The organism is Streptomyces humidus (assembly GCF_014649655.1).
Taxonomy (GTDB): Bacteria; Actinomycetota; Actinomycetes; order Streptomycetales; family Streptomycetaceae; genus Streptomyces; species Streptomyces humidus.
Map to the genome: position 1 here is coordinate 225,929 of NZ_BMTL01000008.1, position 55,215 is coordinate 281,143.

The following is a 55,215-nucleotide window of genomic DNA, read 5'->3' on the forward strand; positions in this document are numbered from 1 at the left end:
ATCCCCGCACCCACGCACCGACGGGCGTGCACGCCCGGCCGCAGGTCGGTGTCCCGCGCAGGCCGTCGGGGGCGGCCGGACAAAAGTCGTCGAAGCCGCAGACTGCATGCCTTCACGTCTGATAGGGCTGGGAAGATGCAGACCCTCTATCGACGACTGCTGGCTCTGATGCCCCGCATCGGCGTCCAGGTGACCGACCTCGGACCGGGGACGGCGGTGGTCACCCGGCGCGGCCGTCCGTTCCGGGCCACCGGTGCGGGCAGGGACACCTGGGTGCTGCGGCGGACCCGGGACGGCGAGCGCCCCGGAGTGCGCGAGGGCGAGGCCGTACGGCTGGGCGGCACCGACGCCGTCCTCCTCATGGACGCCCCGGACCGGCGCGACGAGCGCAAGCTGCAGCTGGCGGCCGCCGAGTACCTGTGCAGCCAGCACGTCACGGCGATGCTGGAGCTGTACGGCGTGAACTGCGTCTTCGACGTCGGGGCCAACGCCGGCCAGTACGCCAGGCGGCTGCGCGGGCTCGGCTACACCGGCCGGATCGTGTCCTTCGAGCCCACGTCGGAGACGTTCGCCCGGCTGGAGAAGGCCGCCGCGGACGACCCCGCCTGGCGGGTGTACCGGTGCGGCCTGGGCCGCGAGGAGACGACGGCGCAGATCCACACCGGGTGGAAGACGATGAACTCCCTGCTGTCCGCGAGCGACTACGGCAAGGGCCGCTACAGCCGCTTCACCCAGGCCGACACCGAGGAGATCCGCGTCCGCCGGCTGGCGGAGGTCATGGACGAGGCGATGGAGGGCCTCGCCGAACCGCGCCCCTTCCTCAAGATGGACACGCAGGGCTACGACCTGGAGGTGTTCGCCGGGGGCGGGGAACGTATCGCGGAGTTCGTGGGCATGCAGTCCGAGGTCGCGGTGCTCAGGCTGTACGAGGGCAGCCCCGGCATGGGCGAGGCCGTCGCGACGTACGAGGCCGCGGGCTTCGGCATCACCGGGATGTACCCGGTGACGCGCGAGGCGACCACGGGACGGGTCATCGAGTTCGACTGCGTGCTGATGCGCGCGGCCGCCGCGCCCGCGCCGTAGAGCCGTCGCACGAGTCCGCGGCTCCCAGCCGCTCGGCGGCCCGCGGGCCGGTGAGGGTCGTCCGCGACAAAGAGCACAGGACGCCGAGCGAGAAGGCGACGCCGCTCCGCGGCACATGCACCCCGGCCGCGCGCAGCACGGGCAAACACCGGCAGCAAGGGCAGCACCGGCGGCACGGGCGGCACCAGGTCCGGGAGCGGGCGGACTCGGAGGCGGTCGGCCACGCCGAAACGCTTCTCCGCGGCCTTCGGCGATCCTGGCAAGCCACGAGGACGGGACCGTGTCACCCGCCGGACGGCGGGCAGGTTCCGCCGAACGGCGGTGCTCGGGAAGGCGGCCGTCCGAGCGACCATGAGCCGCACGATCCACCGCGCATCCGCGCGTTCCGTATGAGGAGCAGCCCATGACGTCCCAGCCGCCGCCCTTCGACCCCGAACTCGCCGCCGCCCTGGAGCTCATCAAGGACGTGATCCAGCCGGGGCTGTCCCCGGAGGACATCGAAGCCGTCCGCCGGGGACCCGGCATCGCGCTCCTCGCCCAGCTCGACCTGACCGCCGGCGGGTCCTTCGAGGTCGAGGACCGCACGGTCCCGGGGCCCGAGGGCTCCCCCGAGATCTCCCTGCTGATCTGCCGTCCGACCTCACCGGCCCCGGACCGGCCCCGCCCGGTCGTCTACCACGTGCACGGCGGCGGGATGGTCCTCGGCGACAAGCGGGACGGCATGGGCGTGATCCTTGACTGGGCGCGTGAACTCGACCTGGTCGTGGTGTCCGTGGAGTACCGGCTGGCCCCCGAGCACCCGCATCCGGCGCCGGTCGAGGACGTGTACGCCGGTCTGCTGTGGACGGCGGAGCACGCCAAGGAGTTGGGCGCCGACCCGGAACGGATCGTCATCGCCGGGGCCAGCGCCGGCGGCGGCCTCACGGCCGCACTCGCTCTGCTGCTGCGCGACCGCCGGGGACCGCGGCCGATCGGCCAGCTGCTGATGTGCCCCATGCTGGACGACCGCAACGACACCCCCTCCAGCCACCAGATGGCGGGACTCGGCGTCTGGGACCGCACGGCCAACGAGACCGGCTGGACGGCCCTGCTCGGCGAGCGGCGCGGCGGCCCGGACGTCTCTCCGTACGCGGCGCCCGCCCGCGCCGAGGACCTGTCCGGGCTTCCCCCGGCCTTCCTCGACGTGGGCTCCGCCGAGACCTTCCGGGACGAGGTCGTCGCGTACGCCTCCCGGATCTGGCAGGCCGGCGGGGTGGCCGAGCTGCACGTCTGGCCGGGCGGCTTCCACGGGTTCGACGGCTTCGCACCACAGGCCGCGCTGTCGAGGTCGGCGCGGGCGGCCCATGTGGACTGGCTACGACGCCTGCTCGCCGAGTAGCCCGTCACGCACGCGCCCGACGGCCCGGACCCGGGCCCGCCCGCCGACTCCGGTCGCACCGGCTCCACCAGGGGCACACACGCACCGACGTCCCGCCCTACGACGCCCGCCGCAGCCCGCGACCGACGGACCTGCGGGTTGGCCCCGACGGGACGCTGCGGCCGGGCGGCCCAGCCGGCGCCGCCCGACGCGGCCGCCCCCGGGTGCCCCGCCGTCGTCCGGTACCGCGTCGTCCTGCGTCCCGCCGAACGACCGGCGCGGGCCGCCCCGGACAGACCGACGGGACAGACCGCACGGGGCGACCCCGGCACGAAGACCCCCTCCGGGACGGACACGGTGGGAAGGCCTCGGTGGGACGGCCCCGGCGACACCGCTGCGGTCGCCGTGGGGGCCGAGTCGGGAACTCCCGGGGTCGTCGCCCTGCGGGTCGGGGCGGTCGGTCGGGTTCCTCGAGCGAGGGAAGGGGCCCCGCCCCCGCGCGACGGTCCGCAGGGCGCATGATGGCCGTATGAAAGAGCTGGCCGGACGGCTGACCGCACTGGATCCCGACGCAGGGGCGGCCGTGCAGGTCATCGCCTACTTCGACCGGCTTGCCGAGTCGCGGGCCGGGGTGGAGGCCCTGGTGCGCGGGGCCGCGGTGCTGTCCGGGGTGCCCGCGCGACTCGTCGACTCCGACCGCCTGGTGCGCGTCCGGGTGGAGGCGGACGGCACGCGCCGGGACACCGATCTCCCGCCGGACCCGGCCTGGCCGTCCGCCGCCCTGACGCCGGGCGGCTCGCCCGCCCTGTGGTTGGAACGCGCCGACGCCCGGCCGAGTGTCGTGGACGCCGTGATCCTGGAGCGGGCGGCCGGAGTGGCACGCCTCGTCCTCGACCGCACCCGTGGACGGGCCCCGCTGCACGATCCCGCGCTGGTCGAGACCCTTTTCGACGCCTCGGCGGCCGTACCGGCCCGGCTGCACGCGGCCCGCCGTCTCGGCCTGGACCCCGCCGCCTCCTTCCGCGCCCTGGCCGTGCCCGACGGGCCGCCCCGGGTACTGGCCGCCGTCGCCACGGACGCCGTCGCCGTAGGCCGGGCGGGAGTCGGGCCCGCGGTGCCCGTGACGGACCTGCCCCGCTCCTGGGCCGCCGCCCGCACCGCGCTCAGATTCACCGCGGAGGGCACCGCGCAGGACCCCGGTCCTCGGGTCGTGGAAGCCGACGAGCTCGGCGGAGTCGCTCTGCTGGCCGGCCTCGTCGTACCGGGGGCCGAACCCCCGCCGGACGTCCGGGCGGTCGAGGCCGCCGCCGCGGAGGCCCCATGGCTGCTCGCCACCCTCCACGCCGTCGCTGTGACGGCGAGTCTGCGGGCGGCGGCGGCCGAGGCGAACGTCCACCACTCGACGCTCCAGGACCGGCTGGCGCACGCCGAGCATCTGCTGGGGTGGCCGGTGCGCACTCCCCAGGGCCGGCTGCGGCTGCACCTCGCGCTGACCATGCGGCGGTTGACGCGCTCGTAGCGACGCCCAGGCGGCGTGCTCGACCTATCGCGGTCGCGGAGGCCGTACGGAGGGACCGCCGGACCTCGGCGCAGCGCGAACGGGGGCGGCCCGTCTTCCCCGGCCGCTCCACCCGGCGGTGTCTCGGACCTCGGTCTGCCCTGGCGCGGCGGCCCGGTCGACGCCGACGGCGCCGTCCTCGGCCGTGGCGGCCGGGCTCGGGCCCGCCCGTCAGCGCGGCGTGCGGGCGAGACGGAACCCCACGTCGTCTACCCGGAAGGTGGGGTGGCTGCGGCGGCGCACCGAGGCCCGGCAGCTCCAGTGCTCGTCGAACCAGCCGCCGCCGCGCAGGACCCGGTAGGCGCCGTAGACCTGCGCGTCGTAGACGTCCCAGCACCACTCCCACACGTTGCCGAGCATGTCGTACAGGCCCCACGGGTTGGGCCGTCTGCCGCCCACCTCGTGGAGGCGATCCCCGGAGTTCCCCCGGTGCCAGGCGATGTCGTCGAGCGGTCCGTAGCGCGGCCCGGAGGTGCCCGCGCGGCAGGCGTGCTCCCACTCCGCCTCGGTGGGCAGCCGATAGCCGTCGGCTGACGCGTCCCGGTCGACGGACTCGCCGTCGGCCCCCACCCGGTAGACGGGTGTGAAGCCCTCCCGCTCGGACAGGGCGTTGCAGAAGCGGACCGCGTCCCACCAGGAGACGCTCTCGACGGGCAGCCGGTCCTCCCCGGCGCCGGCCGTGGTCCGGCCGGTGACGCGCGCGTACTGCCCGCGGGTGACCGGGTGCGCCGCCAGCCGGTGGCCCGCCACGTCGACGGCCCAACTGCGTCGCGTCCGCCGGTCCGAGAGGGTGACCGTGCCCGGCGGTACGGCGATCATCGTCAGGCCCTGCTCCGTCGCGTCCATGAGCGGATGATCTCATCACGGGGAACGCGCGGGAGAGCCGCCGGGCGCCGGGCCTACGACGCCTGCGGCGCGGGGGCGGGGCCCGTTCTGCTCAGTTGCCGGATGGTTCCGCCGAGCCGGGGCCGCAGGCCGGTCAGCGCCTCCGGCTGTGCGCTGACGACCCAACGGGAGCCCACCAGGTACTGGCCGCCGTAGAGGGAGGCGGCCTCCAGCCACGACTCCTTGTGCCGCTCCTCGGGGAAGGTGGTGATGAGGTAGTCGGACTCCTTCGTGTGGCAGGCGCCCTGCCTCAGTTCCTCCGCCTCGATGCGGATCTCGGCCGTGCAGCCGGTCAGTGCGGCGATCACCTCGACCTTCGCCGGCGCCACGACCCCTGCCTCGGGAGCGGCGGTCACCGCGGCAGGCGTGGGCGCGCTCTTGTCGTCGGTGTCGTCCGCGCCGCCGCACGCGGCGGTGAAGGGGAACAGGGCCAGGCTGCCGGCCAGTGCGGCGCCGCGCACAAGGCGGGCCGTGGGCTGCTGAAACACGTACCACTCCGTATTCGCGTGCCGGCGCGCTTCCGTCCGCGCCGGTGGACGGGCGTTCGGCAGGAGGTACGGCCGGGGTCCGGCGGCCGTTCACCGCGTGCGCCGCCGTGGCGGGCCGACGTGGCGGGCCGCCGGGCCGGCGTCCTGTCTAAGGTACAGAGAGATCACCGCCTGCCCGGGAGCCCCCATGACCGGTATCCGTCGGAAGAGACCTGCCGACGCCCTCGACGTGCTGGACGCCATCGAGCCTCCGGGCAACGCCGAGACGGTCGCCGGCGTGGTGGGGGTGACGGTCCTGGTGGAGGTCCTCGGCGTGCTGTCCGGCTCCGAGGTGTGGCTCCTCGGGCTCCTGGTCTTCCTGCCCGGGACGGCGTCGGCGCTGTGCACCGTCCAGCAGACCAAGTTCGTCGCCGCCTGGACCACCCTGTTCGTCACCTTCACCGTGATGGTTCGGGCCGGTGACGGGGGCCGCTGGCTCGACCGGACACTGCTGGTGCTGCTCACCCTGGCCCTCGGGGCAGCCTCCGTGTACGCCTGTCACCGGCGCATCGGACGCGAGCACGAGATGCTGCGGCTGCGCTCCACCGCCGCCGCCATGCAGCGGCACATCCTGCATCCGCTGCCCGTGCTCACCGACGACGTCCTGGTCAACGGCGTCTACGAACCGGTGCAGGAGGACCGGCTGGTCGGCGGTGACATCTACGACGTCGTGGCGTCGCCCTGGGGCACGCGGGTGCTGATCGGCGACGTGCAGGGCAAGGGGCTGGCCGCCGTGGGCGCGGCGTTCGCCGTCATCGGCGCCTTCCGGGAGGCGGCCCACCGCGAGCCCACGCTCACCGCGCTCGTGGAGGCCCTGGACGCGGCGGTCGTCCGGCACAACTCCTACGCCGAGCAGACCGGCGAGGACGAGCGGTTCGTCACCGCTCTCGTCATCGGCGTCGACGCGGGAGCGGAGGCGCAGGCCGTCAACTGCGGTCATGTGCCGCCCCGGGTGGTGCACAAGGGCGTCGTCACCACGCCGGTCCTGGACGCGGGCGTCCCGCTCGGGCTGGCCGAACTGTCCGTCGAGCCGGCGACCGTGGACTGGTTCGCGTTCCCGGCCGGCGCGACGCTGGTGCTGACCACCGACGGGCTCACCGAGACCCGCGCCGGCGACGGCACGTTCTACCCGGTCGACGAACGCCTGACGAAGTACCTGGACCTCTCGCCGTCCGAGCTGCCGAGGGCGCTGCACGAGGACTCCCGGGCGTTCGCGGGCGACAGCCGCCGCCACGACGACGTCGCCGTCCTGACCGTCCGCCGGTCCCCGGGCCGCTGACGCCCGCCCGTCCCGGTCCTCCGGCCCCGCGGTCGCGGACCCGGAGGACCGGGGAGCCTGCGCCGCGGTGCGCGCGGGAGTCCTGCCTACGGCGGCCACGCCCCGGTCGGCCCGCCGCCGATCACGCCAGGCGGTCACGCCCAGGCGGTCACCGGCACGAACGAGCTGTCCTGGCGGAAGAGGTCCGTGCCGTCGCTCTGTTCGACGCGCAGCTGGTAGTCGTAGTGGCGCAGGTAGTAGCCGGGGTAGTTGTACGACTCGAAGCGGACCGAGCCGCTCGTCGGTCCCGTCCGGGCGATGAAGGTGGCATCCCTGGCGAAGGTGGAGGTGCCGTCGTTGGCGTCGAAGCGGCCGCGGAAGGAGTAGTGGCGCAGGTATTTGCCCGCCGCGTCGCGGAAGGAGAACGCGTTGGCGTCGGCGAGTCCGGCCACGACGGTGAAGGTGGACGCCTGCTTCTCCGCGGTGGTGCTGGAGGCGGTCACCACGGGCAGGTTGAGCAGGGCGGACTGCTCCTGCCAGTAGCGGGTGGTGTAGTTGGCGGAGCGCAGCGAGCGCGTGGCGTTCTTCGTCAGGGCCGGGCCGCCGGTCACGGTCTCCTTGATGACGGTGAAGTGGCGCGCCGTGCCGGAGATGCCGGGCAGCGCCTTGGGCGCGCTCCAGGTGGCGAAGGCGTCGTAGCTGTCGCTGTAGTAGTACTTGCCGTCGCCGTAGCCGTCGAAGAAGATCCGCCAGCCGCCGTTGTCGAGCTGGATGACGGACGGGCCCTCGCGGTAGCTGCCCCAGCCGGCCCAGTCCCCGGTCCTGGTGATCGTGTAGGGGCCGGTGAGGTTCGACGCCGTGCCGTACTCGATGTACTTGGCCGTCTCGTTCTTGGTGAACGCGTGGTACGTCGAGCCGGTCTTCACGATGTAGGTGTCGATGTGGTTCGGTCCGATGCCGGACAGCGCGACCGGTGAAGTCCAGGCGGTGAGGGCCGTGTTGGTGGCCTTCAGCAGATAAGGGGTGAAGATCCACTCGTCGCTGGTGACCGAGCAGGACACGATGACGTTGACGCTGCCGTCGCTGTCGACGAACCACTCAGGGGCCCAGGCGCGGGAGAGGCCTGCGATCGGGACCGTGTAGTCGTACAGGAACGTCCAGTTGACCCGGTCGGAGCTGCGGGCGAAGCCGATGGTGGTGCTGGCGTCCTGCCAGGTGTGGGTGGTGTAGGTGAGGTAGTAGTAGCCGTTGGTGTGCTTGAAGACGCTCGCGTCCCGGATGCGGTTGACGGGCGGGGTGTAGGCGGAGGACTGCACCAGCCGGAAGTCCGTCGCGTCGTCGGACTGGTAGACGTTCACGGTTCCGTCGTTGCTGTCGAGGAACGGCACGATGGTGTAACGGGTGGCCGATCCGGCGGCCGGGGCGGCGGCGAGGGCCGTGCCGAGCAGGCCGGGCGCCTCGCCGAGCACGAGTGCGGCGGCGGGCAGGGCGGCCATCGCGCGCAGCAGGGAACGACGGGACGGGATGCGGGGGCGTGTCGTCATGGTGCGGCTCTCTCCTACCACTCAGAGTTCGAAATCCCGAACGAAGTTCGGAAAGTCGATCAGAAAGTAGGGGTGCGGCACAGGCCCGTCAATCCCTTGCGCAGGAACGGAGGAAGCCTGTGGGACGCCTGTGGCGACCCCCTCGCCCCTCCCCGCAGGTTCGTGGAGCGGACCCTGGACTCCCCGGCCGGATGTGCGGGTTCCGCCCGTACCCTGTGACCATGGACGACGCGTCGATGGTCGGGCTCATGGGGCGGGTCACCGGGACGATCGGGCCGGGGCTCGTCGGCGAGGTGATCGTGCGGGTGCGCGGCGGGGCCGAGCACTTCCTCGCGCACGCGGCGGACGGCACGGGCCGCATCGAGTGCGGAACGGTCGTGATGGTGGTGGAACACCTGCCGCCCAGAACGGTCTACGTCACGCGCGCCTACGACAGTTGAGCCCGTCGCGGCCCAGGTGAGAGCCGCTTCGTGCGGCTTCGGAAACGTAAGCGTCAAGATTGCAACAAGGATTCGCCGACGTCTTCACCGTGGGCTCGCGCAGGCGCACACTCCCTTCGTTCGGTGCCGAAAGGGCACCTTCACAGGGGGGCGTATGCCGATGATCGTCGGCGTCGTTGCGGGGGTGGCGGTTGTCGCCGTCCTCGCTCTGATCGGTCTGTTCAAGATGATGTGGCGCGTCGCGGAGCCCAACGAGGCACTCGTCATCTCCGGCTCCAACCACCGCACCGAGGGCCTCGAGGCGGGCATGGGTTTCCGGATCGTCACCGGGCGCGGGACCATGGTGATGCCCGGCGTGCAGGTGGTGCGCAAGCTGTCGCTCGACCTGAACGAGACCGAACTGCATGTGGACTGCGTGACGCACCAGGGCATTCCGCTCAAGGTGCGCGGCGTGGTCATCTTCAAGGTGGGCGACGACTTCGTGTCGATCGCCAACGCGGCCCGGCGCTTTCTCGACCAGCAGAAGCTGATGTCGGAGCGGGTGCACAACGTCTTCGCCGGTCATCTGCGGTCCATCGTGGGCGGGCTGACGGTCGAGGACATGATCCGTGACCGGGAGAAGCTGACCGGGCAGACCCGTGCGGCCTGCGGTACGGAGATGGAGAAGCTGGGCCTGATCGTGGACTCGCTCCAGATCCACGAGATCGAGGACCCGACCGGCTACATCAAGAACATGGCGATGCCGCACGCCGCGGCCGTGCAGCGGGACGCGCGGATCGCGCAGGCGGAGGCCAACCGTCTCGCCACGGAGGCGGAGCAGGCCTCGTTCGCCCGGATGGCGGAGGCCACCCGGGACAGCGAGATCCTCCAGGCCGGGTACCAGGCCGAGCGGGACAAGGCGGGCGCCAAGGCCCGCCAGGCCGGACCCCTCGCCGACGCCGCCTCCCGTCAGGAGGTCGTCGTCCAGGAGACACGGGTCGCCGAACTCGAGGCGCAGCGGCGCGAACAGCAGCTCCAGGCGGACGTGCGCAAGCCCGCGGACGCCAAGGCGTACGAGAAGCGCACGCTGGCCGAGGCGGAGCGCGACGCCCGGATCTCGGCGGCGCAGGCCAAGGCGAAGGAGACGGAGCTCGCGGCCGCCGCCGAGGCGACCCGGGTCAAGGCCGCCGCCGGCGCCGAGGCCGAGGCGACCAGGACCCGGGGTGAGGCCTCCGCGGCCGCCACCCGGGCCACCGGTCAGGCCGAGGCGGCCGCCGCCCAGGCCCGGGGTCTGGCGCAGGCCGAGTCCACCAAGGCGCAGGGACTCGCGGAGGCCGAGGCGATCAAGGCCCGGGCTGCCGCCCTCGCCGAGAACCAGGAGGCGGTCGTCGCCCAGCAACTCGCCGAGAACTGGCCGGAGATCGTGCGGGCCGGCGCGTCCGCCTTCGGCAACGTCGACAACATGGTGCTGCTCAACGGCGCGGACGGGATGGCGGACGTGTTCGCCAAGGCGCTCACCATGGGCGGGACGGGGCTCGGTCTGGCCCGTCAGCTGCTCGCGTCGATGAACCAGAACGGGCAGATGCCGAACGGGACTTCGCCCCTCGACGGGATCGCGAACCCGGCGTCGCACAAGGTGCCGGTCGAGGAGGGGTGACGCGGCGGCGCCGCAGGTGACACGGTCCTGAGGCCACGCCGGTGGAACAGGTCACGGGGACAGCCCTTAGGGTGCCCCCGTGACCGCGTTTACCGAAGCAGACGTCCCGGGCCGTTCGGGCCCCACCGCCACCGTCGAGGCCGACCCCCGCGAGGTCGGCCGGGTGCGCACCGAGTACTCCCCCGCGCACGACGGCGACCCGGATCCCGGCGAGATCGTCTGGACCTGGGTCCCCTTCGAGGAGAACGACGGCCGGGGCAAGGACCGTCCGGTGCTCGTCGTCGCCCGGGAGGCGGGCGGCACCTTCCTCGCGGTGCAGCTCTCCAGCAAGCGGCACGACGGCGACCGCGAGTGGGTGCCGATAGGCAGCGGCCCGTGGGACCGGACGGGGCGGGACTCCTGGGTGGACGTCGACCGCGTCCTCAGGCTGCACGAGGACGGCATGCGCCGGGAGGCCTGCGCCCTGGACCGGATGCGGTTCAACCTGGTGCGGCACCGCCTCCACGAGCGCTACGGCTGGACCTGAGCTCCCACCCTGACCGGGGGGCCGCAGGGCTTCGCGAAAGCCGCCTCGAAGGCTCCCGTCACCGAACGCCCCCGCGTCCTGTCCAGCACGCCGAACACCACGTGCTCGAAGGTCCCGCCGAAGCGTCCGCCCCGGTCGAGCAGCGCGCGGAACGCTTCCGCCACCTGCGCGGGATCGTTGCGGAACACCCCGCAGCCCCAGGCGCCCAGCACCAGGCGCCGGTAGCCGTGCGCGGCGGCGGTCTCCAGGACCCGTTCGGCTCGGACGGCCAGCGCGCGCGGCAGTTCGGGGGCGCGCTGCGGCGCCGTGCGCAGCACCACGCCCGCGTTCGGGGCGGCCGCCGCCAGAAAGCCGACACGGAACGGGTCGTCCAGCAGACGCCCGCGGTCGTCCCGGAAGACGGGCACGGCCGGTGAGTGGATGACGCGGTCCGTGTAGAACGGGTCGCGGTGAGCCCGGTGGTGGTCGTAGAACCGCCGGGCCGTGATCAGGCAGGTGTACAGCGCGGAGGCCCGGCACAGGGCCTCCTCCTGCGCCTGGGCCCCGTTGAGGTAACCGCCTCCGGGATTGCGCGCGGAGGCGAAGTCGAGGACCGCCACGGGTGCGCCGACGAGACGTCGGGCGGCCTCCAGGCTGCTTTCACCGGTGACCTCCACGCGGGTGTCCACGGGCGCGGCCGCCGGCACGTCGACCGGGTCCGGTCCCAGGATCCGGGTGCCCGCGCGAGCCGCCTCGACGGCCGCGGCGAGGGCCACCTCGCGCCCGTCGGGCGCGCGGTAGCGGCCGTCCGCGACGATCTTCTCCGTCTCCCGCGCGACACCGCGCAGCCGTGCGCTCATGGCGCCACCCCCGTGGACGCCATGAGCGTGCGACGCGCGGACGCTCGTGCCCCGCTCGCCCGGCTCGTCGTGCTCATGCACGCATCGTCAGCGATGCTGGACAGCGTGTGCAACAGGATTTTCCGGTGCCGGGACCGTGTGACGCATACGCCGGGTGCGTCCGGGAAGCAGGTCGGGGGTGGCTGCGAGCGGTCGGGAAACCGGCAGTGAACCGGCAGGAATCGACACGGAAACGACACGGAAGCCGAGATCCACGATACCGAAAGTCCCGATCTGCACCCTTGTGCGGATCGGATCGAGGGTCTTGGGTGGAACGAGCCATACCGGTCCGGCCCGCACCGGGGTGGGACCGGTGGCATGGTGGAATCTCAGGAGGATCCCGACATGTCCGACTCGGTCAGTGACTGTACCGACGAAGCGGAGCCCCGCACCGCCCTCACCGAAGCCGAGGTGGAGGCGCTGGTGAGGGGCATCTGTTTCAAGACCGGCCCGCCCCGCACCGTCGGGGTGGAACTGGAATGGCTCGTCCACGAGCTGCGCTCGCCGCACCTCCCCGTCCCGCCCGAACGACTCGAAACCGCTTACGCCGCACTGCGCGCCGTGCCGCTGAGTTCTCCGCTCACCGTCGAACCCGGCGGCCAGCTGGAGCTGAGCTCGCCGCCGGCCGCCTCCCTGACGGAGTGCGTGCGCACCGTCTCCGCCGATCTCGCCGCCGTCCGCACGGTCCTGGACGGGCACGGCCTCGCTCTCGCCGGCAGCGGCACGGATCCCTGGCGCACACCGCGCCGCTTCCTGCGCGAACCCCGCTACGACGCCATGGAGGCCTGCCTCGACCGGACGGGCCCGGCGGGCCGCGCCATGATGTGCGCCTCGGCCTCCGTTCAGGTCTGCCTCGACGCCGGCTACGAGGAGCCCGGCCCGCTGGGACTCGGACGGCGCTGGTGGCTGTCGCACACACTGGGCGCGGTGCTGGTGGCGGCCTTCGCCAACTCCCCCCTGCTCGGCGGCGTCTCCACCGGCTGGCGCTCCACCCGGCAGCTGCTCTGGACGGAGATCGGCGCGGGCCGCGCGGGCGGGCCCGTCCTGGACGGCGATCCACGCGCCGCCTGGGCCCGGCACGTACTGGACTCCCCGGTGATGTGCGTACGGCGCGCGGACGGCCCGTGGCACGTGCCCGAGCGGCTCACCTTCCGGGAGTGGACCCGGACGGGAGCCCCGACCCGGGAGGACCTCGACTACCACATCAGCACCCTGTTCCCGCCGGTCAGACCGCGCGGCCACCTGGAGCTGCGCATGATCGACGCCCAGCCCGGCGACGACGGCTGGATCGTCCCGCTCGCGGTGACGACGGCCCTGTTCGAGGACCCGGAGGCCGCGGAGGCCGCCTACCGCGCGGTGAAGCCGCTCGCCGAGCGGGCCCGGCCGCTGCCCGCCCCGCACAATCCGCTGTGGACCGACGCCGCCCGCCACGGGCTGGCCGACCCCGAGCTGCACGAGACCGCCGTCACCTGTTTCGACACCGCCCTGCGGGCGCTGCCGCGCCTCGGCGCCGGTGACGACGTCGTGGCGGCCGTGGCGGACTACCTCGACCGCTACGTCAGCAGGGGCCGCACCCCGGCCGACGACCAGCTCGACCGCCTGCGCGGCGTCGACACCCACGCGAACGGGAAGGACCACCGCTCATGACCGAGCCCGCCCTGGACACCGAGCCCGCGCCGAGCGCCGAGCCCGCTCCGGACGCGGACACCCTCCGCACCCGGGTGCTCGACTCGCTCACCACGGCCCGCGAACGCACCACGCTGCTGACGAGCTGCGTCGAGGACCCCGACCTCACCGCCCAGCACTCCCCGCTGATGTCGCCGCTGGTATGGGACCTCGCGCACATCGGCAACCAGGAAGAACTGTGGCTGCTGCGCGCGGTGGCCGGCCGGGAGGCGATGCGCCCGGAGATCGACGGCCTCTACGACGCCTTCGAGCACTCGCGCGCCGAACGGCCCACACTGCCGCTGCTGCCGCCCGCCGAGGCCCGCCGGTACGCGGCCGAGGTACGCGGCCGGGTGCTGGACATGCTGGAGTCGGCCGACTTCCACGGCACCCGGCTGACGGAGGCCGGCTTCGCGTTCGGGATGATCGCGCAGCACGAACAGCAGCACGACGAGACCATGCTGATCACCCATCAGCTCCGCACGGGCCCGCCCGCCCTGACCGCGCCCGACCCGGACCCGGCGCCGCTGTCCACCGGCCCGGCCGAAGTGCTCGTGCCCGGAGGCCCGTTCACGATGGGCGCCACCGGCGAGCCCTGGGCGCTGGACAACGAACTGCCCGCGCACCGGCGCGAGGTCGCGCCGTTCCGCATCGACACCACCCCGGTGACCAACGGCGCCTACCAGGCGTTCATCGAGGACGGCGGGTACGACCAGGAACGCTGGTGGACGAAGGAGGGCTGGGCGCACATCCGCGGACACGGCATCCACGCCCCGCTGTTCTGGCGGCGGGACGGCGGACAGTGGCTGCGCCGCCGCTTCGGGACCACCGAGGCCGTGCCGCCCGAGGAGCCGGTGGTGCACGTGTGCTGGTACGAGGCCGACGCCTACGCCCGCTGGGCCGGACGCCGGCTGCCCACCGAGGCCGAATGGGAGAAGGCGGCCCGCTTCGACCCCGCGACCGGCGGCTCGACGCGCTATCCGTGGGGCGACGCCGATCCCGGACCCGAACACGCCAACCTGGGTCAGCGTCATCTGCGGCCGGCCCCCGCGGGCAGCTACCCGGCCGGTGAGTCGCCGCTCGGCGTACGGCAGTTGATCGGGGACGTCTGGGAGTGGACGTCCAGCGACTTCCTTCCGTATCCCGGCTTCCGGGCGTTCCCGTACAAGGAGTACTCGGAGGTGTTCTTCGGCCCCGAGTACAAGGTGCTGCGCGGCGGTTCGTTCGCGGTGGACCCGGTGGCCTGCCGTGGCACCTTCCGCAACTGGGACTACCCGATCCGGCGGCAGATCTTCTCCGGCTTCCGCACCGCCCGCTCGGAGAGCGTCTGATGTGCCGCCACCTCGCCTTCCTGGGGCCGGAGGAGCCGTTGGGCCGCCTCCTGGTGGAGCCCCCGCACGCCCTGTACCGCCAGTCGTGGGCGCCCCGGCGGCAGCGGTACGGGACGGTCAACGCCGACGGATTCGGGATCGGCTGGTACGCCGACGGCGACCCGGCGCCGGCACGCTACCGCAGGGCCGGACCGATCTGGGCCGACCTGTCCTTCGCCGACCTGGCGCGGGTGGTGCGCAGCCGGGCGCTGCTGGCCGCCGTACGCGACGCCACCCTGGCCGGCGCCGACGCCGAGGCCGCCGCCGCGCCGTACGCGGCGGAGGGCCGGCTGTTCAGCCACAACGGGGCGGTGGCCGGCTGGCCGGGCTCGCTGGAGCCGCTCGCCGGCACGGTGCCCGCCTCCGCGCTGCTGTCGATGGAGGCCCGCAACGACTCCGCGTTCGTGTGGGCGCTCGTGCTGGCCCGGCTGCGCGCCGGGGACACCGGGGGCCAGGCCCTGGCGGACACGGTGCTGGAGGTCGCCGACGCGGCCCCCGGATCCCGCCTGAACCTGCTGCTCACCGACGGCGCCACCATCGCCGCGACCGCCTGGGGCGACACCCTGTGGTATCTGGCGGAGCCCGGTCTGAGCGCGGTCGTGGCCTCCGAACCGTACGACGACGACCCGCGCTGGCAGGAGGTCCCGGACCGCACCCTGCTCGTGGCGAGCCGCGCCGACGTCCTGCTCACCCCGCTCAAGGACCCGAGCCGGGACGCGGCATCCGCACCACTCGAGGAGACCGGCACGTGAGCCCCTTCCAGATCACCCGCACCCTCCCCGAGGACGCCACGGACGCCGCCCTGCGCGACGACGTCCTGCGCGGCCTCACCCACACGCCCAAGACGCTTCCGCCCAAGTGGTTCTACGACGCGCACGGCAGCGAGCTGTTCGAGCGGATCACCGAACTGCCCGAGTACTACCCGACGCGCGCCGAGCGCGAGATCCTCGTGGACCGCTGCGGCGAGATCGCCGCGGCGGCCCGCGCCCGCACGCTCGTGGAACTCGGCTCGGGCTCCTCGGAGAAGACCCGCCACCTCATCGACGCGCTCACCGGCCTGGACACCTACGTGCCCGTCGACGTCAGCGAGAGCGCGCTCACCCGGGCCGGACAGGCACTGATCGCCGAACGGCCCGGGCTGAACGTGCACGCCCTGATCGCCGACTTCACGGCGGGGCTGACACTGCCCGACACCCCGGGGCCCCGGCTGCTCGCCTTCCTCGGGGGCACGATCGGCAATCTGCTGCCGGCCGAGCGCGCGGTGTTCCTGGCCTCGGTCCGGGCGATGCTCGCGCCGGGCGACACGGTGCTGCTCGGCACCGACCTCGTCAAGGACGAGCGGGTGCTGGTCCCGGCGTACGACGACGCGGCCGGCGTGACCGCCGCCTTCAACAAGAACGTCCTGACCGTGGTCAACCGGGAACTCGGCGCCGACTTCGACGCCGGCGCCTTCGACCACGTGGCGCTCTGGAACCGGCACGACGAGTGGATCGAGATGCGGCTGCGCTCCCGCACCGCGCAGACCGTGAAGGTGCCCGCACTCGATCTGGCCGTCGACTTCGCGGCCGGCGAGGAACTGCGCACCGAGGTGTCGGCGAAGTTCCGGGAGGAGGGAGTGCGTGCGGAACTGGCAGCCGCGGGGCTGGAGTTGACGCACTGGTGGACCGACCGTGCGGCGCGTTTCGCGCTGTCGTCGAGCACCGTGCGGTAGGCGGTGCCCGTCGGGCGGCCGTGAGACGGCTTGCCGGGCGGCCGCAGGTCGGGCGGCTGCACTCCGGCCGAATGCCGGACGCCGGCCGGTGGACGACCTCACGACGGCGGGGCGACGGCCTCGCGACGACCTCACGGCGGCCGCCTGACGGTCCGGTGTCCGCAGCCGGACCGTCAGCGCCTGTGCGATGCGGCGTATGAAGCGGCGGGCCCCGGCCGCCGCGGAGCCGGTGAGGACCTGCGTCATGCGGTCCTCGACCCGGCCTTCCGCCTCGACGGCGGCCCGCTCGGGCGGGCCGGGGGCCGCGCGACCCTGCGCGGCCCCCACCGCCGTCTGCTCCGTCGGTCCGACGTCTCGCGCTCCGCCGCGGCTTGGGGCACGGTGGAGTGACGCGTGACACACGTGACGACGCCGACGTGACGCCGTCACGGTCGAGAGGAGACCCCTGATGTCGAACCACACCTACCGGGTCACGGAGATCGTCGGCACCTCGCCGGACGGCGTCGACGCGGCCGTCCGCAACGGCCTCGCCCGGGCTTCGCGGACCTTGCGCAACCTGGACTGGTTCGAGGTCACCCAGGTGCGCGGCCAGCTCGAGAACGGCGACATCGCGCACTGGCAGGTGGGGCTGAAGGTCGGCTTCCGTCTCGACGAGGCGGACTGACGGCCCGCCGCTCTCACGGACGGCGGTCCACCGGACGCGGGGATCCGGCGCACGGAGCGGGCCTCAGGTGCGGCCCTCCCCCTCCTGTGCCTGCCTCAGCGTGCCCGAAGGAACGGCCCAGCGGGCCCTGACCACGGTGAAACCGGCGCGTTCGGCGTCGTCGCACACCAGCTCGTCGTCGTCCACCAGGACGCGCACGTCGCGCTCGCGGGCGAGCCGGCGCAGGGTCTCCAGCTTGGTGCGGCGCGCGGGCCTGCGGTCGTCGTCGCGCCGCATGTGCAGGCGCTCCCCTGGCAGCCCCTGCGCGGCGAGCCAGGCCAGGGTGTCCCGCCGGCAGCGTTCGGGCCGGCCGGTGAGGTAGACGACCTCGCACTCCTCGGCGCTCGCCACGGCCAGCGCGACGCCCTCCGGGATCGGCGGGTCCTGCGGCGCGGCCGCGAAGAAGGCCTCCCAGTCGCGCGGCCTGCGCTCCAGGAACCGCTGCCGGTGGGCCGTGTCGGCAAGGGTGTTGTCCAGATCGAAGACGGCGAGAGGCCGTCTGCTGCTGTCGGTCACGACGCCACCCTAAGCAGGAAGCCGCCATCCGCCACCCGGCGCCCTCTCCCCCGTCCGGGCGTCGGTCTCCCCGCGGCCCGCGGGCCTTCCCGGACGGGACAGACGCGCTCACCGCCGAGGCCGTGCGTTCGGCGACCCGGTCGGACCCCCGACGCCTCGGTGAACCGACGGCCCCTCCGGGAACGCACCGCGCACGCTCTCCGGCGGCGCTCGCGGACGGCCGCTACTTGCTGACGGCGAAACGCATCAGGGCGTGTTCGTCGCCCTGCTTGATCTTGCCCGTGACGTTGATCACCTCGAGTTTCCAACCGCCTCCGACCCGGACGGCCTTGGCCACGGCGCAGCCGTTGTCCTGGGTCAGCAGGCTCGGCCAGATGTCGGCGACCTGCTGGGAGTTGCCCCCGGTCGCGTCGTAGACCTTGAAGCTGATGTTGCGCGCCTTCTGGAAGGAGCTGCCCTTCTTGAACGCGGCGGCGACGAACACGATCGACGTGATGTTGGGCGGTATCCGCGCGAACTCGACGGTCAGCGTCTCGTCGTCCCCGTCGCCGTGGCCGGTCTGGTTGTCGCCGCTGTGCACGAGCGAGCCGTTGCCCATCGGGTCGAGCGAGTCGAGTCCCGCGAGGCGCACCGGGTCGCCGCCCTGCATGGCGACGGCGATCAGGTCGAGGTCGGTGCCGGACTTGCGGCGCAGCTTGCCCAGCACCCCTCCGCTGCTGCCGGCGGTGGGATCCCAGGAGACCCCGAGGGACAGGCGGGTCACTCCGTCGAGGTCGGCCGGGCCGTCTTCCTTGGTGAGGGTGATCATGTGTGGCTCATCCTTTGGCGTGAAGGTCTGACAACACGCAGAGTGTGTCTGACGCCTTCGCGGTTCCCACGCCACCCCCCGGGACCGGGACCAGGACCGGGACCGCGTCGGGCGGGCGCGTCCTCGGCGGAGCGCCCAGGACGCGGGTGCCGGCGGCCGCGGCCAGGGTCTTGCGGTCGGGGTGGCTGCCGGGCTCGAGTACGGGCAGCACCTGGACCTCGGCCACCAGGTCCCGCGCGCACACCACCCGCCACACCGAGGCGAGCAGCGAGTCGTCTCCGACGAACGCGGGCGCGGTGCTGGCCGCTCCCCCGCGCTCCCGGTAGCCGATGCGCACGGGCTGTACCGGCGCACCCGCGTCCAGCGCCGCCTGGAACACCGCCCGCCGGAAGTGCCCCTGGGCGCGGCCGCACCAGGTGCTGCCCTCCGGGAAGACCGCGACCGCCCGCCCGGCACGCAGGGCGTCGGCGATCCGGGCGACCGTGGCGGGCAGGGCGCGCAGCCGGTCACGGTCGATGAACAGGACCCCGCGCGCGGCGAGCGCGCCCGCCACCGGCCAGCGCCGTATCTCGGCCTTGGCGAGCATCCGGGCAGGCCGGACGCCCGCCAGCAGCGGGATGTCCAGCCAGGAGATGTGGTTCGCGACCAGGAGCAGCCCGGTGGCGGTGGGCGCGGTCGCGCCGGTCACCCGGAGCCGGACCCCCGCCGCCCGCACGACGGCCCGGCTCCACCAGCGCACCGTGCGGGCCGGGATCAGTCCGCCTAGCGGCGACAGCGCGACCCCGGCGAGCACCAGCACGGCCACCTCGGTGAGCCGCAGCACGGCCCGGGGCAGCCTCACCAGGGACGCCGTGGCCCGCACGCACCCCCGGGGCGTGCAGGGGGCGCTGGGCAGCCAGACGCTCATCAGGCCGGGACGAGGGAGAGGAAGTGCCGCAGGTAGCGCGGGTCGACCCGGCGCATCGACAGCAGCACGTACAGGTCGGCGACGCCGAAGTCGGGGTCGTGGGCGGGTGGCCCGCACACCCAGGCGCCGAGGCGGAGGTAGCCGCGCAACAGCGCGGGGAGCCCGGCGAGGGCGACCGGGCCGGCCCCGTCGCCGTCCGGGGTCCAGGGCCGCAGCGGCCGTACCCGGAACTCCTGCGGCGCCTGGTGACGGTCGCGCACCCGGTCCCAGGTCGCCGCCGCCAGCACACCGCCGTCGGCGAGCGGGACGGAGCAGCAGCCGGCCAGCCACTCGTGGCCGCGGTCCACCATGTAGCGGGCGATGCCGGCCCAGATGAGGCCGATGACGGCGCCGTCGCGGTGCGCGGGGTGCACGCAGGAGCGGCCGACCTCGACCAGGCCGGGCCGGATCGGGTCGAGTGCGCCGAGGTCGAACTCGCCCTCGGAGTAGAGCCGTCCGGCGAGAGCCGCACGCTCCGGGGGCAGCAGCCGGTAGGTGCCGACGACCTGCCCCGTGGACTCCTCGCGTACCAGCAGGTGGTCGCAGTGGGCGTCGAAGGCGTCGACGTCGTGGCCCGGCTGCGAGGTGTCCAGCAGGGCGCCCATCTCTCCGGCGAAGACGTCGTGCCGCAGGCGCTGCGCGGCGCGCACGTCGGCCTCGTCGCGGGCCAGGGAGACCGTGTAACGGGTGGGCGCCGTGGAATGCGGCGGACGGTCGAGCGTGGATATGCCGGTCATGGCTCTCTCCAGTCAGGGGCCGGGTCGGCGAGGCGGCGGCTGAGCGGTGCCGTGCGGTCCGCCACCCCTGTTCTTCCGATGCCGGCTGACCTTCGTGTGTCCAACGCCAAGAGAGCGGGTGTGAGGTTGCTGAACGCCTCGGGCCCCGCGCTGTCGCGGGCCCTCGTCGTCCGGGCGCACGGCTGCGCGACGGCCACGGCCCGTGACGCCGTGGGCGGGGTGGGCGCGGGCGCCCTGCCGGAGAGCCAGACGGGACCGGGGTCGAGCACCACTCCCGGTCCCGCCCGTCCGCACTGTTCGGCGGACGCTCTTCTCGACTGCCCGGCGGCCCTACCGCCCGGCCGCCTTGCGGGTGGCGCGCAGCCACTCCCGGTTCATGCCGGTGATGGACACCAGCGGGATGCCCTTGGGGCAGGCCGTCGCGCACTCCCCCGCGAGGGTGCAGCCGCCGAAGCCCTCCTCGTCCATCTGCGCGACCATCTCCAGGACCCGCGTCTCGCGCTCGGGCGCGCCCTGCGGCAGCACGTTGAGGTGGTTGATCTTGGCGGAGGTGAAGAGCATCGCCGCGCCGTTGGGGCAGGCCGCCACGCACGCGCCGCAGCCGATGCACTCCGCGTGTTCGAAGGCGAAGTCGGCGTCCGGTTTGGGTACGGGGGTGGCGTGCGCCTCGGGGGCGGCGCCGGTGGGGGCGGTGATGTACCCGCCGGCCTGGATGATGCGGTCGAAGGCCGAGCGGTCGACGACGAGGTCCTTGATCACCGGGAAGGCGGCGGCCCGCCACGGCTCGACGTCGATGGTGTCGCCGTCCTGGAAGGACCGCATGTGCAGCTGGCAGGTGGTGGTGCGTTCGGGGCCGTGCGCGTCGCCGTTGACGACGAGCGAGCAGGCGCCGCAGATGCCCTCGCGGCAGTCGTGGTCGAAGGCGACCGGGTCCTCGCCCCGCAGGATGAGGTCCTCGTTGAGGGTGTCGAGCATCTCCAGGAAGGACATGTCCGGCGAGATGCCGTCCACCTCGTAGGTGGACATGGCACCGTCGGCGTCGGCGGCGCGCTGCCGCCACACGCGCAGGGTGAGCTTCATGCGTAGCTCCGCTGGGTGGGGTGGACGTACTCGAAGACCAGGTCTTCCCGGTGCAGGGTGGGGGCCGTGCCGGCGCCGGTGAACTCCCAGGCGGCCGTGTAGGCGAACGCGTCGTCCCGGCGGGCCGCCTCGCCGTCCGGGGTCTGCGACTCCTCGCGGAAGTGGCCGCCGCAGGACTCGGCGCGGTGCAGGGCGTCCAGGCACATCAGCTCGGCGAGCTCCAGGTAGTCGACGATGCGGTTGGCCTTCTCGAGGGACTGGTTGAACTCCTCGCCGACGCCGGGCACCTTGATGCGCCGCCAGAACTCCTCGCGGATCTGCGGGATGCGCTCCAGGGCCTTGCGCAGTCCGGAGTCCGTGCGGGCCATTCCGCAGAACTCCCACATCAGCTCGCCCAGTTCGCGGTGGAAGGAGTCGGGGGTGCGGTCGCCGTCGACGGACAGGAGCAGGTGGAGCCGGTCCTGCGTCTCGGCCAGCACCTCCTGGACGACCGGGTGGCGGTCGTCCACCGCGCCGCGGTCCGGGTTGCGGGCGAGGTAGTCGTTGACGGTCGCCGGGAGGACGAAGTAGCCGTCGGCCAGGCCCTGCATGAGGGCGCTCGCGCCGAGCCGGTTGGCGCCGTGGTCGGAGAAGTTGGCCTCGCCGATCGCGAACAGGCCCGGGACGGTGGTCTGCAGGTCGTAGTCGACCCACAGTCCGCCCATCGTGTAGTGCACGGCCGGGTAGATCCGCATCGGGACCTCATACGGATCCTCGTCGGTGATCCGCTGGTACATGTCGAACAGGTTGCCGTACTTCGCCTCGACGGCCTTGCGGCCCATGCGCCGGACGGCGTCGGCGAAGTCCAGGTAGACGCCCTGTCCGCCGGGCCCGACGCCCCTGCCCTCGTCGCAGACGTTCTTCGCGGCGCGGGAGGCGATGTCGCGCGGGACCAGGTTGCCGAAGGAGGGGTAGACGCGCTCCAGGTAGTAGTCGCGCTCGTCCTCGGGGATCTCGTTCGGCTGACGGTCGTCGCCCCTGGCCTTCGGCACCCAGATCCGGCCGTCGTTGCGCAGCGACTCGCTCATCAGCGTCAGTTTCGACTGGTGGTCGCCGGTGCGGGGGATGCAGGTGGGGTGGATCTGGGTGAAACAGGGGTTGGCGAACCAGGCGCCGCGCCGGTGCGCCCGCCAGATCGCGGTGGCGTTGGAGTTCATCGCGTTGGTCGACAGGTAGAAGACGTTTCCGTAACCGCCGGTCGCCAGGACGACGGCGTCCGCGAAGTGGGCGTCGACCTTCCCTGTGATCAGGTCGCGGGCGACGATGCCGCGCGCCCGCCCCTCGACGACGATCAGGTCGAGCATCTCGGTGCGAGGGTGCATCTCGACGTTCCCCGCGGCGATCTGCCGGCTGAGGGCCTGGTAGGCGCCGAGCAGCAGTTGCTGTCCCGTCTGGCCGCGGGCGTAGAAGGTCCGCGAGACCTGCACGCCGCCGAAGGAGCGGGTGTCGAGCAGACCGCCGTACTCGCGGGCGAAGGGCACGCCCTGGGCCACGCACTGATCGATGATCTCGACCGAGATCTGCGCGAGGCGGTGGACGTTGGACTCACGCGCCCGGAAGTCGCCGCCCTTGACGGTGTCGTAGAAGAGGCGGTGGATCGAGTCGCCGTCGTTGCGGTAGTTCTTGGCCGCGTTGACGCCGCCCTGCGCGGCGATGGAGTGGGCGCGGCGCGGGGAGTCCTGGTAGCAGAACTGGACGACGTGGTAGCCCTGTTCGGCGAGGGTGGCGCCCGCGGAGCCCCCGGCCAGGCCGGTGCCGACGACGATCACGGTGTGCTTGCGCCGGTTGGCCGGGTTGACCAGCCGGGCCTCGAAACGGCGCCTGTCCCAGCGTTCGGCGATCGGTCCCTCGGGCGCCTTGGCGTCGAAGAGGGGTTCGCCGGTGGCGTAGTCGGTGTAGTCGGTCATTCAGCTCACCACTTTGGTCATGACGCCCACGGGAACGGCGATGAAGCCGGCCGTGAGCAGGAGGGCGAGGACGTCGGCGGTGGCCCTGAGGGCGCGGTCGCGGGTGCGGCTGCCGGCGCCGAGGGTCTGGGCGGCGCTCCAGAAGCCGTGCCGCACGTGCAGGCCGAGCGCGAGCATGGCCACGATGTACACGACGTCGCCGTACCAGGTGGAGAAGGTGTCCACGACGTTCTGGTAGGGGTGGCCCTCCTGGAAGCCGCCGCTGTGCACGGTGCCGGTCGTCAGATCGAGGACGTGCCAGACGATGAACAGGCCGAGGATGACACCGCCCCAGCGCATGGTGCGCGTGGCATAGCTCGCCCGGGGCCTGCGGTGGACGTACTTGGCGGGGCGCGCGCGGATGTCGCGGCGGCTGAGCTGGTACGCGGAGACGGCGTGTGCGACGACCGCGGCGACCAGCACGACCCGGATCAGCCAGAGCGTCCACTCCTCGTGCATGAACGGCGCGCCCACCGTGCGCAGCCAGTGCGCGTAGTGGTTGAACTCGTCCGGCCCGAAGAAGATCTTCAGGTTGCCGATCATGTGGACGACCAGGTACAGCAGCATGATCAGACCGCTGACGGCCATCACCGTCTTCTTGCCGACGGAGGAGTCCCACACGGTGCGCGCGATGGACGACCGTCGGTCGGTCCGCGTTGCCAGAGCCATGGGTCAAGACGCTAGGTCGGGCACCCCGCATCGGTCCAAGACATGGTGCGGCTCGTTTCCATAGCGTGCGCCTATCATAGCGGTATGCAGTTCCAGCAGCTCCAGTACTTCGTGGCGGTGGCCGAGACCCGGCACTTCACCCGGGCCGCCGAGCTCGTGCACGTCGCGCAGCCGTCGCTGTCGCAGCAGATCAAGGCGCTGGAGCGGGAGTTGGGCGCGGACCTGTTCCAGCGAGCGCGGGGCAACATCACGCTCACCGACGCGGGCGAGGCGCTGCTGCCGCTGGCCCGCCGGATCCTGGCCGACACCGAGACCGCCCGGTACGAGGTGCAGGAACTGGTGCAGCTGCGCGGCGGCCGGGTGCGGCTGGGGGCCACGCCGAGCCTGTGCACGGGTCTGCTGCCGGACGTGCTGCGCGCCTTCCACGACCGCTACCCGGGCATCCGGCTGCTGATCGAGGAGGGCGGCTCGCACGACCTCGTCCGGGAGCTGGCCCGCGGCGTCCTCGACCTCGCCCTGGTCGTCCTGCCCCTGCCGACGCCGTCCCCGGCGCTGACGACGGTGGAGCTGCTGCGCGAGGACCTGGTCGTGGTGTCCTCGCCGGAGGCCTCCCAGCCGGGCGACGGACGGCGGACCGTGCGGATCGCCGACCTGGAGCAAGAGCGTCTGGTGATGTTCCGGCACGGCTACGACCTGCGGGAACTCACCGTGGCCGCCTGCCGGGCCGAGGGCTTCGAGCCCGACTTCGCGGTCGAGGGCGGGGAGATGGACGCGGTGCTCGGGTTCGTGCGGGCCGGCCTCGGGGTGGCCGTCGTCCCCCGCATGGTGGCCGCCCGCTCGGGCCGGGGACTGCGGGTCACCCCGCTCGCCCGGCCCGGCCTGCACCGCACGATCGCCCTCGCCCACCGCAGCGACGTGGCCCCGCCCCGTGCGGCCAGGGAGCTCCAGCGGATGCTGCTGGAGCGCTGAAGGCCGCCCGGCGGCGTCAGCCCCGCAGGAGGGCGGGCCCGAGCACCTTCATTGAGGAGGTACGCGGCCGGGGCCAGGACCTCGCCCGGCTCCTCACGCTCGTCGGCCCGGGCGAGCTGGTCGCCCTGCTGCCCGCCTCCGTAGCCGAGCGCTGCCCCCGGCCCGGGGTCGTCCACCGGCCCGTCCTGGACGCACCCGCCGCCGTCATGGCCGTCGCCCGGCCCCAGCGGTCCCGCTCCACGGCCACGGCCGCGCTCGTGCGGGCCGCCGTGGCGGTGGCCGACGACGTCCGCGCGCGGGAGGCGGGCTGACCTACTCCGCCCCGGACGGCACGGGTGTCCCCTGGTGGTAGTACATCCGCCAGCCCGTCTCCTCGCTCCGCCTGCGCCAGAGCGAGCTGCGGCGGGCGCGCCGGCCGTCGAAGTCGGTCTCGTAGGTGAGGTGGACCAGACCGGGCGCCAGCACGACCCCCTCGATGGACGACGGCTCGTAGCGGGGGCCGCCGTCCGGGGAGTTGTCCGGCGAACCGCCCTCGTGGTCGGGCAGCCAGGCCACCATGTCCTCGTACGTGTAGCGGCGGCCCGAGGAGCCCACCTCCACGAACTCGGAGTCGAGCAGTGGCTCGAAACGGGCGCGGGAGGCGCGCACGGCCGGGTCCAGCAGGGCCAGTTCGCCGGCGATCGCCTCGTTCACGTCGTCGTCTGCGTGAGTCATCCCCCGATTTTCGCGCCCGGCCCGCGCATCCCCGCAACCGAGGTGCGCGCTCAGCCCGTCGCGTCCACCAGGGCCAGTTCGTGGAGCCGGTCCGGCGGACCCGGACGGGCGTAGTACCAGCCCTGGGCGGTGTCACAGCCCAGTATCCGCAGCTGCTCCGCCTGCGCGCCGGTCTCCACGCCCTCCACCGTCACCGCGAGGTCCAGACTGTGGGCGAGCGAGACGATCCCCTCGACGATCTTGAGGTCGACCGGGTCCGCGGGGAACTGCTGCATGCCCTGGGTGAAGGAGCGGTCCAGCTTGAGCACGCTCACCGGGAGCCGGCGCAGGTTGGCCAGGTTGGAGTACCCCGTCCCGAAGTCGTCCAGGGCGATGTCGACGCCCATCTCCGCGAGCCGGCGCAACGGCTTGAGCAGGTCGTCGTCGGCCCCGATCAACGCCGACTCGGTCACCTCCAGGCACAGGGCCTCCGGCCGCACGCCCGCGCGTTCGAGGATGTCGACGGTGTCCTGCACCAGACCGGGATGGGTGAGCTGGCACGGAGAGAGGTTGACGTTGACGCGCAGGGGGCCGGCGCCGCCGGCGCGCTCACACCACTGGCCGGCCTGGCGGACGGACTGCTCCAGGACCCAGCGTCCCAACGGCACGATCAGCCCCGTGTGCTCGGCGAGCGGGATGAACCGGTCCGGGCCGAGCACTCCGTGCTGGGGATGCAGCCAGCGCACCAGGGCCTCGGCCCCGCGCACACTGCCGTCGCCCAGGTGGACCAGCGGCTGGTACTCGATGAAGAACTCACCGCGCTCGAGGGCCGCCGGAAGCGCCGTGGTCAGGCCGTGCCGGGTGATCGCCCGGGCGTCCGCCTCGGGATCGGCGAGCTCGAAGCGGTTGCCGCCCGCCGACTTGGCCCGGTACATGGTGATGTCGGCGCTGCGCAGCACCTCGGCCGCGCTGCGCTCTCCCGCCGGGCCCTCGACGATGCCGATGCTGCCGCGCACCGTCAGCTCACGGCCGTCGATGCTCACCGGTGCGACCAGGGCGTTCATGATGCGCGCGGCGAGTTCGTCGACCTCGTGGCGGGTGTCGGGGCCGGTGGTCAGCGCGACGAACTCGTCGCCGCCGAGGCGCGCGACCATCTCGCCGGGCGCGGTCGCGCAGGACTGGAGCCGGTCGGCGACCTCGACGAGGAGCCGGTCGCCGGCCGCGTGACCCAGGCTGTCGTTGATGGTCTTGAAGCCGTCCAGGTCGAGGTAGCACAGCCCGAAGCGCTTGCCCTCGCCGGCGCCGAGCATCTTCTCCAGGCGTTCGAAGAACAGCGTGCGGTTGGGCAGGCCGGTGAGCGCGTCGTGGGTCGCCTCGTAGCGGAGCCGGAGGTTGAGCAGCCGACGCTCGGTGGTGTCCTCCATCAGGGCGAGCTGGTACTGCGGGTTGCCGTCGGCGTCCCGCAGCAGGGAGACCGTCAGATTGGTCCACAGGACCGTTCCGTCGGGCCGGCTGAACGCCTTCTCCGTGTGGTAGTGCTCGCGCTCCCCGCGGACGAGCTCGTCGTAGAGCTTCCAGGTCTGGGGCGCGTCCTCGGGGTGGGTGAGGTCCTGGACCCTACGGCCCCGCAGGGTCTGCTCGGAGCCGCCGAACATGCGCAGCAACGCCCCGTTGATCTGCAGAACGTTGCCGTCGAGGTCCGCGATGCCGATCCCTATCGCGGCGCCCTCGAAGACCGCCCGGAAGCGCGCCTCGCTCGAGTGCAGCGCCTGCGCGACGACACCCTGGGCGCGCAACGCGGCCTGGGCGATGGTCTCCTGTTCGGCGAGCGTGCGCTCGCGCAGGGCCCGCGCGAAGCCGGCCGCCATGGCGTGCTGGAGCCGCGAGGCGCGGTTGCGCAGGTCCTCCTGGGGGCCGTCCTCGCCGCAGTACAGCACCAGGTAGGCGTCGACGCAGTCCAGAGAGTGGCTGAGCGCGTCGGGGTCCGTGCAGTGCGTGTCGACCAGGGCGGCGCCGACGTCCTTGCCGGTCTCGGCGTCGAAGCCGCGCTCCAGCAGCGCCCCGCGCAGCCGTCGCGCCAACGGCAGCAGCCGCTCCTCCAGTTCGGGCCGGGTCAACGACGTCGAGGTCACCGGGAACACGGCCCGGCTCCAGATCGTCGCGAACCGCCGCAGTCTGTCCTCCGGCCCGTCCGGCTCCGCGGTCACGCCGTACGCCCCACGCCGGCGAAACCCGAGAGGGCCCAGGGATCCTCGTCCTCCGGCGCCGTGTCCGGCCGCCAGCGCGGCATGGGCACCAGTCCCGGTTCCACCATGTCGTACCCCTCGAAGAACCGCCCGATCTCGTCCCGAGAGCGCATGATCAGCGGATTGCGGATTTCCTTGTACACGTCGACCGCGCCTTCGGCCCGCTCCGTCGGCATCGGGATTCCCTCGTACGAGGCGTGCGTGAGCACGAGAAGACTGCCGGGCGCGAGCGCCGCGCCCAGCTCGGCCACCGCCGCGTACGGGTCGTCCGCGTCCTCCACGAAATGCAGGACGGCGACCAGCAGCAGCGCCACCGGCCGGTCCAGGTCGATGAGCCGCGCGACCTGGGGGCTGTGCAGGATCTCCCGCGGCTTGCGCAGGTCGGCGGCCACGACGTCGGCGTGGGCGTTGTCCGCCAGCACCGCCTCGCTGTGCGCCACGGCCACCGGGTCGTGGTCGACGTAGACCACGCGCGACCCGGGGCTCGCCGCCTGGGCGACCTCGTGCACGCTGCCGAAGGCGGGAATGCCGGAGCCGATGTCGAGGAACTGGGTGACGCCCTCGGCGAGCGCGTAGCGCACGGCACGGCGCATGAACGCCCGGTTCGCCTGGCTGATCTTCGGCAGTCCCGGCAGGAACTCCATCGCCCTGCGGGCCGCTTCCCGGTCCACCTCGAAGTTGTGCGAACCGCCCAGGTAGTAGTCGTAGATCCGCGAGACGCTCGGCACCGAGATGTCGATGCTCCGAGGGGCCCAGGCGGGACGCTCCATCTATCTCTCCAAGGCGTAGGCGATCCGGTGTTCGAGCTGAGGCTACTGATCGCCCGCCAAACGGGCGAGCAGAAACGGAAATTGACCGTCCGTTCCCGGTCACTGCCTGCGGCACGTGCCGAATCGACGAACCTCCCACGGGGCTACGAAAAGTGCCCGAGGGGCTCCGGAGCGTCTCCACGACGCCCACGGGGCGGCACTCGGGGCGGCGAAAGTCTACGCACACGACACGCGGCCGGGACAAACACAGCGGTCCGCCCCCTCCGTGCGGCGCGGAGGGGGCGGACCAGCGGTCGTGCGCGAGGGGCAGTCGCGGGGATCGGCCCTGGGGAGGCGATCTCTACTGCGCCGGCGCTCCGACCAGCTTGCCGTCGGGCGCGACGGCGTACCACGTGCCGCCCACGCCCTGGCCGTTGATGTCGCCGGGGGCCTTGTCGCCGGCGAAGGTGTAGATCGGCGAGCAGTTGACGGTCTGCTGCCTGACGCCGTCACCGCGGGTGAAGTTCATCAGGCCCTTCTTCTGCACGCCCTTGGTGTCGTTGGGCTCGACCGGCGCGACGACCGGCCACTTCTGCAGGCAGGCGCCGTTGCAGTTCGACACCGGCTTGGGCCACGCCTTGTCCTTGAGGAAGCGGTAGACCGTCATGCCGTTCTTGTCGACGACGATCTCGCCCAGGTTGGGGTCCTTGCGGACGGACAGCCCCGCCAGGGCTGAGTCGGAGGCGCCGCCGCCCGACTTGGCCTTCTTGCCCTCGGGGGTCAGCGCGAACCACTTGTTGCCCACGCCCTGGCCGGAGGTGTCGCCGGCGTTGGCGTCCTTGGCGTAGTAGTAGGCGGGCCAGCCGCCCACGGTGAGCTGCTTGGAGCCGTCGGAGCGGGTGATCTCGCCGAGCAGCGACTTGTCGATGCCGTCACCGGCGCTGACGTCGTCCGCGGACACCGGCGGCCACGCGGTCGCGCAGTCGCCGTCACAGTTCGACTTGGGCGGTTCGGCCGTGTCCGCGTCGAAGCGGTAGAGGGTCTTTCCGGCGCTGTCGGTGAGGATCTTGCCGAGTTCGCCGTTGGCGGAGACGGCCAGCTCGCCGGCTCCGGCCGGCTGGGCTCCGGTTCCCGTTCCGGTCCCCGCGCCGACGGCGCCGGGAGTGCTGGCGCCCGCACCGGCGCCCGCAGCGCCGTAGCCGCCGCCGACGCCTGCGATGCCACCCGCCGGAGCCGTGGCTCCGACGTTCTGGCTCGACGCCGACGTGCCGCTTTCCGATCCGCACGCCGTCGTCAGCGCCAGCACGGCCACCGTGCCCGCCGCGAGTGAGGCGCTCCGCCAGGTGGTCTTCATCGTCAACAACTCCCCGATCGTCACAAGGGTGTTGCAGCGCCCTGCTGCGCCGCCGCACAGCCCTCAGTACGCACCGGGGCGGTGGTTGTGTTCAAACGCGGCAGGATTTTCTTTTCCGTGACCTGTGACGCGGGGCGGGACCGGGCAGCTCAGGGCCTCCGCGAGGGCCGCGGCGGCCGCGTGCGAAGGGCCGGGCCGGGCCGCTCGCACACGCGCACGGCCGGCCGGATGCGCGAGCGCACCGACAGGCAAACCCGCGAAGCGCGACTTCCCCCGTTCGGGGCAATCCCCACCGGGCGGGACACGGGGCGGCGGGCGAAGCCGGATGATCTCCGTCGTGCATGGACCGAAACCGATCCGATCCGCTCTTCTCACCAGGGCGTTGGCCGTGGTGACCGTGGCCTGGATCCTCGCGGCCGCGCCGGCCGCAACGGCGACCGCCGACGCGTGCGCGTACGCCTCGACGGGCCCGGACGGCATCGAGGCGATGGCGGTCGCGGGCGGCCCCGGGTGGCCTGCGCCCCCCGTGAGCCCGCCGCCGACGCCCTCCCCGACGCCCGAGCCGACCCCGCCCCCCACCCCCACTCCCACTCCCCCGCCGTCGCCGCCTCCGCGGCCCGGACCCGCCCCGACGCCGCCTCCCGAGCCCGCACCACCGCCCCCGGAACCGCGTCCGGCGCCCGCGCCGGCCCGGCCCGCGCCGCCGCGCCCGCGTGCCGTCCCCGAACCGACGCCACCGCCGACTCCCACGCCCAGGCCGGCCCCGTCCCCCTCCGCGCGCCCGGTCGGCTATCCGGCGTATCACTCCGCGCCGCGGCAGCGACCGGTCCGCGGCGGGCAGTCGCCGGTCACCTACGTCCTGCTCATCACCGTGCCCGCGGTGATCGCCGTCGCCGCGCTGCGACCGCGCTGACGCCCATCCAGGAGGCCCCTCTTGCCGGAATGGCTTGTTCTCACCCTCGCGATGCTCGCCGCCTGCGCGGTGGTGGTCGTCGTCACCCTCGTACGGCACCGCAGGGCGCCCGAGGACGAAGACCCCACCGAGACCCCTGACGTCATCGAGTACATGACGATGTGGATCGGCGTGGTGTACGCCATCGTCCTGGGCCTGGCCATCGCGGGCGTCTGGGAGGCGCGCAGCGTCGCGCAGGACCACGTCCAGGCGGAGGCCCAGGCGCTGCACGAGATCTCGGAGCGGGTGCGGGTCTACCCGCCGGACGTCCGTGACCGCATTCGCGCGGATGTCAACGCCTATGTCGGACACGTCGTCGGCGTCGAGTGGAAGAAGATGGCCGACGACGGCGAGGTGACCCCGCGCGGCGACGCGCTGCTCCAGAAGGTCCGGGCGGACGTCACCGACCACCAGCCGGCCTCCGACTTCCAGGCGCAGGCCTACCAGCCGCTGCTCGACCAGATGGCCGCGGCCGACCAGGCGCGTCACGCCCGCGCCGACTCGACCGGGGCGACCATGCCGGGCGTGGTGTGGTTCGGGCTGCTGGCGGGGGCCGTCATCACCATCGGCATGGTCTTCGCGCTGCAGATCCGGCGCACGGCCCGCGAACTGGTCCTGGCCGGGCTGTTCTCCGCGCTGATCGCGTTTCTGCTCTTCCTGATCTGGGACTTCGACGCCCCCTACAGCAGGGGCGTCACCGCGTCGGCGGAGCCGTTCCTCAATCTGTTCCCCGGCGTCAGGGGCTGAGCCGCCGGGACCGACGTCCACCCGCTGCGTTCGCCCGCACCGGGTGCGGCCGCCACGCCGGGGCCGTCCCCCGGACGCAGCAGCCGTTTCCCCTGAGCGGCCTACCGCCGTGACCCGTTCGCACTACTGCGATCGCGGCCACGCACACATGTTCCTAGCGTTTCGGACATCGAGGTGTATCGACGACATGAGCGGAACAGGTCCGCAGTCGCTCCTCGGAGACCGGAGGATCCACCATGCGCGCGATACCCGTCGCCTCGGCCGCGCTCCTGGGCGCCACCGCCCTGGCCTTCTGCGCATCGGCCGCCGTCGCGAACGACGACGACGGCCACTACGTCATGTCCAACGGCTACAGCGTGCTGCCCTCGACGGTCGCGGCGGGCGGCCAGGTCGCCCTCCGGGTGGACCGCGAGGTCAGCGGCTGCAGGAACTCCGTGACGGTGACGTCGGGGGTGTTCGACACGGTCGTCGTCCCGAGGGCGTCGACGTCGGCCGTGACCACGGTCGACCGGGACGCACGGCCGGGAGCGACGTACCGGGTGACGTTCACCTGCGGCGGCGTCAGCGCGATCAAGGAGCTGACGATCGCCGGACGCCGCCCGGCCGACGTCACCCCGGCGCCCTATCCCGTCCCGAGCGGCGTGCACGCCGGCCAGGGCGGCAGCGCCGCGGGGTTCGACCTCCGGGAGACGGGGCTGGGCGCCGCGCTCATCGCGGGTTCGGTGGCCGCCGCGTACCGCTTCGCACGGCGCCGCGGCGAGGAGGACGGCGGCTGACGGCCGGTGCCGCGCCGTGCACGGGCCTCGGCCCCGGATCCCGAGAGGATCCGGGGCCGAGGCCCGCTTCACGTGCGGTCCGCGAACGGTCCGCGAAGGGGTAGACGTCAGATCCGGCGGTCTCGGATGCAGCTTTCTCAGATACGGCGTTCCGCGCGGCGCCGCATCCAGAACAGGGCTCCGCCGAGCACGGCCGCGGCGACGAGCCCGCCGCCGATGGCCATGTCGGTCGAGGTCGCGCCGGTGCCGACACTGCCGCCGAGGCCGCCGCGCACACCGCCGATGACGGTGAAGGCGGCCGGGCGGGTGAGCGGCTTGCCGGAGCAGTTGACGGTGATGTCGTAGGCGCCGGGATGGGCGTTGGCGTTGATGGTCGCCGTCCCCTTGGCGGTCTGGTTGGGGCCGTCGATCGGCGTCAGGCCGGCCTGTGTGAACGCGGGCGAGGTCATGAATCCGCCGCCGGGGCAGCCGTCGACGGTGACGGTGATCTGGCCGCCGCGTGCGATGACGCTGGGCAGGACGACGATGTTCCTCGGGTTGGCGCCCATGCCGTCGCGTGCGACGGCGACGGGGGCGGCGAGTCCGAGGGCGGCGACCGCGGCGGCGGAGACCGCCGAGGCGGCCAGGACACGAGTGGTGCGCATGAGATCCTCCGCGGAAGGCGCCCCGGGGCCCGTCCCCGGTATGTCGGCGAGAAAGCACCTCCCGGAAAGACCCTCAGATGCCGTGCGCGCGCCCGCATTTCGGGAATGGTCCGTCCTGGTGAGAGGACACGCCGGGCGGAATACGCGCGACCGGTCATAGCCGCAGGTCACGGACCGTCAGAAAATTCCTTTCGCCGTCGACTCGGATGGCGCACCGCACGGTGTCCGGGCCACCCGTTCGCCGCCGCCCCGTCGCCGGTTCGCGTCCCGGGACTTAGCGTTCTCGTATGCGCGAAAGGACGGGGCGACGGCCGCGTCGAAAGGGGATGGCGAATGTCTGCGTACGAGCTGTCCGAGGCGGCGGAAGAGGAGGAGCGGCGGAGGAAGCGCGCCCCTTGGGGCGTGATAGCGCTTGTTCTGCTGACGGGTCTCGCGCTGATCCGCAACGGGTCCGGTGAGTTCGACGTCGGCCCGCCGCAGCCGGCCGCCGCGGCGGCCGCGGACGGCCGCACGGCCGCCGCTCTCGGCCGGGCCCCGACCCCGCTGGCCTACGCCGAGCCGGACCGGGTGCGGATCCCGGCGATCCGGGTGGACGCGCCGGTCATGGCGGTAGGCCTGGACGCGGACGGCTGGGTCGGCGCGCCGCCGCCGGAAGATCCGAACCTGGCCGGCTGGTTCACCGGCGGCGTCTCGCCGGGCGAGAAGGGCACGGCGGTCGTCGTCGGCCATGTCGACAACAGACTGGGCCCCGCCGTGTTCTACGGGCTCGGTGCGCTGAAGAAGGGAAACCGCGTCGAGGTGTCCCGCAGGGACGGAAAGACCGCGGTCTTCGAGATCTACGGCATCGAGGTCTTCGAGAAGAGCAATTTCCCCGGCGACCGCGTCTATGCGTCCAAGGGTTCTCCCGAACTGCGGGTCATCACCTGCGGCGGCGGTTTCTCCAAGGCGAACGGTTACGACGGGAACGTCGTCGCCTTCGCCCGCCTGGTCGAGGTCCGCTGAGCGGCGCCGGGACCGGGCGGGCGAGGCGCCGGGATCAGGCGTACCGCCGCCGGGGCACGGTGAGGTGGTAGCCGGAGTCCAGGAGGTGCGGCAGGTAGCGGCTCAGCGCCCGCACGCTCTGCGAGCGGTCGCCTCCGGCGTCGTGCGAGAGCACCACGACGCCGGGCGCGGCGCCCTTCTCGACCCGGTCGACGATGGCGCCGGCGCCCGGGGTGGTCCAGTCGAGGGTGTCGACCGTCCAGGCGAGCGGCTCCATGCCCAGCTCGGAGCCGATCTGGAAGGCCGCGCGGTTCCAGGCGCCGTAGGGGGCCCGGAACCAGCGGGGCCGCTCCCCGCAGCCCTCCTCGATGACGTCGCTGGTGCGGGACATCTCGGAGTGGATCTGACGGCGGGTGAGACGGGTCAGCAGAGGGTGCGACCAGGTGTGGTTGCCGATGATGTGGCCCTCGTCGGCCATCCGCGTCAGCAGGTCCGCGTTGTCGACGGCCATCTCGCCGCACACGAAGAACATCGCGTGCACGTCGTACTCGGCCAGGGTGTCGAGGATGCGGGGGGTGTAGCGGGAGTCGGGGCCGTCGTCGAAGGTGAGCACCATGGTGCGGCCGCGGCCGGTCATGCTCAGCAGCGGCTCGTGGCGCACCGGGGTGCGGCCGGGGGTGGCGGGCAGGGGGCCGTAGCCGGTCAGGGGCTGGAGGCGGTAGGCGGAGGGTTTCAGCGGGAGGCTCCGTGCCGGGGCGCCCGCGGCGGGGGCGGCGGCCCTGACCGGCTCGCCGTCCTCGCCCCCTACGAACACTCCGGCCGTGCCGGCCGCTGCTGCGGCGGCGGCGCCGGCGAGCAACGCCCGGCGACGCGTGAACAACTGCTCCTTCTTCATGCAGTCATCAGTCGCCCGGCGGGCCTTCGGCCCACCCCACCGACACCGCACCGGCGGCACGTTTCCACCCGCCCGGCGCAGTCGCGGTACTCGGGGGGCGTGAGCCCGACCGTGCGCGCCGGGGCCGCGCCGAAGGCGTCAGCGGCGGCGTACCAGCGGGAAGGGCAGGGTCTCGCGGATCGTGAGGCCGGTGAGGAACATGACCAGGCGGTCGACTCCGAGGCCGAGGCCGCCGGTCGGGGGCATCGCGTACTCGAGGGCGTCGAGGAAGTCCTCGTCGAGCTCCATCGCCTCGGGGTCGCCCCCCGCGGCCAGCCGGGACTGCTCGGTCAGCCGGCGACGCTGCTCGACCGGGTCGGTCAACTCGGAGTAGGCGGTGCCGAGTTCGGTGCCGAAGGCGACGAGGTCCCAGCGTTCGGCGAGGCGCGGGTCGAGGCGGTGCTGCCGGGTGAGCGGGGAGACGTCGGTGGGGAAGTCCTTGTAGAAGGTGGGGAGGCGGGTCTTCTCCTCGACGAGTCGCTCGTACATCTCCAGGACGACGTCGCCACGGCCGTCGTCGGGGCGGTACGGGACGCCCGCGCGGTCGCAGTGCCGGTGCAGGACCGTCAGGTGGGAGCCGGCGTCGACCTCTTCGCCGAGCGCGTCGGAGATCGCGCCGTAGACGGTCCTGACGGGCCACTGACCCGAGATGTCGTAATCCCGGCCGCCCCTGCGGGCGACCGGTGAGCCGAAGGCGGCCGTGGCCGCGCCCTGGATCAGCTCGCGGGCCAGGTGAAGCATCTCGTCGTAGTCGGCGTAGGCCTGGTAGGCCTCCAGCATCGTGAACTCGGGGTTGTGCTTGTGGGAGACGCCTTCGTTGCGGAAGGTGCGGCCCATCTCGAAGACCTTTTCCAGGCCGCCGACGCACAGCCGCTTGAGGTAGAGCTCGGGCGCGATGCGCAGATACAGGTCGAGGTCGTAGGCGTTGATGTGGGTGGTGAAGGGGCGGGCCTGGGCGCCGCCGTGGATCTGCTGGAGCACCGGCGTCTCGACCTCCAGGTAGCCGCGCTCCAGCAGTCCCCGGCGCAGCGCCTGCACGGCGTCGGAGCGGACCCGGATCACGTCGCGGGCGGCGGGGCTGGAGATCAGGTCGAGGTGGCGCATGCGGACCCTGGCCTCGGGGTCGGTGAGGCCGCGGCGCTTGTCCGGCAGGGGGTGCAGGCATTTGGCGGTGAGCTGCCAGGAGGTGACGAAGACAGTGGGTTCGCCCCGGTCGCTGGCGCCCGCCGTGCCGGTCGCCCAGAGGTGGTCGCCGAGGTCGGCGTCGGCCCGGAAGGAGTCGAGGGCGGCGTCGGTGAGGGCGTCGCGGGCGAGGGCGAGCTGGTGGTCGCCGGACCAGTCGCGCAGCGTCACGAAGACGATGCCGCCGAAGTCGCGGACGCGCATGACGCGGCCCGCGACGGTGACCGTCTCGCCGGCGCGCACCTCGGCGAGGGCATGGGTGCGGGGTGGGAGCCCGACCGGGTAGGGGTCGGCGCCGGCGGCGCGCAGCCGGTCGAGGGCGCGACGGCGGACGCGGACCTGGTCGGGCAGGCCCGCGTCCGGCCCGGCTGAGCCGGCCTCGCCGCCTGCGTCGGGGCCGGGCGCCGCGGCCGGCGGCAGGCGTTCGGTGGTGGCTGCGCGCGGCCCGCCCGTGGAGCGCCTCCTGCCCCACAGCTTGCGCAGGGAGGGCACCGGGACGAAGCCCTCGGCGATGCCGGAGGCCAGGCCCACCCGGGCCAGGGAGCCCGCGTCGGCGTAACAGAGGAAGCGGGGGTACCACTCGGGGCGGTACTTGGCGTTGGAGCGGTAGAGGGCCTCCAGCTGCCACCATTTGGAGAAGAACAGCAGCAGGCGCCGCCACAGGCGCAGCACCGGTCCGGCGCCGATGCGGGCCCCCTCCTCGAAGGCCGAGCGGAAGACGGCGAAGTTCAGCGAGATCCGGCGCACGCCGAGCTTGGGGGCGGCGGCGCACAGGTCGGCGACCATGAACTCCATGACGCCGTTGGGGGCGGAGCGGTCCCGGCGCATCAGGTCCAGGGAGACGCCGTCCGCGCCCCAGGGGACGAAGGAGAGCAGGGCGAGCAGCCGGCCGTCCTCGTCGAGGGCCTCCACGAGGAGGCAGTCGCCGTCGGCGGGGTCGCCGAGGCGGTCCAGGGCCATCGAGAAGCCGCGTTCGGTCTCGGTGTCGCGCCAGGCGTCGGCGCGGTCGACGACCTCTTCCATCTCCTGTTCGGTGAGCGCGGAGTGGCGGCGGATCCGGCAGGTGGCGCCGGTGCGTCGCACCCGGTTCGCCGCCTGCCGGGTGACCCGCATCTCGCGGCCGCCCAGGTCGAAGGAGGCGACGTGCACGATGGCCTCGTCGCCGAGTTGCAGGGCTCCCAGGCCGGCCCGGGCGAAGGCCCTCGCGCCGGCCTCGGAGGCGCCCATGACCGCGGGCGCCCAGGCGTACCGGCGGGCCACGTCCAGCCAGGCGGCGATGGCGTGCGGCCAGGCCTCGCGGTCGCCCACGGGGTCGCCGCTGGCCAGGCAGACGCCGGCCTCGACGCGGTAGGTGACGGCGGCCTTGCCGCTGGGCGAGAAGACGACGGCCTTGTCGCGCCGGGTGGCGAAGTAGCCCAGGGAGTCCTGGCCGCCGTAGGCCCTCAACAGGGCGCGGATGCGGGGCTCCTCGTCGCCGTGCAGGGCCGCTTCCAGGCGCTGGGAGCGGAAGAGGACGGCGGCGGCGTTGAGGAGGGCGAGGGCACCGAAGAGGCCGAGCAGGAAGTACAGGGCGTGCGGCGGACGGCCGTCGAAGGAGCCCGCGGAGACGAGGCCGCCCAGGACCCGGTTGGCGGCCCAGGCGAGGTGCTGGCCCTCCGGCAGCGTGCCCGGGAACAGCTCGACCAGGCCCCAGCCGGCGAGCATCGCCAGGGCGAGCCCGACGAGCAGGACGGCGAGCGCCCGCCGCAGGGCGGCGCGCCGGGAGGCGGCGTAGAACTCCCCCCGGGCGACGACCAGGACGCCCAGCGCGAGCGCGCAGACGACCAGGGACGGGACCGACTGCGCGTACAGGCCGAGGACCACGCCGAGGACGTCGGTGAGGACGAGCAGGGTGAGGTAGACGACCACCAGCCACCAGGCGACCTTCTTGCGGGCGGCGGTGGCCGCGGCGAGCAGCAGCAGGAAGACGGCGTAGGCGAGGTTGGCGCTGACCGGGACGATGAGCAGGTCGAGGAAGCGGACGGCCGGACGCAGCAGGCGGCGCAGCGGCGGGACCAGCGCCAGCAGGACGCAGAGCAGGGCGAGGACGCCGAAGAACGTCGCGAAGGCTTCGGGCACCCGGCTGAGGAAGCGGCCCGCGGGGCGCCGTGCCGGACCCGCGGCGCCCGCAGCCGTGGCGGTCCCCACGGGGGCATTCATCCTTGAGACTCCCTCGTGGATACCCTCGGCTTCAGCCGGGGGAGGAAACGAGGCTCCTGCGGAGCAGGGCAAGGAGCGGGGTTTCGCCGCCAGGGCGAAAGACCGTGCTCTGACCTACAGGATTTGATCCTTAACCATGGTCCCGTTAGTTTGTGAGCATGATCACGGCGCAGGTGAAGCGGGCATATCGGTACCGCTTCTATCCCACGGACGAGCAGGCGGCGGAGCTGTCTCGCACGTTCGGCTGCGTCCGCAAGGTCTACAACATGGCGCTCGCCGCCCGTACCGAGGCGTGGGCCAGACAGGAGCGGGTGAACTACAACGCGACGTCGGCGATGCTGACGGCGTGGAAGAAGACCGAGGAACTGGCGTTCCTCAACGAGGTCTCCTCGGTGCCGCTCCAGCAGTGTCTTCGGCACCTGCAGACGGCGTTCACCGACTTCTTCGGTAAGCGGGCCGAGTACCCTCGCTTCAAGTCGAAGAAGAAGTCGCGGAAGTCTGCCGAGTACACCACCAGCGGGTTTCGGTTCCGGGACGCGAAGCTGACGCTGGCGAAGATGACCAGTGCGCTGGACATCGTGTGGCACCGTCCGCTGCCCGAGGGCGCGGAGCCGTCCACGGTCACCGTGTCCCAGGACGGTGCGGGGCGCTGGTTCGTCTCCCTGCTGTGCGAGGACCCCGCCGTCGAGCCGCTGCCCGCGAACGGCAAAGCGGTGGGCGTGGATGTCGGCCTGGACCATCTGCTGACCCTGTCCACCGGCGAGAAGATCGCCAACCCGAGGCATGAACGCCGCGACCGTGCCCGTCTTGCTCTGACCCAGCGCCGCCTGGCGAAGAAAGCCAGGGGCGACGGCGCCAACCGGCGCAAGGCCCGACAGAAGGTCGCCAGGATCCATGCCCGGATTGCCGACCGTCGCCGTGACGGCCTGCACAAGCTGACCACTCGACTCGTTCGTGAGAACCAAACGATCGTGATCGAGGACCTGACCGTGCGGAACATGGTCAGGAATCGGTCCCTGGCCCGCGCCATCTCGGATGCCGCATGGTCGGAGTTCCGCAACCTGCTGGAGTACAAGGCCGCCTGGTACGGGCGGGAAGTGATCGCGGTCGACCGCTTCTTCCCCTCGTCCAGGCTGTGCTCCACCTGCGGCACCCTCCAAGGGAAGATGCCGCTCAACGTCCGCACGTGGACGTGCGACAGCTGTGGCACGACCCACGACCGGGACGTGAACGCGGCGAAGAACCTGCTGGCCGCCGGACTGGCGGTGTCGGCCTGTGGAGCTGGCGTGAGACCTCAACGGAGAACTCCGGGCGGGCAGTCGGCGATGAAGCAGGAAGCTTCCCGGCGCGAGCCGAGAAGCCCCCGCCTCTAGGCGGGGGAGTGTCACGTCTCGACTGTAGGAACACCTGGTGACGGCCGCCCGTCGAGCGGCCCGCGCGCGGGCCGGACCCGGTGCCTCCGATAGCCTCTGGCCGTGACGGAACAGCACTCGCAGCAGCCGGCCCACCAGTTCGAGCGGGGCACGGACGGCCCCAAGGTCGTCCTCGTGGGGGTGGACGGCTCTCCGTCCTCGCTGCGCGCCGCGGCCTACGCCGGCGGCCTGGCCCGCCGTCAGCACGCACTGCTCGCGGTGGTGTACGTACAACCGGTGATGGCGACGGGCGCGGCGCTCGGCGCGCCGGTCGCGGAGACGACCGACGAGATCGCCGAGGACCTGGTCGCGCACATCCGGGAGGCCACCGAGCGGACCCGGGGGATATTCGACGTGCGCTGGGAGTTCCATACTTTCCGCGGCGATCCCTACGGCGGTCTGGTGAAGGCGGCGGACCGGCTGAAGGCGGACGCGGTGGTGGTGGGGGCCTCCGAACAGGCCGGGCACCGGATCGTGGGCTCGGTCGCGGTGCGGCTGGTGAAGGCCGGGCGCTGGCCGGTGACCGTGGTGCCTTGACGCCCTCCCCTGCCCGAGGGCAGGAGATTCCGGTCCGTACCGCTACGCGGTACCACCTCGGGTTCCTGTTTCACGGGCCACTGCCGACCGGTGAGGATCGGTCTTACACGGCCTCCGCAGGCCTGACATCCCGCCCGTCCGGCGGTAGATCCGACAACTACGTCGTCGGACAAGGCGATCCTGCCATGAATCTGCGGCCCTCCGGGCCGCCAGGGGCAGGATGCCCTACACCTCCACCCTGAAGGGTGGAGCACTGGGCAAGAGTTCGGTAGCGCCCTCGCGGGCCGGGCGCGCCGGCGCCCGCCGCGGCCCGGGCCCGCCGGCGTGCGCCCCGGGCCCGGCGCCGACGGGCGCCTCGGGGGTCAGCGCTCCCCCTCCACCAGCCCGGCCGCGCCCGCGCCCCGGCTGAGGGTGACGTTCCTGATCCGGTCGCGCACGCCCCCGACTTCGGCGCCCTGGGCGAGGGCCCGGTCCAGGTCGACCACCCGGCCGGCGTCGATGTCGAACGACTGGGGCAGGAACTCGGCCTTGCGCACCTCCCAGCGGCCGCCGGGCCGGGCGGGCCGGGAGAAGGTGAAGCGCGCGACGGTGGACTGGGTCCCGCGGGCGTCCTGGAGGCCCTGGCCGTTGAACATCTCGCCGGCGATCTGGTCCCCCAGGCCGTAGACCACCCAGGTGTCGTTGACCTTCTCGTAGGGCTGGGGGACGTGAGCGCGGGCGCCGACGATCAGGTCGATGTCGGGGCGGCCGCCGGTGCGCGAGGCGGTGAGGGCGCGGGCGAGGGCGAGCTGGCGGTCGTCGGGGGCCTCCTGCCATTCGGTGCCCCAGTGCAGGGACACCACGACCACGTCGGCGCCCGCCTTCCGGGCGGCCTTGGCGTCGGCGAGGATCCGGTTCGGGTCGACGAGGCCGACGCTCCAGGGCTGCCCCTGCGGAAGGGGGCGACCGCCGGTGTCGTAGGTGTAGGCGAGGTGGGCGACGTTCGCCGGTCCCGCGCGCAGAAGGGTGACCGAGTTGCCCTCGGCCTCGGTGCGCGCGGTGCCCGCGTGCCGCACGCCGGCGGCGTCCAGCGCGTCGAGGGTGCGCCCTACGCCGGCGGCGCCGTCGTCCAGGCTGTGGCCGGAGGCGGTGGAGCAGCCGTCGTAACCGGTGGCCGCGAGCGCCTCGGCGATCTCGGGCGGGGACGTGGCGGCGGTCGGTCCGGTGTGGTCGCCGTTCGCGCCGAAGACCGTGTCCAGGTGACACAGGGCCAGGTCGGCGGCGGAGACGACGGACTTGGCGCCCTCGAGCACGGGCCGGAAGTCGTAGCCCGCGCCGCCGGCGTCGAAACGGGCGCGGTCGACGACCGTGGCGTGCGGGCGGAGGTCGCCGGAGGCCACGAGCGTGAAGCCGCGGGCGGCGGGGGGCGCGGCGCGTCCGGGCCGGCCGGCCGATCGGTGGTCGTGGGCCTGGCAGGCGGCGGCCGACGCGAGCAGGGCCGTCAGGGCCAGGGCCACCAGGTGTCTGCGGTCGAGCACCGGATCACCCCGATTCGCATGGGTTGTCATATTTACGCACGTATCACTACTAGTCCATCGGCGGCGGCGGATCGCTCCGGCACTCCCTCCGTCCAGGGCCGATGCCTGCGATCGGCGTAGCCCGGACCGTTCGTCGAACCGTTCGTCGACGCGATCGACCGTCCGCCGCAGAGCCGTGTGCGCACCCTGTCCCGATCCGGCCCGTTGCGGTGGCATACGCCCATGACCGCCGGAACCGCCCTCAACGCCAGGACGACGACCGCCGAACACGAACTCGCCGCACTGCAGCGCGAACACGGCCGACCGCTGTTCGCACTGCTGCTGCGCCTGTGCGACGGCGACCGCCAGCGCGCCGAGGACCTGGTCCAGGAGACGCTGGTGCGCGCCTGGCAGCACCCCGAGGCGCTGCGCGCCGACGCCTTCGACTCCGTACGGCCCTGGCTGCTCACCGTGGGCCGACGGCTGGCGATCGACGCGCGGCGGGCCCGGCAGGCGCGCCCGCCCGAGGTCGGGGACGCCGTCCTGGAGAACGCGCCCGTCTGCGCCGACCACGCCGAACGGGCGGCCGCCGCCCTCGACGTGCGCGAGGCTGTGAAGACACTCACTCCGGAACACCGTGAAGTCCTGGTGCTGGTGTATTTCCAGGGGGCGAGTGTGGCGGAGGCCGCCGAGGCGCTCGGGATCCCGCCCGGTACCGTGAAGTCGCGCGCGTTCTACGCGCTGCGCGCCCTGCGCCGGGTGCTTCCGGGATACGCGGCCGACCTGCACTGAAACCGACGATCGGGTCAAGCCTCCGTAAAGCGCCTTGCCGTGGACCCCCTTGAGGTAATCGGGTGTCCTTGTCCGTGTTGCGGACTGGGGTCCCGGCGACGGGCGACCGCAAGCACCGGAGGAAGGCAGGAAGGGATGCTGCACAGAGGTCACCAGAGCACGGACGGCACCGGCGGCGGTGAACTCACCGTTCCCATGGCCTGGTTGTACGCCGAGTACATCGCCGACGAACTGCTGCGGACCGGCGATCTGATGCCGCCGACGTCCTTCGAGTTCCGCGCCGGGCGCGACGCCCTGGCACTGACGATCTTCCTCTCCGACACCGACGGCGAGCTGTCCGGGATCCGGGTCGTCACCCAACTGGAGACCTGGCTTTCGCTCACGGCGTACGACCAGCCGTGGCAGAACTGGGTCGACGAACGTATGTCCCAACTGAGAGCCGAAGCCGCCCGGTCGGAAGGTCCCTCACCCGATCTCGAACTGGCGGCCGCGGCCTGGCGCTGGCTGGAGGAGACGGAGCTTCTCGCCCCCGATCTCGACGCGGCGCCGGGCGGTTCCCCGGCCGGCGAGGGCGAGGAACCCGAGGTGTGGACGCCCGCCTGGCAGCTCGGACTGCCTCTCGGCCATCTGGCGATTCATCTTTTCTAGATTCACACCAATCCGCGGGCCGGACCGCTCCGAACATCTCGGTCACGATTCGGTACGCGCCTTGAGTGATTCGCCGGCCCGGTGCGTACCGGTGGGAGCAAGGAGTAACCCCACTGGCACTCAACGGCACGAGGTTTCGGCATGAGGTCCCTGGAAAGGCATCGCGACGTCGGCGCGTACGCGCTCGGCGTGCTGGACGAAGCGGAAGCCTTCCGCTTCGAGGACCACCTCATGGAGTGTCCTCAGTGTGCGGCGCAGGTCACCGAGTTCGGTCCCACCGCGCGTCAGATGATGCTCTACCGGCGCGCCACCCCGCGCACCGTGCACCCCTTCGCCGGCCCCGGCCCGCAGCTGCTGGACCGGCTGCTCGCCGAGGTGGCGGTCCGGCACCGGGCCGTGCGCCGACGGGTGCTGTACGCGGTGGCCGCCTCGGTGGTCGTCGCCCTGGCCGCTCCCGTGCTCGCCATGGCAGCGGGCGGCGGCAGCGGCGGTGAGGACTCCGTGCGGCTCACCGCCACCGACGAGAAGTCCGGCGTGTGGGCGCAGGTCACCACGGAGAACGAGGCGTGGGGCAGCCATGTGGAGCTGCAGGTCAAGGACGGGGCGGGCCCCCGCTCCTGCCGCCTGATCGCCATCGGCGCCGACGGCTCCGAGCAGACCGTGACCAGCTGGACCGTGCCCCGGCACGACGCCCGCCCCAACACCATGCAGGGCGCGGCCGCCTGGCACCCCGACGAGATCGTCGCCTACGAGCTGCGCACGGCGGCCGGCGAGCACCTGGTGACGCTGGAAGCGCACTGATCGTCGCACCGGAGCGAGTTCAGGTCGCTCCGGGTCGGCGCGCGGGGCGGTCGCCCGCATCCCGGTCCGGCCGCGGGGGCTACTTCAGCAGCCGCGACATCCTCCGGTCCGCCAGCGGCTTGCCGCCCGTCTGACAGGTGGGGCAGTACTGCAGCGAGGAATCGCTGAACGAGACCTCCCGGACGGTGTCGCCGCAGACCGGGCAGGGCTCGCCGGTACGGCCGTGGACGCGCAGACCGCTCTTCTTCTCGGCCTTCAGACGCCCCGCCGCCAGCCCCCGCGAACGTTCGACCGCCTCGGTGAGCGTGGTGCGCAGGGCCTCGTAGAGGGCGTGGGTCTCCTCCGGGGTCAGGGACGAGGCCAGTTTGTACGGGGACATCCTCGCCGCGTGCAGGATCTCGTCACTGTAGGCGTTGCCGACGCCCGCGATCAGGCCCTGATCGCGCAGGGCGCCCTTGAGGCGGCGCCGCTCGCCCGCGAGCAGCGCGGCGAAGCGGGCCTCGTCGAAGTCGTCGGCGAGCGGATCGGGCCCGAGGCGGGCGACGCCCGGGACCTGCCGCGGGTCGCGCACCACGTACACCGCGAGCCGCTTCTGGGTGCCTGCCTCGGTCAGGTCGAAGCCCTCCCCCGTCTCCAGGGCGACCCGCAGGGCCAGAGGGCCCTTGCCGGGGCGGGGCGGGCCGTCGGGGAGGCGGTCCCTCCAGTGCAGCCAGCCCGCGCGGGCCAGATGCGCGACCAGGTGCGGGCCGTCACCGGTCGCCAGGTCGAGGAACTTGCCGTGCCGGCGCACGGCGGTGACCGGCCGGCCCTCCAGGGCGGTGACGGGCGGGTCGTACGTCTTCAGCACGCTGATCGCGGCGGGCAGCACGCGCACGATCTCGTGGCCGACGGCATGCTCGGCCAGGAAGTCCTTGAGTGCTTCGACCTCGGGAAGTTCCGGCATACGTCCAGAGTGCCACCCGGGACGGGCATCGCCTCGCGGTGCGGGCACGGCACGGCGCCGGTCAGGGCCGGTCAGGGCCGGTCGGGTGGCGGCACCGCGAACTCGCACCACACGCACTTGCCGCCGCCGCGTGCCTCCACGCCCCACTCGTCGGTGAGCAGGTCCACCAGCATCAGGCCCCGCCCGGAGACACCCGACTCGCCCGCCTCCCTGCGCCGCGGCAGGGCACTGGAGGTGTCCTCGACCTCGACCCGCAGCCGGCGTCCGCCGCCGGTGAGCGCGCGCAGCGTGACGATCGCCGCGCCCTCGGTGTGCATGAGCGCGTTGGTGATCAGCTCGTCCGCGACCAGCTCGATCTCGTCGGAGCGGTCCCGGTCGCCCCAGGCGCGCACGGCCGCGCGGATCATGTGCCGGGCCTCCGTGAGGGCCTCCGGATCGCCGGGCGCGACATGCTGCTGGAGCCGGTTGCCGGACTGGGGGCCGTCCGGACCGCGGCGGCGCAGCAGGAGCAGGGCCACGTCGTCGTCCCCGCCCCGCTCCTCGGCGACGTCGATGAGCTGGTCGGCGAGTTTACGCACGTCGCCGGGGCCGGCGGAGATGAACGCGGCGAGGGCGAGCATGCCGTCGTCGAGGTCGGCGCCGGGCTGCTCGACCAGCCCGTCGGTGCACAGCAGCAGCGTGTGGCCGGGGTCGAGCTCGATGGTGCCGACGGGGTACTCCAGGCTGCCGAACTCGGCGGACAGCCCGAGCGGCAGCCCGCCGGGCACCGCGACGCGCCGGCAGGCGCCGTCGGGGTCGCGCAGCAGGGGGTCGATGTGTCCGGCGCGCACCACCTGGACGACCCCGGTGGCCAGGTCGACCTCCGCGTACAGGCAGGTGGCGAAACGGTCGGTGTCGAGTTCGTGCAGGAAGACGGAGGCGCGGGCCATCACGGTGGCCGGGGTGTGCCCCTCGGCCGCGTAGGCCCTGAGCACGATGCGCAGCTGGCCCATGACGGCGGCCGCGTGCGTGTCGTGGCCCTGGACGTCGCCGATGACGGCGCCGACGCGGCCTCCCTCGGAAGAGGCGCCTCCGGGCAGCGGGATCAGGTCGTACCAGTCGCCGCCGATGTCACGGCCGTGCGAGCCGCCGATGGTGGCGGCCCGGTAGCGGACCGCGACGTCGGCGCCGGGCACGCTGGGGATGGTGCGCGGCAGCATGGCCTGCTGGAGGCCCTGGGCGATGTCCTTCTCCTGCTCGTAGAACATGGCCCGTTGCAGGCTCTGCGCGATGCTGCTGCCCAGGGCGACGAGGATGTTGCGCTCCTCGGGCGTGAAGCCGTGCCGGTCGCTGTAGAGCAGGCCCATGGCGCCGATCGGGCGGGCCTGCACGATGAGCGGCAGATAGGCCGCCGAGGTGATCCTCAGGTCGCTCAGGTGCGGCCACAGCACGGGGTAGCCGCGGGCGAACTCGTCCGGCGACTCGATGAAGCGCGGGGCGAGGGTGCGCACGACCTCGCTCATCGGGTACGGCTCGTCGATCCGGGTGACGAGCGTGCCGGGCACGAAGCTGCCCTCGGGCCCCTCGGCGATCAGCCGGATGCGGCCCGCCTCGACGAGGCCCATGACCAGACTGGTCGCGCCGAGATGAGTGAGGCCCTGGGTGTCCTTGAGGACGTCGATGACGTCCTGCACGGTGCGGGCGTGCGCCAGGGCCGCCGTGGTGAGCTGGACGACGTTGGTCTGCTCGCGGCGCGCGTGGTCGAGGGTGTCCCCGTCGCGGCGGGCGGCGAGGTCGCCGAGTTCCTCGGTCGCGTCGCGCACGATGCCGATGATGCGACGCGGGCGGCCGGTGTCGTCGCGCCGGATGCAGCCCTGGGTGTGGGTCCAGCGCAGGGCGCCGTCGCGCAGCCGCGTGCGGAAGTAGGCGCCGTAGTGCTCGCTGCCTTCCTTGATCGCCTGCGTGACGAGAGCGTCCAGGCGGGTGGCCTCGTTCGGCGGGACCCGCGCGGCGAGCGACGCCGGATCGCCGTCGTACTCGCCGGGGCTGATGTCCAGGATCTCGTGGGCCCGGGCGTCCATGTGGCACTGTCCCGAGTCGAGGTCCCAGTCGAAACGGCCCATGCGGTTGAGCGCCAGGAACGGATCCGGGTGGGCGGGCCAGTCGTCCGGGGGTGACAGGGCACGCGCTCCCCGATCAGCCATGGGGCCACCTTGCCAGGGTTCGCCCGATTCCTCGACCGGGGAGCGCGGGCCTTCGGCCACGGTCAGCCGAGGACGGAGCCGGCAGGGCTGCCGAATATGGGGTCGGACGGGTCGAGGCCGCCGGACTCGTCCGGTCCGTCGGGGATCAGCCCGCCGCCGTCGGGCAGGTCGGGGACCTCAGGGACCGTCCGCGGGCCGACGGCGTCGGGTGCGGCCGCGCGGTCGAGGCCCGCGCCGGGATCCCGGTCGGAACCGGTGTCCGAGAGGCCGGAGCCGGCGTCCGAGGGATCGGAGCCGGTGTCCGAGGGATCGGAGCCGGTGTCCGAGAGGTCGGTTCGGGGGTCGGCGAACAGGACGCGGCCCTGCGCCGCCGGCAGGACGGCCTCCGGGCCCGGCATCGTGTACTTCGCTCCCACACCGCCGCGGCCGGCGACGAGGAGCGCCGCCGAGAGCGCACAGGCGGTGAGGAGGGTGGCAGTGGGTGGTCGCACCACGTTCTCCCGCATCGACTCGATCTGCCCCTCTCGGGGATTCGCCCACTATTGTCTGCCCCACCCGCACCGGTCACGCAAGCGGAGGACTCGCACACACACCGTGACCGGGCGGTGCGGAGGAGGAGCGTACGGCCGTGGACTGGTTCACCGCACCCGAGTACTGGCAGAGCCGGCTGGTCTTCCAGCGCGGCCTGGCCGGTGTGTACCTGGTCGCGTTCCTGACGGCGGCCCTGCAGTTCCGTCCGCTGCTCGGCGAGCACGGGATGCTGCCGATCCCCGGGTTCGTGCGGCGCTCGCCCTTCTGGCGGACCCCGAGCCTGTTCCACCTGCGGTACTCCGACCGGCTGTTCGCGCTCTGCGCTTGGGCGGGGTGCGCGGTGTCGGCGGCCCTGCTGGCGGGGGTGGACGCCTACGTGCCGCTGGGGGCGGCGATGGCGCTGTGGCTGCTGCCGTGGGCGCTGTACCTGTCGATCGTCAACGTGGGGCAGACCTGGTACGGGTTCGGCTGGGAGTCCCTGCTGCTGGAGACCGGCTTCCTCGCCGTGTTCCTCGGCAACGACGAGGTGGCGCCGCCGGTGCTCGTGCTCTTCCTGCTGCGCTGGCTGCTGTTCCGGGTCGAGTTCGGCGCGGGCCTGATCAAGATGCGGGGCGACGCCTGCTGGCGGAAGCTGACGTGCCTCTACCACCACCATGAGACCCAGCCCATGCCCGGCCCGCTGAGCTGGTACTTCCATCGGCTGCCGAAGCCGTTGCACCGCGTCGAGGCGGCCGCCAACCATGTCACCCAACTCGTCGTGCCGTTCCTGCTGTTCGCGCCGCAGCCGGTCGCGACCGCGGCGGCGTCCCTGATGATCGCCACCCAGCTGTGGCTGGTGCTGTCGGGCAATTTCGCCTGGCTGAACTGGATCACCGTCGTCCTGGCCGTGCCCGCGCTCGCCCTGCCGGGCGGCCACCCGACGGCCGCCGCGGCGCCCCTGTGGTTCGAGGTCGTGGTTCTCGCCACGGCCGCGCTGCTGCTGTTCCTGAGCTACCGCCCGGTGGTCAACATGCTCTCCCGCCGACAGGTGATGAACCGCTCCTTCGATCCGCTGCACCTGGTCAACACCTACGGCGCGTTCGGCAGCGTCAGCCGGATCCGCTACGAGGTGGTGGTCGAGGGCACGCTCGACGAGGCGCCGCGCGAGGACTCCGAATGGCGGGAGTACGAGTTCCGGGGCAAGCCCGGCGATCCCCGCCGCCGGCCGGGCCAGTTCGCCCCCTGCCATCTGCGCCTGGACTGGATGATGTGGTTCGCGGCGCTCTCCCCCGCGTACGCCGGGGCGTGGTTCGCCGCCCTGGTGGAGCGGCTGCTGGAGAACGACCGCGACACGCTGAGGCTGCTGCGCGGCTCGCCGTTCCCGCCCGGCCGGCCCCCGCGGCACGTCCGCGCCCGCCTGTTCCGCTACCGGTTCACGACCCGGCGGGAGCGGCGGGAGACGGGCGCGTGGTGGCAGCGGACGTACGTGCGCGAGTATCTGCCGCCGACCCGGCTGGCCGGACCGGCCCCCAGGCCGTAGCCGCGCACGGCGGTAGTCTCCGAGATCCGCTGCGACGGCTACCCCGACGAGCGCTCCGACGGCTCCCCCGCGGGCAGCAGTCCGTCCTCCCGCAGCTCCTCCCAGAGCGCCGCGGGGACGGGGACGGCGAACTGCTCGGCGCAGTCCTCGGCCTCGGCGGCCGAGCGGGCGCCGACCAGGACGCTCGCGACCGCCGGATGGGCGGCGCAGAAGGCCAGCGCGACGGCGCGCAGGGGGACGCCGTACCGGTCCGCGACCGCCTTCATGCGCAGGGCCGTCTCCAGCAGGTCGGCCGGCGCCCGGGCGTAGTCGTACGTCGCATCGGGTCTCGGATCGGCCAGCAGGCCCGAGTTGAAGGCGCCGCCGACCACCACGGACACACCTCGTTCGAGGGCCGCGGGCAGCAGCTCGGCGCCGGCGCGCTGGTCGAGCAGCGTGTACCGGCCGGCGCACAGCACCACGTCGACGTCGGTGTCACGGACGAAGCGGGTGAGCATCTCCGCCTGGTTCATGCCCGCGCCGATCGCGCCCACCATGCCTTCCGAGCGCAGTCCCTCCAGGGCGGGATACCCCTCGCGGAATGCCTGTTCGGCGTGGTCGTCCGGGTCGTGGAGGTACACGACGTCGACACGGTCGAGGCCGAGCCGCTCCAGCGAGGCCTCCAGGGACCGGCGCACGCCGTCGGCGCTGAAGTCCCACACCCGGCGGTGGGTGGCGGGCACCGCGAAGCCGTGGGCCAGGTCGTCGCCGTCCGGCGGGTCCAGGGGTTCCAGGCGGCGGCCCACCTTCGTGGAGACGGTGTATCCCGCTCGCGGGAAGTCCCGCAGGGCGGCGCCGAGACGCCGTTCGGACAGGCCGAGCCCGTAGTGCGGCGCGGTGTCGAAGTAGCGCACGCCCCGCTGCCAGGCGGCGGTCACGGTGTCGTGAGCCTGCTCGTCGGTGACCTCGGAGTAGAGGTTGGCGAGGGGGGCGGCGCCGAGACCCAGAGCGCTGACCTGGACGGCGCTGCGGCCGAGGCGGGTCATCGGGCGCCCTCCGGGCGCAGCCGCAGGCCCTGCATGCCGCCGTCGACGGCGAGCGAGGTGCCGGTGGTGGCGCCGGACAGAGGGCTCGCCAAGTAGGCGATCGCGCCCGCGACTTCGGCCGCACTGACCAGGCGGCCGATGGGCTGGCGGGCCTCCAGCGCGGCGCGTTCGGCGGCTGGGTCGTCGGCCGCTCCGAGCAGCCGGCCGACCCACGGGGTGTCGGCGGTGCCGGGGTTGACGCAGTTGACGCGGATGCCCTCGCGGACGTGGTCGGCGGCCATGGCGAGAGTCAGCGAGTACACCGCGCCCTTGGCCGCGCTGTAGAGGGCGCGCCGGGGCAGGCCCGCGGTGGCCGCGATGGAGCAGGTGTTGACGACGGCCGCGTGCGAGGAGCGCCTGAGGTGCGGCAGAGCGGCGCGCGACGTGCGGACCATGCCGACGACGTTGACGTCCAGGACGCGGTGCCATTCGGCGTCGTCGTTGTCCTCGACGGTCCCCTGGGCGCCGATGCCCGCGTTGTTGACCAGCACGTCGAGCCCGCCGAGTTCGGCGACGGCGGCGGCGACCGCCTCGCGCACGCCGGCGTCGTCCCCGAGGTCGGCCCGGTAACCGAGCAGAGGCTTCTCGACACCCGAGAGGTCGAGGTCCAGGACGGCGACCCGGGCGCCGCGCTCGGCCAGGAGCTGGGCGGTCACCCGGCCGATGCCTGAGCCGCCCCCCGTCACCAGGGCCGTCAGCCCCTCGAAGTCGCTCACGCCGCCTTCTCCTTCCGGCTTTCGCGGCCGACGGTCCGCAGGCCGCCGCCGGGATGGGTGTGCCGCACGATCGACTCGCCGCGCACGGCCGGCTCGGCCCGCACAGCCGGTTCGCCCCACACGGCCGACTCGCCCCGCACGATCGGCTCGGCCCGCACGGACGTCGAGGAGCCGGCCGCGCCGGGCGCCGTCCGCCGGCCCTCGCGGGACACCGCCGGGCCGGGAACACGGCCGCCGGGGTCCGTCGCGCGGGAGCCGCCGGACTCGGGCCGGGCGGGGATGCGGATGTCGGGGGTGTCGACCGCGGTGACGCGGGCGGGGGGCGGGGGCGCCATCGGCCGGCTCCTCATCGGGCGGGACATACGATTGCTGCCGTATATTTATCAGACCACTTCCCTGCCGCAACACCCCCCGATAGCGTTTTCACCAGGTTCACGGCCAGAGTGGTCCGACCACTTCGGTGGCCGGGCCCCGGCGCACCGGCGACAGGAGAAGGCCACGTGGAAGACACCCCGCCCAGCGCGACCACCGCTCCCAAGGGCACCGTGACGCAGCGCGCCATCGAGCGGATCAAGGCGATGATCGGCGACGGGCTGCTGGAGCCGGGCCAGCGGCTGCCGACCGAGCGCGATCTCGCGGCCCAGCTGGGCATCTCCCGCAGTTCGATGCGCGAGGCGATCCGGGCGCTCACGGTCCTGGGCGTGCTGGAGGCCCGCCACGGCTCCGGCATCTACGTCACCCAGCTCAAGGCCGGTGACCTCCTGGAGACCTTCGGCGTGGTGGCCGACCTCTCACGCGGGACGCGGCTGGTGGAGCTGCTGGAGGTCCGGCGGATCCTGGAGTCGACGGCCGCCGCGCTGGCCGCGGCCCGTATCACTCCGGAGCAGCTGGCCGTCGTTGAAGGGCATCTGGCGGCGATGAACGCCACGGACGACGCGGAGGAGATCCTCGCGCACGACCTGGCCTTCCACCGCGCGGTCGCCTCGGCCGCCGGCAACGAGACGATGGCGGCGATCCTGGAGGGCGTCTCCTCGCGCACCTTCCGCGCCCGCGTGTGGCGCGGCTACCAGGAAGAGGGCGCCTTCGCCCGCACGCGCCGCGAGCACGCCGCGATCCACCGCGCGCTGCTCGCCCGCGATCCGGAGGCCGCCCGCGCGGCCGCGGCCGCTCACGTGGGCGAGGTGGAGGACTGGCTCAGGGCCCAGGCCCGGGTGCCCGTCTGAGCCGGGAGACCCGGACCGCGGGCGCGCTCGGCGGCGGCACCGGGCTCGCACGGGGACGACACGGGGAGCCTCGGGCGGCGCGCGGGCGCAGGGGTCGCGTCGGCCTCGCGCTCGAGGTCGACGGGAGGGGCTCGGCGGGGCAGAGTTCTCCTACGTACTCGCGAGTAGTGGACACCCCCGAGGAGCTGCCGTGACCACCCGAGGAGCTGCCGTGACCGACTGGGTCGGCCGGACCGCCGTCGAGATCGCCGCCGCCGTACGCGCGAAGGAGGTCACGCCCCGCGAGGTGGTGGCCGAGCACCTCGCGCGGATCGAACGGCTGGACGGGCGCGTCGGGGCGTTCCGCGTGGTCCGCGCCGCGGCCGCGCTCGCCGAGGCCGACGAGGTGACCGCCCGCGCCGATCTGGCCGAGCTGCCCCTGGCCGGGGTGCCGGTGGCGGTCAAGGACAACCTCGGGGTGCGGGGCGAGTCGACCCGCGTCGGCTCGGCGGCGACACCGGATGCGCCGGCCGGCGCCGACCATGTCACGGTGGCCCGGCTGCGGGCGGCCGGCGCGGTGGTCGTCGGTCTGACCAACGTGCCCGAGCTGTGCGTCTTCGGCACCACGGAGGGCGTCCACGGCACGGCCCGCAACCCGTGGGACGTCTCCCGCACGGCGGGCGGCTCCTCCGGCGGCAGCGCGGCCGCGGTCGCCGCCGGGATGACGCCGATCGCCCTCGGCAACGACGGCATGGGCTCCCTGCGCATCCCGGCCGCCAACTGCGGGCTGGTGACGATCAAGCCGGGCCACGGGGTCGTGCCGGCGGGGATAGGGGAGGGCGACTGGTTCGGCATGTCGGAGAACGGCCCGCTGGCGACGACCGTGGAGGACGCGCGGCTGATGCTGTCGGTCCTGGCCGGCGCCGAGGTCACGGAGCAGGTGGAAGCCGGGGCGCTGAGGGTCGCCGTCTCGGTGCGCAGCCCGCTGGCGGGGGTCACCGTGAGCAGGCCGTACAGGGACGCGGCCCGGGAGGCCGCCGGGGTGCTCGTCCGGGCCGGCCATCACGTGGAGCGGGCCGAGCCGCCGTATCCGCTGTCGCTGAGCGTCACGTCGCTCGCGCACTGGACGGCGGGCACGGCCGTGGACGCCGAGGGCCTGGACGCCCGGCTGCTGACGCGGCGCACCCGGGTGCACGCGGCCGTCGGCCGACGCTTCCTGAAGGGAGTGCGCGGCGGTTCGGCGCGGGAGGAGCTGCGCCGGCGTCTGGAGCCGTTCTTCGCGCGGTACGACGTGCTGCTCACTCCGGCGCTGGCACGACGGTCGCCGAAGTCGGCGCCGTGGCACGAGCGGGGCTGGCTGCGCAACATCGCGGTGAACACGAACTACTCGCCGCTGACCCCGCCGTGGAACCTGACCGGCTGGCCGGCGATGACCGTCCCGTTCGGGACGCTGCCGTCCGGCGCTCCCACCGCGGTGCAGCTGGTGGGCCGGCCGGGATCCGAGGGCCGACTGCTGCGCGTGGCCGAGCAGATGGAGACCCTGCGTCCGTGGCGACGGACGGCGCCGCTGGACTGAGCGGCAGCACCGCGGAGCCCGGACAGCCGGGAGGCGGGGCGGCCTGGAGTACCGGTGGGGTCCGGGGCGGGGAGGTGCGCGGGGCGCCGGGGCCCGAGCGGCGCGGAGATGGGAGAGGGCGGAGGGACGCATGGGCGTGGACTGTGTGGGTGCACGCCCATGCGGTCGGCGATCGCGAGGGATCCTGCGGGCGGTTCAGTCCACGCTGGGCAGGATGTGGGGCTCCGCGAGGTCGTCCTCGTAGCCCGCCAGGCGGATCGGGGCGGAGCGCGCCCACACGTCCAGGCTGCCGAGCTCGCCAGGTCGGCGGCCGGCGCGCTCCGTGCGTTCCTTGGGGCGCTGCTCGCGATTCGTCTTCTCCGGTGTCACCGCGCACTCCTTATGTGTCGGATCACCCTCGGGGCGTGCCGGCCACTCTGCGGTCCGGCGCTGGACGCTCCCTCGGGTCGGGCTGGAGTCGGTGGCGACACGGTTGCGCCGGTGACTCCCAGGAGAGCTGGCCGTGGTGAACCGGCTTGTCCCAGACGGACGATGGGTGTGGGTGGCACTCCGTCCTGCTGTCCGTCGGCTACAGCCTAACCAGATGAGCGGGGTGCCGCTCGATAGGGCTCGAAAATTTGGGGTAACCATGGCGAGTCATCCGTATGTCTCCGCAGGTGAATTGAACCCTTTTCCACCCCGGTGCACCTCTTGGGTTCACTCGTCCGGCGTACGGCGGTGAACACCGGTGCCGATCCGGGCGCGTCGTTCAGGCCCCGTTCGCCGGATCGCAAGCAGGCCATGATCTGCTGATGTGCAGAACGGCTGACTCCCGGGAGGACTGACGCATGGAGCTGCGCAGCGTCGAGGAGCTGATGGACCTCCTGTACGCGTGCCGGGGCGTACGGGACGCCGCGCACGGCCCGGGTCCAGGAGCCGACCTGCACGACCACGCGCTGCGCACGGCCGCGCTGCTGCGCCGCGGCCGGCCCGCGGACAAGGAGCTCCAGCTCGCCGGCCTGGTCCGCCCGGTGGGCCGGCTGCTGCGCCCCGCCGACCCGGCCGGCCGGGCGGAGCTCGCCGCCGACGCGGTACGGCCGCTGCTCGGGCCTCGGGTCGCCCGTCTCGTGCGGCTGCATCCCTGCCGTGCGCTGCCCGTCGACGACGACCTGCTCAGCCTGCGCCAGGCCGTCGAGGACGCTCTGACGACCGCCTTCGACGCCGGGGTCCTGGAGGACTGGCGCACCGTGCTGGAACTGGTAGCGGCACGCAACTCCCGTCTCAGGGCTGTTGATTGACGTTCCGTCGTGAGACGGTTCGCCGATGACGCCGTCGCACGGGAAGTACGGTCTGCGCGGGAGGGCCGCGATCGTCACCGGGGCCACCCGGGGCATCGGCCGGGCCGTGGCGCGGGCGCTCGCCGACGCCGGGGCGCACGTGTGCGTGAGCGCACGCGACCCGGACGACGTGCGGCGCACCGCCGCGGAACTCGACGGGGTGGGCCTGGC

The 55,215-nt window shown here is 73.2% G+C and carries 52 protein-coding genes (1 of these 52 running past the window's edge); 26 read left to right on the forward strand and 26 right to left on the reverse strand.

Features of this window, described 5'->3' with window-relative positions:
- The first annotated feature begins 135 nt into the window (after nt 1-135).
- From IE239_RS12015 to IE239_RS12025, 3 genes are all read left to right on the forward strand, one after another.
- On the forward strand, nt 136-1,083 hold the full coding sequence (locus IE239_RS12015) for an FkbM family methyltransferase (RefSeq protein ID WP_190149238.1): 948 nt from the start codon (nt 136-138) through the stop codon (nt 1,081-1,083).
- A 403-nt stretch (nt 1,084-1,486) separates the two neighbouring features.
- The gene (locus IE239_RS12020; protein WP_190149239.1) at nt 1,487-2,461 is read left to right on the forward strand and encodes an alpha/beta hydrolase; all 975 of its coding nucleotides are present in this window, start codon (nt 1,487-1,489) and stop codon (nt 2,459-2,461) included.
- A 508-nt stretch (nt 2,462-2,969) separates the two neighbouring features.
- Entirely contained in the window at nt 2,970-3,959 is a 990-nt protein-coding gene (locus IE239_RS12025; RefSeq protein ID WP_190149240.1) for a helix-turn-helix domain-containing protein, read from the forward strand.
- 210 nt (nt 3,960-4,169) lie between these two features.
- On the opposite strand, the gene IE239_RS12030 is transcribed toward IE239_RS12025, so the two are convergent.
- Together IE239_RS12030 and IE239_RS12035 are read right to left on the reverse strand one after the other, a co-directional pair.
- The gene (locus tag IE239_RS12030) at nt 4,170-4,844 is read right to left on the reverse strand and encodes a formylglycine-generating enzyme family protein (protein ID WP_190149241.1); all 675 of its coding nucleotides are present in this window, start codon (nt 4,842-4,844) and stop codon (nt 4,170-4,172) included.
- A 53-nt stretch (nt 4,845-4,897) separates the two neighbouring features.
- A complete protein-coding gene (locus IE239_RS12035; protein ID WP_229878045.1) occupies nt 4,898-5,371 on the reverse strand; it encodes a hypothetical protein in 474 nt (157 codons plus the stop codon).
- 187 nt (nt 5,372-5,558) lie between these two features.
- Between IE239_RS12035 and IE239_RS12040 the strand changes: the two genes are divergently transcribed.
- Entirely contained in the window at nt 5,559-6,689 is a 1,131-nt protein-coding gene (locus IE239_RS12040; RefSeq protein WP_190149242.1) for a PP2C family protein-serine/threonine phosphatase, read from the forward strand.
- Between the two features lie 134 nt (nt 6,690-6,823).
- Here the strand turns inward: IE239_RS12040 and IE239_RS12045 are convergent, their stop codons facing one another.
- The gene (locus IE239_RS12045; RefSeq protein WP_190149243.1) at nt 6,824-8,212 is read right to left on the reverse strand and encodes a glycoside hydrolase family 43 protein; all 1,389 of its coding nucleotides are present in this window, start codon (nt 8,210-8,212) and stop codon (nt 6,824-6,826) included.
- Between the two features lie 221 nt (nt 8,213-8,433).
- On the opposite strand from IE239_RS12045, the gene IE239_RS12050 reads away from it, so the two are divergent.
- The 3 genes from IE239_RS12050 to IE239_RS12060 all read left to right on the forward strand — a co-directional run bounded on the left by IE239_RS12050 (nt 8,434) and on the right by IE239_RS12060 (nt 10,814).
- Nucleotides 8,434-8,652, forward strand: a complete 219-nt coding sequence (locus IE239_RS12050) for an NfeD C-terminal domain-containing protein (RefSeq protein WP_190149244.1) — start codon at nt 8,434-8,436, stop codon at nt 8,650-8,652.
- Nucleotides 8,653-8,806: 154 nt separating this feature from the next.
- Nucleotides 8,807-10,288, forward strand: coding sequence for a flotillin family protein (locus IE239_RS12055; protein WP_190149245.1), 1,482 nt, complete (start codon nt 8,807-8,809; stop codon nt 10,286-10,288).
- A 79-nt stretch (nt 10,289-10,367) separates the two neighbouring features.
- On the forward strand, nt 10,368-10,814 hold the full coding sequence (locus IE239_RS12060; RefSeq protein ID WP_190149246.1) for a type II toxin-antitoxin system PemK/MazF family toxin: 447 nt from the start codon (nt 10,368-10,370) through the stop codon (nt 10,812-10,814).
- On the opposite strand, the gene IE239_RS12065 is transcribed toward IE239_RS12060, so the two are convergent.
- Nucleotides 10,799-11,653, reverse strand: a complete 855-nt coding sequence (locus tag IE239_RS12065; RefSeq protein ID WP_190149247.1) for a TIGR02452 family protein — start codon at nt 11,651-11,653, stop codon at nt 10,799-10,801. The two genes, IE239_RS12060 and IE239_RS12065, sit on opposite strands and share 16 nt — an antisense overlap.
- A 384-nt stretch (nt 11,654-12,037) precedes the next feature.
- Between IE239_RS12065 and egtA the strand changes: the two genes are divergently transcribed.
- The 5 genes from egtA (at nt 12,038) to IE239_RS12090 (ending at nt 17,102) form a co-directional block, all read left to right on the forward strand.
- Nucleotides 12,038-13,339 carry an ergothioneine biosynthesis glutamate--cysteine ligase EgtA gene (gene egtA / locus IE239_RS12070; protein WP_190149248.1) on the forward strand — a complete coding sequence of 434 codons (1,302 nt, stop codon included), beginning with the start codon at nt 12,038-12,040 and terminating at the stop codon, nt 13,337-13,339.
- The gene (egtB, locus tag IE239_RS12075; RefSeq protein WP_190149249.1) at nt 13,336-14,688 is read left to right on the forward strand and encodes an ergothioneine biosynthesis protein EgtB; all 1,353 of its coding nucleotides are present in this window, start codon (nt 13,336-13,338) and stop codon (nt 14,686-14,688) included. The genes egtA and egtB overlap by 4 nt, the downstream gene beginning before the upstream one ends.
- Nucleotides 14,688-15,479: an ergothioneine biosynthesis protein EgtC gene (gene egtC / locus IE239_RS12080; RefSeq protein ID WP_190149250.1), complete on the forward strand. Its 792-nt coding sequence runs from the start codon at nt 14,688-14,690 to the stop codon at nt 15,477-15,479. The genes egtB and egtC overlap by 1 nt, the downstream gene beginning before the upstream one ends.
- Nucleotides 15,476-16,438 carry an L-histidine N(alpha)-methyltransferase gene (gene egtD, locus IE239_RS12085; RefSeq protein ID WP_190149251.1) on the forward strand — a complete coding sequence of 321 codons (963 nt, stop codon included), beginning with the start codon at nt 15,476-15,478 and terminating at the stop codon, nt 16,436-16,438. Before egtC ends, egtD begins: the two co-directional genes overlap by 4 nt.
- A 448-nt stretch (nt 16,439-16,886) precedes the next feature.
- A complete protein-coding gene (locus tag IE239_RS12090; protein WP_190149252.1) occupies nt 16,887-17,102 on the forward strand; it encodes a dodecin in 216 nt (71 codons plus the stop codon).
- 63 nt (nt 17,103-17,165) lie between these two features.
- Here the strand turns inward: IE239_RS12090 and IE239_RS12095 are convergent, their stop codons facing one another.
- The 7 genes from IE239_RS12095 to IE239_RS12125 all read right to left on the reverse strand — a co-directional run bounded on the left by IE239_RS12095 (nt 17,166) and on the right by IE239_RS12125 (nt 23,846).
- Nucleotides 17,166-17,657, reverse strand: a complete 492-nt coding sequence (locus IE239_RS12095) for a phosphatase domain-containing protein (protein WP_190149253.1) — start codon at nt 17,655-17,657, stop codon at nt 17,166-17,168.
- 223 nt (nt 17,658-17,880) lie between these two features.
- Nucleotides 17,881-18,465, reverse strand: a complete 585-nt coding sequence (locus tag IE239_RS12100; protein WP_190149254.1) for a TerD family protein — start codon at nt 18,463-18,465, stop codon at nt 17,881-17,883.
- 7 nt (nt 18,466-18,472) lie between these two features.
- Entirely contained in the window at nt 18,473-19,372 is a 900-nt protein-coding gene (locus tag IE239_RS12105) for a lysophospholipid acyltransferase family protein (protein ID WP_190149255.1), read from the reverse strand.
- A complete protein-coding gene (locus tag IE239_RS12110; RefSeq protein ID WP_190149256.1) occupies nt 19,372-20,148 on the reverse strand; it encodes a GNAT family N-acetyltransferase in 777 nt (258 codons plus the stop codon). The genes IE239_RS12105 and IE239_RS12110 overlap by 1 nt, the downstream gene beginning before the upstream one ends.
- A gap of 330 nt (nt 20,149-20,478) precedes the next feature.
- Complete coding sequence (locus IE239_RS12115) at nt 20,479-21,228, reverse strand: succinate dehydrogenase/fumarate reductase iron-sulfur subunit (RefSeq protein WP_190149257.1); 750 nt, start codon at nt 21,226-21,228, stop codon at nt 20,479-20,481.
- Nucleotides 21,225-23,174 carry a fumarate reductase/succinate dehydrogenase flavoprotein subunit gene (locus IE239_RS12120; RefSeq protein WP_190149258.1) on the reverse strand — a complete coding sequence of 650 codons (1,950 nt, stop codon included), beginning with the start codon at nt 23,172-23,174 and terminating at the stop codon, nt 21,225-21,227. The genes IE239_RS12115 and IE239_RS12120 overlap by 4 nt, the downstream gene beginning before the upstream one ends.
- On the reverse strand, nt 23,175-23,846 hold the full coding sequence (locus tag IE239_RS12125; RefSeq protein WP_190149315.1) for a succinate dehydrogenase: 672 nt from the start codon (nt 23,844-23,846) through the stop codon (nt 23,175-23,177).
- 120 nt (nt 23,847-23,966) lie between these two features.
- Here IE239_RS12125 and IE239_RS12130 point away from each other — a divergent pair, with 120 nt between their 5' ends.
- Nucleotides 23,967-24,851, forward strand: coding sequence for a LysR family transcriptional regulator (locus IE239_RS12130; protein ID WP_190149259.1), 885 nt, complete (start codon nt 23,967-23,969; stop codon nt 24,849-24,851).
- Nucleotides 24,852-25,163: 312 nt separating this feature from the next.
- Here the strand turns inward: IE239_RS12130 and IE239_RS12140 are convergent, their stop codons facing one another.
- The 4 genes from IE239_RS12140 to IE239_RS12155 all read right to left on the reverse strand — a co-directional run bounded on the left by IE239_RS12140 (nt 25,164) and on the right by IE239_RS12155 (nt 29,893).
- Nucleotides 25,164-25,565, reverse strand: coding sequence for a nuclear transport factor 2 family protein (locus IE239_RS12140; RefSeq protein WP_190149260.1), 402 nt, complete (start codon nt 25,563-25,565; stop codon nt 25,164-25,166).
- 50 nt (nt 25,566-25,615) lie between these two features.
- On the reverse strand, nt 25,616-27,751 hold the full coding sequence (locus tag IE239_RS12145; RefSeq protein ID WP_190149261.1) for a putative bifunctional diguanylate cyclase/phosphodiesterase: 2,136 nt from the start codon (nt 27,749-27,751) through the stop codon (nt 25,616-25,618).
- Nucleotides 27,748-28,560, reverse strand: coding sequence for an SAM-dependent methyltransferase (locus IE239_RS12150; RefSeq protein ID WP_190149262.1), 813 nt, complete (start codon nt 28,558-28,560; stop codon nt 27,748-27,750). The genes IE239_RS12145 and IE239_RS12150 overlap by 4 nt, the downstream gene beginning before the upstream one ends.
- Nucleotides 28,561-28,900: 340 nt before the next feature.
- A complete protein-coding gene (locus IE239_RS12155; protein WP_190149263.1) occupies nt 28,901-29,893 on the reverse strand; it encodes an SCO0930 family lipoprotein in 993 nt (330 codons plus the stop codon).
- A 934-nt stretch (nt 29,894-30,827) separates the two neighbouring features.
- Between IE239_RS12155 and IE239_RS12160 the strand changes: the two genes are divergently transcribed.
- On the forward strand, nt 30,828-31,592 hold the full coding sequence (locus IE239_RS12160) for a bestrophin-like domain (protein WP_190149264.1): 765 nt from the start codon (nt 30,828-30,830) through the stop codon (nt 31,590-31,592).
- Nucleotides 31,593-31,828: 236 nt separating this feature from the next.
- Nucleotides 31,829-32,368 carry a hypothetical protein gene (locus tag IE239_RS12165; protein WP_190149265.1) on the forward strand — a complete coding sequence of 180 codons (540 nt, stop codon included), beginning with the start codon at nt 31,829-31,831 and terminating at the stop codon, nt 32,366-32,368.
- Nucleotides 32,369-32,505: 137 nt separating this feature from the next.
- Here the strand turns inward: IE239_RS12165 and IE239_RS12170 are convergent, their stop codons facing one another.
- Nucleotides 32,506-33,012, reverse strand: a complete 507-nt coding sequence (locus IE239_RS12170; protein WP_190149266.1) for a hypothetical protein — start codon at nt 33,010-33,012, stop codon at nt 32,506-32,508.
- A 333-nt stretch (nt 33,013-33,345) separates the two neighbouring features.
- On the opposite strand from IE239_RS12170, the gene IE239_RS12175 reads away from it, so the two are divergent.
- Nucleotides 33,346-34,014 carry a class F sortase gene (locus IE239_RS12175; RefSeq protein ID WP_190149267.1) on the forward strand — a complete coding sequence of 223 codons (669 nt, stop codon included), beginning with the start codon at nt 33,346-33,348 and terminating at the stop codon, nt 34,012-34,014.
- Nucleotides 34,015-34,048: 34 nt separating this feature from the next.
- On the opposite strand, the gene IE239_RS12180 is transcribed toward IE239_RS12175, so the two are convergent.
- Together IE239_RS12180 and lysX are read right to left on the reverse strand one after the other, a co-directional pair.
- Nucleotides 34,049-34,888, reverse strand: coding sequence for a polysaccharide deacetylase family protein (locus IE239_RS12180; protein WP_190149268.1), 840 nt, complete (start codon nt 34,886-34,888; stop codon nt 34,049-34,051).
- A gap of 138 nt (nt 34,889-35,026) precedes the next feature.
- Complete coding sequence (gene lysX, locus IE239_RS12185) at nt 35,027-38,308, reverse strand: bifunctional lysylphosphatidylglycerol synthetase/lysine--tRNA ligase LysX (protein WP_190149269.1); 3,282 nt, start codon at nt 38,306-38,308, stop codon at nt 35,027-35,029.
- A 158-nt stretch (nt 38,309-38,466) separates the two neighbouring features.
- Between lysX and IE239_RS12190 the strand changes: the two genes are divergently transcribed.
- Together IE239_RS12190 and IE239_RS12195 are read left to right on the forward strand one after the other, a co-directional pair.
- The gene (locus tag IE239_RS12190; protein WP_190149270.1) at nt 38,467-39,681 is read left to right on the forward strand and encodes an RNA-guided endonuclease InsQ/TnpB family protein; all 1,215 of its coding nucleotides are present in this window, start codon (nt 38,467-38,469) and stop codon (nt 39,679-39,681) included.
- Between the two features lie 102 nt (nt 39,682-39,783).
- Nucleotides 39,784-40,257 (forward strand): universal stress protein, encoded by a 474-nt coding sequence (locus IE239_RS12195; protein WP_190149271.1) that lies wholly within the window; start codon nt 39,784-39,786, stop codon nt 40,255-40,257.
- A 362-nt stretch (nt 40,258-40,619) separates the two neighbouring features.
- On the opposite strand, the gene IE239_RS12200 is transcribed toward IE239_RS12195, so the two are convergent.
- The gene (locus IE239_RS12200) at nt 40,620-41,804 is read right to left on the reverse strand and encodes a CapA family protein (RefSeq protein WP_373308083.1); all 1,185 of its coding nucleotides are present in this window, start codon (nt 41,802-41,804) and stop codon (nt 40,620-40,622) included.
- 192 nt (nt 41,805-41,996) lie between these two features.
- On the opposite strand from IE239_RS12200, the gene IE239_RS12205 reads away from it, so the two are divergent.
- From IE239_RS12205 to IE239_RS12215, 3 genes are all read left to right on the forward strand, one after another.
- Complete coding sequence (locus IE239_RS12205) at nt 41,997-42,545, forward strand: sigma-70 family RNA polymerase sigma factor (protein ID WP_190149273.1); 549 nt, start codon at nt 41,997-41,999, stop codon at nt 42,543-42,545.
- A gap of 135 nt (nt 42,546-42,680) precedes the next feature.
- Entirely contained in the window at nt 42,681-43,193 is a 513-nt protein-coding gene (locus IE239_RS12210) for a hypothetical protein (RefSeq protein WP_190149274.1), read from the forward strand.
- A gap of 141 nt (nt 43,194-43,334) precedes the next feature.
- Nucleotides 43,335-43,994 carry a zf-HC2 domain-containing protein gene (locus IE239_RS12215; protein ID WP_190149275.1) on the forward strand — a complete coding sequence of 220 codons (660 nt, stop codon included), beginning with the start codon at nt 43,335-43,337 and terminating at the stop codon, nt 43,992-43,994.
- A 79-nt stretch (nt 43,995-44,073) separates the two neighbouring features.
- Here IE239_RS12215 and IE239_RS12220 read toward each other — a convergent pair whose 3' ends face one another.
- The 3 genes from IE239_RS12220 to IE239_RS12230 all read right to left on the reverse strand — a co-directional run bounded on the left by IE239_RS12220 (nt 44,074) and on the right by IE239_RS12230 (nt 47,611).
- Entirely contained in the window at nt 44,074-44,937 is an 864-nt protein-coding gene (locus IE239_RS12220) for an Fpg/Nei family DNA glycosylase (RefSeq protein ID WP_190149276.1), read from the reverse strand.
- 71 nt (nt 44,938-45,008) lie between these two features.
- Nucleotides 45,009-47,120: a SpoIIE family protein phosphatase gene (locus IE239_RS12225; protein ID WP_190149277.1), complete on the reverse strand. Its 2,112-nt coding sequence runs from the start codon at nt 47,118-47,120 to the stop codon at nt 45,009-45,011.
- Between the two features lie 62 nt (nt 47,121-47,182).
- Nucleotides 47,183-47,611: a hypothetical protein gene (locus IE239_RS12230; RefSeq protein WP_190149278.1), complete on the reverse strand. Its 429-nt coding sequence runs from the start codon at nt 47,609-47,611 to the stop codon at nt 47,183-47,185.
- A 137-nt stretch (nt 47,612-47,748) separates the two neighbouring features.
- Here IE239_RS12230 and IE239_RS12235 point away from each other — a divergent pair, with 137 nt between their 5' ends.
- Nucleotides 47,749-49,170, forward strand: a complete 1,422-nt coding sequence (locus IE239_RS12235) for a lipase maturation factor family protein (RefSeq protein ID WP_190149279.1) — start codon at nt 47,749-47,751, stop codon at nt 49,168-49,170.
- A gap of 38 nt (nt 49,171-49,208) precedes the next feature.
- On the opposite strand, the gene IE239_RS12240 is transcribed toward IE239_RS12235, so the two are convergent.
- From IE239_RS12240 to IE239_RS12250, 3 genes are read right to left on the reverse strand one after another with little or no spacing between them, the layout of a single operon-like run.
- Nucleotides 49,209-50,195 (reverse strand): aldo/keto reductase, encoded by a 987-nt coding sequence (locus IE239_RS12240; RefSeq protein WP_190149280.1) that lies wholly within the window; start codon nt 50,193-50,195, stop codon nt 49,209-49,211.
- Nucleotides 50,192-50,950 (reverse strand): SDR family NAD(P)-dependent oxidoreductase, encoded by a 759-nt coding sequence (locus IE239_RS12245; RefSeq protein ID WP_190149281.1) that lies wholly within the window; start codon nt 50,948-50,950, stop codon nt 50,192-50,194. Before IE239_RS12245 ends, IE239_RS12240 begins: the two co-directional genes overlap by 4 nt.
- A complete protein-coding gene (locus tag IE239_RS12250) occupies nt 50,947-51,285 on the reverse strand; it encodes a hypothetical protein (protein ID WP_190149282.1) in 339 nt (112 codons plus the stop codon). Before IE239_RS12250 ends, IE239_RS12245 begins: the two co-directional genes overlap by 4 nt.
- A gap of 165 nt (nt 51,286-51,450) precedes the next feature.
- Here IE239_RS12250 and IE239_RS12255 point away from each other — a divergent pair, with 165 nt between their 5' ends.
- Both IE239_RS12255 and IE239_RS12260 read left to right on the forward strand, forming a co-directional pair.
- On the forward strand, nt 51,451-52,173 hold the full coding sequence (locus IE239_RS12255; protein WP_190149283.1) for a FadR/GntR family transcriptional regulator: 723 nt from the start codon (nt 51,451-51,453) through the stop codon (nt 52,171-52,173).
- A 211-nt stretch (nt 52,174-52,384) separates the two neighbouring features.
- Nucleotides 52,385-53,728 carry an amidase gene (locus IE239_RS12260; RefSeq protein WP_190149284.1) on the forward strand — a complete coding sequence of 448 codons (1,344 nt, stop codon included), beginning with the start codon at nt 52,385-52,387 and terminating at the stop codon, nt 53,726-53,728.
- 195 nt (nt 53,729-53,923) lie between these two features.
- Here IE239_RS12260 and IE239_RS12265 read toward each other — a convergent pair whose 3' ends face one another.
- Nucleotides 53,924-54,097 carry a hypothetical protein gene (locus IE239_RS12265; RefSeq protein WP_106980896.1) on the reverse strand — a complete coding sequence of 58 codons (174 nt, stop codon included), beginning with the start codon at nt 54,095-54,097 and terminating at the stop codon, nt 53,924-53,926.
- 458 nt (nt 54,098-54,555) lie between these two features.
- Here IE239_RS12265 and IE239_RS12270 point away from each other — a divergent pair, with 458 nt between their 5' ends.
- Together IE239_RS12270 and IE239_RS12275 are read left to right on the forward strand one after the other, a co-directional pair.
- Nucleotides 54,556-55,005, forward strand: coding sequence for a hypothetical protein (locus IE239_RS12270; RefSeq protein WP_190149285.1), 450 nt, complete (start codon nt 54,556-54,558; stop codon nt 55,003-55,005).
- Between the two features lie 25 nt (nt 55,006-55,030).
- On the forward strand, nt 55,031-55,215 hold the start of the coding sequence (locus IE239_RS12275) for an SDR family oxidoreductase (protein WP_190149286.1). The gene runs 583 nt beyond the window's last position; only the first 185 of its 768 coding nucleotides appear in the window; it begins with the start codon at nt 55,031-55,033; its stop codon lies beyond the right edge, outside the window.

What these genes read in the sequence shown, in the direction of transcription:
- IE239_RS12025 (WP_190149240.1), top strand. Translation starts at nt 2,970, where the DNA reads ATGAAAGAGCTGGCCGGACGGCTGACCGCACTGGATCCCGACGCAGGG.
- IE239_RS12110 (WP_190149256.1), bottom strand. Translation starts at nt 20,148, where the DNA reads ATGACCGGCATATCCACGCTCGACCGTCCGCCGCATTCCACGGCGCCC.
- IE239_RS12140 (WP_190149260.1), bottom strand. Translation starts at nt 25,565, where the DNA reads ATGACTCACGCAGACGACGACGTGAACGAGGCGATCGCCGGCGAACTG.
- IE239_RS12065 (WP_190149247.1), bottom strand. Translation starts at nt 11,653, where the DNA reads ATGAGCGCACGGCTGCGCGGTGTCGCGCGGGAGACGGAGAAGATCGTC.
- IE239_RS12200 (WP_373308083.1), bottom strand. Translation starts at nt 41,804, where the DNA reads ATGACAACCCATGCGAATCGGGGTGATCCGGTGCTCGACCGCAGACAC.
- IE239_RS12175 (WP_190149267.1), top strand. Translation starts at nt 33,346, where the DNA reads ATGTCTGCGTACGAGCTGTCCGAGGCGGCGGAAGAGGAGGAGCGGCGG.
- IE239_RS12150 (WP_190149262.1), bottom strand. Translation starts at nt 28,560, where the DNA reads ATGGAGCGTCCCGCCTGGGCCCCTCGGAGCATCGACATCTCGGTGCCG.
- IE239_RS12055 (WP_190149245.1), top strand. Translation starts at nt 8,807, where the DNA reads ATGCCGATGATCGTCGGCGTCGTTGCGGGGGTGGCGGTTGTCGCCGTC.
- IE239_RS12120 (WP_190149258.1), bottom strand. Translation starts at nt 23,174, where the DNA reads ATGACCGACTACACCGACTACGCCACCGGCGAACCCCTCTTCGACGCC.
- IE239_RS12240 (WP_190149280.1), bottom strand. Translation starts at nt 50,195, where the DNA reads ATGACCCGCCTCGGCCGCAGCGCCGTCCAGGTCAGCGCTCTGGGTCTC.
- IE239_RS12170 (WP_190149266.1), bottom strand. Translation starts at nt 33,012, where the DNA reads ATGCGCACCACTCGTGTCCTGGCCGCCTCGGCGGTCTCCGCCGCCGCG.
- lysX (WP_190149269.1), bottom strand. Translation starts at nt 38,308, where the DNA reads ATGAATGCCCCCGTGGGGACCGCCACGGCTGCGGGCGCCGCGGGTCCG.
- IE239_RS12225 (WP_190149277.1), bottom strand. Translation starts at nt 47,120, where the DNA reads ATGGCTGATCGGGGAGCGCGTGCCCTGTCACCCCCGGACGACTGGCCC.
- IE239_RS12180 (WP_190149268.1), bottom strand. Translation starts at nt 34,888, where the DNA reads ATGAAGAAGGAGCAGTTGTTCACGCGTCGCCGGGCGTTGCTCGCCGGC.
- IE239_RS12045 (WP_190149243.1), bottom strand. Translation starts at nt 8,212, where the DNA reads ATGACGACACGCCCCCGCATCCCGTCCCGTCGTTCCCTGCTGCGCGCG.
- IE239_RS12155 (WP_190149263.1), bottom strand. Translation starts at nt 29,893, where the DNA reads ATGAAGACCACCTGGCGGAGCGCCTCACTCGCGGCGGGCACGGTGGCC.
- IE239_RS12015 (WP_190149238.1), top strand. Translation starts at nt 136, where the DNA reads ATGCAGACCCTCTATCGACGACTGCTGGCTCTGATGCCCCGCATCGGC.
- IE239_RS12220 (WP_190149276.1), bottom strand. Translation starts at nt 44,937, where the DNA reads ATGCCGGAACTTCCCGAGGTCGAAGCACTCAAGGACTTCCTGGCCGAG.
- IE239_RS12130 (WP_190149259.1), top strand. Translation starts at nt 23,967, where the DNA reads ATGCAGTTCCAGCAGCTCCAGTACTTCGTGGCGGTGGCCGAGACCCGG.
- IE239_RS12050 (WP_190149244.1), top strand. Translation starts at nt 8,434, where the DNA reads ATGGACGACGCGTCGATGGTCGGGCTCATGGGGCGGGTCACCGGGACG.
- IE239_RS12250 (WP_190149282.1), bottom strand. Translation starts at nt 51,285, where the DNA reads ATGGCGCCCCCGCCCCCCGCCCGCGTCACCGCGGTCGACACCCCCGAC.
- IE239_RS12205 (WP_190149273.1), top strand. Translation starts at nt 41,997, where the DNA reads ATGACCGCCGGAACCGCCCTCAACGCCAGGACGACGACCGCCGAACAC.
- IE239_RS12100 (WP_190149254.1), bottom strand. Translation starts at nt 18,465, where the DNA reads ATGATCACCCTCACCAAGGAAGACGGCCCGGCCGACCTCGACGGAGTG.
- IE239_RS12165 (WP_190149265.1), top strand. Translation starts at nt 31,829, where the DNA reads ATGCGCGCGATACCCGTCGCCTCGGCCGCGCTCCTGGGCGCCACCGCC.
- IE239_RS12115 (WP_190149257.1), bottom strand. Translation starts at nt 21,228, where the DNA reads ATGAAGCTCACCCTGCGCGTGTGGCGGCAGCGCGCCGCCGACGCCGAC.
- IE239_RS12090 (WP_190149252.1), top strand. Translation starts at nt 16,887, where the DNA reads ATGTCGAACCACACCTACCGGGTCACGGAGATCGTCGGCACCTCGCCG.
- egtC (WP_190149250.1), top strand. Translation starts at nt 14,688, where the DNA reads ATGTGCCGCCACCTCGCCTTCCTGGGGCCGGAGGAGCCGTTGGGCCGC.
- IE239_RS12105 (WP_190149255.1), bottom strand. Translation starts at nt 19,372, where the DNA reads ATGAGCGTCTGGCTGCCCAGCGCCCCCTGCACGCCCCGGGGGTGCGTG.
- IE239_RS12030 (WP_190149241.1), bottom strand. Translation starts at nt 4,844, where the DNA reads ATGGACGCGACGGAGCAGGGCCTGACGATGATCGCCGTACCGCCGGGC.
- IE239_RS12270 (WP_190149285.1), top strand. Translation starts at nt 54,556, where the DNA reads ATGGAGCTGCGCAGCGTCGAGGAGCTGATGGACCTCCTGTACGCGTGC.
- IE239_RS12210 (WP_190149274.1), top strand. Translation starts at nt 42,681, where the DNA reads ATGCTGCACAGAGGTCACCAGAGCACGGACGGCACCGGCGGCGGTGAA.
- IE239_RS12190 (WP_190149270.1), top strand. Translation starts at nt 38,467, where the DNA reads ATGATCACGGCGCAGGTGAAGCGGGCATATCGGTACCGCTTCTATCCC.
- IE239_RS12040 (WP_190149242.1), top strand. Translation starts at nt 5,559, where the DNA reads ATGACCGGTATCCGTCGGAAGAGACCTGCCGACGCCCTCGACGTGCTG.
- egtB (WP_190149249.1), top strand. Translation starts at nt 13,336, where the DNA reads ATGACCGAGCCCGCCCTGGACACCGAGCCCGCGCCGAGCGCCGAGCCC.
- IE239_RS12020 (WP_190149239.1), top strand. Translation starts at nt 1,487, where the DNA reads ATGACGTCCCAGCCGCCGCCCTTCGACCCCGAACTCGCCGCCGCCCTG.
- IE239_RS12215 (WP_190149275.1), top strand. Translation starts at nt 43,335, where the DNA reads ATGAGGTCCCTGGAAAGGCATCGCGACGTCGGCGCGTACGCGCTCGGC.
- egtA (WP_190149248.1), top strand. Translation starts at nt 12,038, where the DNA reads ATGTCCGACTCGGTCAGTGACTGTACCGACGAAGCGGAGCCCCGCACC.